The following is a 54,206-nucleotide window of genomic DNA, read 5'->3' as shown; positions in this document are numbered from 1 at the left end:
ATTCTGTTTTGGGTTGGTCAAAAAGCAAACGCACCAAACCAACGGTTCTTCCCCAAGATTCGGTTAACGCTTCCCAACGTTTGTTAGTGGTAAAGATATTGCTAAATCTGATGATTATCAACACTAATGAAATGGCAGTCCATTTTAACTTGGCTTTGAAAGAAGGCTTCGGGTATTTCACACGCCATACAAACCAACCGTTTCGGGTCACCATTTGGCCGTATTGGTATTTGTTAGGCCTACCCGATTGGTCGTGGTAATGCGACAATTGCGCTTTGGTGGCAATCACATTTTTTCCGAATTGTTTAGCTCTGATACTAAAATCGGCGTCTTCATACAAGCCGTAACCTTCAAAATAATGCGAGAATTTAATCTTGTCAAAAACTCCTTTCTTGAATGAAAACGACATCCCAATCAACAAATCGACTTCATAAATTTTGCCCGTCAAAGGAAAACCACAAGTTCGGCCGTGTGAGTATTCAGGCATGCGTCCCGGACCTAAATCCGACTGCAAACCAAAATAATTTCTCAAAATATTCCGTGAACCTTCGGGATAAACGTAGCCTTCGAATTCATAAAACTTGTATTTACTGTATGTTTTATTCGGTTCTTTTTTTATCCAACGGTTTTCATTAATGGCAATTCCGGCCACGCCTGTTATGGTTGAATCACTATGATAAGCGTTGATGATTTCTTCAAAATAGTTAGGTTCCAAAACCGTATCATCATCCAAAAAACAAATCACTTCCGCATCCGATGACACTTTGGAAATCCCAAAATTGCGCTGTTTGGTTAAACCTCTGTGCTCCTTTTCCACTTTAAAATAAGTCAGCTTTTGAAAAGTATGCTGCTCAATCATAGTTTTGGTTTCGTCATTCAAAGAACCGTCAATAATGAGAATTTCATTCGGATAAAGTGTTTGCGTCTTTACCGAAGTCAGTAGCTTCAATAAAGGATTGGGTCGCATATACGTACAAATTACCAGGGTAAAATTCATCTTATTCATGCTTTAATTTAGTGGCCCAAAAAATACTGGTGTCCCATTTTTTCCTGAACAATTTAATATAACCAAAAGGGTTCTTTAAAAAACTTTTGTTAAGATTCTTCAAAAAAATCGTGGTTTTATAACTCAACAATTGCTCTGGCGTATCATACAACAATCGGAACAGCATCACGGTTGGTGAAGGTTTGGGTTGGATTGCTTCGTGTTGCCAACGCAAAGTTGGTTTGGTCCTAAATCCGCCCATCGGAGCTTTTAAGTGCAAAATATGGGTCGTGGAAATATACAAAATATCAAATCCTTTTTGGCGCAATTGCATCCCAAAATCATTGTCTTCGCCAAAACCAAATTCGTAACCCATATTAAACTGCAGGCCTTCGAAACAGGCCGTTTTCACAAAAGCATGACCGGCACCAAAAACTGTAAATTGCTTGGGCGCTTGGCGTTCTATGGTTTGCGTTTTCAAATGACAAGCCACTAAAAACACTTCATTACCGGTTGACCGAAAAGTATCAAGAGCTTTTTCGAGTAAATCATTGCCAAAAACAATGTCGTCATCGGCCATAAAGCAAAACTCACTTACTACCAATTCCAATCCCAAATTTCGGGCGTTACAAGCTCCGGCTTGATGGGTAAATCGGTGTTTGATGGCAAAGGGCCAAGAGTTATTTTGGATAAAATCCAATTCGGAAACGCTTTCTTCGAGAGGATTTTGTTCAATGATGATTACGTTAGTGGGCAAATGCGTTTGTGCGGCTAAATTATTGAGCACGTCTAATAAATATTGCTTACGTCCAATAGTCGGAATCAAGACATCAATCGTGCCTTTTTCTACTATCGTTTTGGTTGATGCTAATGGTATTTGGTTTAATCTAATCGGGTCAAAAGTTCTCTTTTTACTGAACAAAGAAAACACCAACGGCAACAACGGAAAACGCTTTTCAAACAGCATCAAATTAAAGAACAAAAGGAAAATCCAACGTGTTCGGTAATGTTGTTTGGAAAATTTAAAAAGAGTGGAAAGACTTGCTGCATTCAGTGGTTTTTCGGAGGTTTTACCATGAAGTAATTTCGGCTCTGAATAGCACAGTAAACCATGAACGATGATTCTTTTGGCCAAAGAATGCAGAAAATAATCAAAGTCATTTTCCACTGTCAAATCTGGGTTACAAGCTTTTAGTGCCGAAGCGTGAATGGCTCCAACCTGACTACTCGTTTGCCAAGTAGCATATCGAACTTCTTTATTAATTTTGATAAAAGGCGAATCTTCTATGTAACCCAACTCTCTTCCGAAATAATCAGAAGACGAAGGATTAAACGAAAAAAGCAACTTTTTATGGTGAAACAGGTTTTCAATCGAATTGACATTCAAATTGTCTTTTAAACTTTCGTGACACCAAACCAATATTTCGTCCTCAAACTTATCGGCCAAATCAAGCAATACCGCAACCACATTTCGATTTTTGAAAGTCGAAAAGTCACGCGCTTCGATGGAAACGACGTTAGTTACTTTTGATTGGTTGTGATAAATTATAATCATGAAACTTTCTTTTATTTCAAATTCGGTCCGGCAAAGGTTATAATTTCATTGCCTCTGAAGGTGACTGTTTTGTATGGATAATTCATTTGGCGGAAAAAAGCTTCCACTTTGATATACGTTTTCTCGTCGTTTACAACGTGATACGAAGCAATGGCAAAGTTCGGTTGCAAAGTTTTAATTGTTTCCACGCATCCGTCAAGGGCTTCAATCTCGGCACCTTCGATATCCATTTTGATAAAATCGAGTTTTTGAAGCTGGCTGGTTTTAACCCAATCATCAATAGTGACCGCTTGCTTTTTGACACAATGTTCCGCATCGGGCATCCATACCGCAGAAGAACCTGCTGTTCCGGCTTCGTAAAAATCTATCCACTCATTTTTATCCCAAAGCAATAAATCTTCAATCTTGATATTGTCTGTCAAATCCGGATTCAAAGCCATGTTCTTTTGGATTCTTTCGATATTGAATTTATCGGGTTCAAAGGCAAATACTTTTCCGCTTTGGCCCACCAATTTGGAGAAAAAAACAGTCAAATGACCACAATTAGCTCCGGCATCAATAACCACATCACCCGATTTTACCTTATAAAAATGTTGGTAATAGTCAAAATCCGCCACTATCGGATACAAAGCTTCGTTTGTAATTAGCGAAGTATTTTGAAAACCGGTTTTGTATACCATTTTATCTTTTCCTTCAACCAAGTCAAACGTTACTTTCTTAGGTTTTAATAGCCTGTAATAAAAAAGTTTAAGTTGTTCTTTGGCGTTTCCTTTGGGCATTAAGCCACTGAGTATTTTCTTGAGCGCTTTTTTCATCTGATTAATTTCTGATAGAAAGCAGCACTTTGTTGGGCCACCACTTCGATACTGAATTTTTGTTGCACTTTAGCTTTGGCTGCTGCGCCGATTTGACTTCTTAGCGAAGTGTTTTCAAGCAATATGTTTATTTTTTTGGCGAAGACTTGGTGCTCTTTCGGATTAACTAAAAATCCATTGACGTCATCGTCAATTACTTCTTTGGCCCAGCCGATATCCGAAGCCACGATAGCCTTTTGCATCGCCATCGCTTCTATCCAAGAAACGGGCAAAGCTTCGGCAAATGTGGGAAAAACACAAACGGTTGAAGCATTGATATGCGTCTTCATTTGGTCATAAGGAACACTTCCCAGAAAAGTCACGTTTTGAAAAGCAGCGGTGTCAAATAACGGTTGCATCATCGCCCAAACCGAAGAATTTCCAGTGGTAATATCTGCAGCATCACGACCAATTAGGATTAATTTGGCCTGCTTGTTTTGTTTGAATACTTCGTTAAAAATCAATGGCAATTCAAGTGAACCCTTTTTTCGGATTAGCGTACCAAAGTATAAAATGGTGTTTTCGGCTGCCGTGTTTTTCATTTCAGCCACTGAAAAGTCAGCCAAATCAATTCCATTCGGAATGACGGTAAAATCATTTGACAAAGCAAATAATTCTTTGGTAACCGTTGCCGTATATTGACTGACTGAAAGCCAAGCATTCGCCTTTTGCAATGCCTTTTTTTCTCTGAATCTATTGAGAAACTTGACCGGTCGTTGGTCTAAATGACAAAAATAAGTGTCGCTTCCGTGAAGCTTAATTACCAAAGGACATTTGAGGTTGATATTGGACGTAATTCCCGTCCAATCTGCGGCTTCAACGACATCAATTTCGCCTTTGACTACTAAATCATTAATCAGTTTTTCAATCTTTTTTTGGGTTAAAATTCTAGAAAACCCTTTGAGCTTTTTGTTTTTAATTTTATAGAAAGTAAATCCGTTATCGAAAAAAGTTTCGTCTTTATCTTGGCCATAAATCACTATGGTCACTTGGTGACCCAATTGGAGTAAGCCTTTTCCTAAATTCATAATACTCGTACCGATTCCGGCGGAAAAACCGGTTTTGGCATGAGGATATTCAGTTGTCAGGAAGGCTATTTTCATCATCCTATTTTTTCATCCAAATGCAGGATATATTTCGACCATTGGTTTGATTTTCGGCAATCAATTGGGTTTCTTCTACCTGATAACTCTCGATTAAATCACTTTTCAAGTACCCGAAAAAGCCATAGGAACGCATTTGCAGCAATTCAAAATTTTGCAATTGGTTTTTCAGAAACTTTAAAGAAATACCTTTGTTCACCGAATCAGTTTTTGTTTCCACATGGATATCGGTTACCGACCAAATCTCGTCGGCAGTCATGCGTCTTTTGATGGTTTTCTCTGCCAATAATTGGTCATTGATTAAATCGATATAATCTAAACGTCCCAAAAGTCGCTTGATGGATTTGAGCAACTTTTTCGGAATAAAATCGGTGATTTTTTTCTCTTTCGGCAAAGCTTCGAGGGCTTTTTCATAACGATTTCTTCTGCTTAAATACTCGGTTTCATTGATAGCATCTCCATTTGGATCTTGCAAATGAATTAAAATTCCGCCTGAAGTCATCGCATTATCCACTTGTTTTAAAAAAGTCTCCAAATCGGGAATATGATGCAACACTGAACTGATGATGATGACATCAAACTTTTCGGTAAGTGATGCCAAATAGCCATTAACCGTTTTATAGGGTTTGTCCCAAGTTTTGGCTTTGGCTTCGGCAAACTTTAACATGTTGGGCGAAGTGTCTAATAAAGTCACTTGGCTAATGTGTGGTCCGAGTTTTGAGTTGAGTAAAATTTGTGTACTCAAACCGGTACCACAACCAATATCGAGCAAACTGAGGGTTTTACTTTCTATATTTTTTTGCGCCAATAAATCGTCGACCAATAAATTAATCTGTTCTTGTAAACTGCCCCACATATCGGTATGCATGGCATCATAATGCTGAGCTTCAAAATCATGAAAGACGATATTGATTCTTTCCTGAAATTGCTCCGGAGAAAGAGCACTTCCGGTTTTTTGTATCAAAGGCAATAACGATTGGTAGGACATGATGTGAAATATAGTTAGAACAATTAGTTGATTTTACTTTGAATATAATAGTCGGATAAATCTTTGTCGATGATAATTGCCGCTGCGGGAAGCACAGTTTTACCCTCAGGAATGTCTTCGGTTACTACCGAGTTGGCGCCGATCGTGACTTTGTTTCCGACCGTAATATTCCCAAAAACTCCGGCATTAGGTCCGATAAAAACTTCATTGCCTATGGTTGGTACGCCCATTTTCTTGCCATAATTACTTACGCCAATGGTAATTCCTTGGGAAATATTGCAGTTCTCACCAATCACGCTATCTCCATGAATTACTACGTTACCGAAATGACCGATATAAAATCCTTTCCCTATTTGGGTTCGGTACGAAATGTCAAAACCATACTTAACCCTTAAACGTCTGAGCCACAAAAAGTAAAAGTAAAACAGCAATCGGTTGCGTCTTCTGTAATGTTGCACCAAACGAAAAATGGTCATGTATTTCAATCCGGGATTGGGTCTTATGATAAAAATATCAAACAAAACACCGATGGTAATTTTGTGAATACCGCAGCGCTTATAATCAGATAAAATATATTCGTTTGCCATTTTATTTTGTACAGATTTCCTCTATTGCGGTCCAAATTCTCTCCGAAGCAGATCGCGGCGGATGTTGGGTAATTTTTTCAAACCATTTTTTGGCGTTAGCAATAATAGCCTCGGCTTTGTGGTCGAGCGTTTTTGCAATGCAATCTTCAATTTCGTTTGGATGATTTATCCAAAAAACTGAATCTTTACTCGGCATCGACCTAAAATGAATGAATCGATAAATATTTTTCACAGACCATTTGGGATATTGCGCATTGGGCACTTCATAATTAATATAACCACAAGGTTTGTTAAAAGACACGTAGTCAAAAACCATCGAAGAACCTAAATTAATAACCATTTCGGTATGCGCAATGGTATTCATTTGCAACGCTAAATCGGCTTTAGTTGGTGAAATGTCGTGCCAAGCTTCACCCTTTTTCTCCCATTTTGGTATAATGCTAGTGATAACGTCTTTGTATTGCTCTAACACAGCGTCAAATCGGTTCGAAAAATCAACGGGACATCTTCTGAAAATGATACCCAAATTGTGCTCTTTTTGATTAAGCCTTACCACTGCTGCAGCGGTATCCGACAAATAGGTTGGATCATTAGGAGAAGTAGTCACATCATCTCCCGAAAAACAAAGGTATTTTTTAGTTAAGTCCAAATGGTGCTCGTTGAAAAAAGCTTCTTTGGAAACCAATAATTCCTTTTCGGTATGGGTTTCAAACTGTGGCGTTCCGGTAACCCTGATTTGGCTTTCTTTGACATGCGGATAGTAATACAATAATTCGCCTTTCATGTGTTCGCTCCACACAAAATAGTAATCGGTTTCGACAATCTTAGTGGCTTTGGGCAAATTGTCCCAAGAGAAAATAAACGTGGCGGTAGGGATTCCCAAATCCTGAGCAGCGAGAATCGGTGCTACGGCCAACATAGTTCTTTGATTGGTACAAAAAACCAAATCAGGCTTTTCGTTTTGCAAGGTTTCCAAACTGTCAAAGTAGAGTTTGGTTTTTCGCTCTTGTTTGGCGATGCTTTTTTTGATGCGTTCTAATCCTTTCTCAGAATTATTAAAAAGAATCAACCCTTCTTTGTAAAGGCTTTTCAGAGTTGATTTTAAATTGGAATAAGAAAACGGAAATCGATAATAATTGTAGATTGTATCTTTAGATTTCTTGATATTTAAATTTAATTCTATTCGGGTTTGGGCCATCTTCAATAGATCGGTCATCGGGTGTGCTTTGGCATTTTGGAAACGTATTTCCTTGAAGCCCAACTCACTTAAATCAAAAAGGGTATTGTTCCAAAAAGTGATGTCAATTCCTTTTTGTAAACCAATTTTGTGAAAATTTGTAAAAGAAAAATTTCTCAATCCCACACCATCCGGAAGAAGTATGAATATTTTTTTGTTTTGCATTCTTGTTTTTCAATTGAAGTCTCAAATATCTCTATTTTAGAGTTAATATGAAAGTAAATGAATGCTAAAATGTTCGGCTCGGATAATATTTATTGCGATAAGTAAGGAAAAACTTTTCAATTTGGTAAGTCATGATAAAACCGGAAATTACGGAGATAATGAATACTATAGGAAAAGCTATAAAACGATTAGTAATGTGCAGAAATCCAAAACAATAAATCACCAAAGAGTGAATCACGTAAATCGAATAGGAACAAAAACCAATTTTACTGATAAAATTCACCACAGTTGCCGTAAAAAGTCGATTCAATTGCCGATTGACATTTGCATCAATTAAAAAATGCACCAACAAAATTCCGAAAGCCACATAAAGCATTGTAAATCCAATGGTTTTCACAAAGAAAGAATCTCCGGGCGCTATAAAAGGCGTAAAAGAAAGCAGAGCCAAAGAAAGCAACAGCAATTTAGGCTTGTGTTGAAGGTAAAATGCAGTCAATTTTTCTCTTCTGAAATGGTACCAAAATGAAACCAAAACGCCAAACAATAATGAATCAATCCTCAAGTGAGACATGGTCATGTTTCGCTCTGTGTCGTCGGGAAATTGAACATTGGCCAATATTCTTAAAAGAAAAATCACCACTAAAACCGCTATCAAATATTTTTCAAAAGCGGAAGTTTTATTGGTTACTACTTCAAAACGAAGGATTTTTTTATTGAAAACCAACCACAATACTAAGGCTAAGCCAAAATAAAAATGTTCCTCAACCGCCAAGGACCAACTCGCCGCATAAGCATAACCCCAACCCAAAGCGTAATTCTGAACAAAAACCAGCTCATAAAAGGCTTTTTCCAAATCGAATTTATGGAGAATAATTCTTGGAATAATGTAGAGAATATAGGTCAGGTAAAATATGGGGTAAATTTTAAAACCACGTCTGATTAAAAACAATTTGGCATTGATGGAACCGAATTTTTGGTATTCTTTAAACAACAAACCCGAAACCAAAAAACCGCTGAGCACAAAGAATAAATCAACGCCAATCCAACCCATAGTTTCCAAAAAATCAAACAAAACCTGATGGCGAAACAGCACTAAAATAATAGCGATGCCGCGCAAAAAGTCGAGTTCTCTTAATCGGTTTACGGTTGACATTACAGTAAGTTTTGGTTGATTCCTATGGTCAATTCGCCCGAATTGAAGAACTCAAAATTATATTTTCTCAGCACTTCATAAATCGCTTCTCTACAATCAAACTCATCGTGAATTTCAATGGCTACGCATTTGGTTTTCGCCAAATAAGACACATCCGCTTTGGGTGAAGTCAGCACTTCTTTCTCCGAACCTTCAATGTCAATTTTTAGGATGTCGATGGTTTGAAATTGGTTTTTCTCCATCAGATAATTGATGGAATAAGCTTTTAAATTGGTCTCGGTGGTAGTTTCTTCCACGCGAAATGACCAATCGTTTTGATCTCTAAAATCGCTTACAATTCTTAAAAACGAATTCGTACTCCAAATACCGCCTTTTACTTTTTCTTTGGCAGCAACGCCATTAGTTGAAAGGTTAAAAGACTTCGTTTCAAAATTGGAATCATCGGGTTCTATCGTAATAAAATTTGAGCCTTGAAAAAACTTAGAAAAGTAAACTGAAGTCAATCCGATATTGCTTCCGGCATCAATAAAATTCAACTTTTTATCGTTGGGGAAATGTTTTTGAAAAACCTCCACCACAGGTTTGTATTCCACATATCGGTATATTTGACTAAACACATCCATATCACTCGAAGGCCTTTTTCTAATTTTTAAAGTAACCCCAAAATCAGGATAAGATGACACAAAATCCTTGTCATTTTCTTGTTTCAAAAAGCCATTAAAACTAATCAGGTGAAAATAGAACTCATTGAGTTGCCGCTCATTTTCAGTGGTTTTCAAATGCAAAATACGCTTGAGCAAATACCGAAGTACCAGCAGTCGGTTTCCCCAATTTAAACGGTGAAGCTGTGTTAGTTTTTGCATACTATTTTAAAATTTGTGCTGCGTTAATCCATTGCCAAATGTGGAAACTACTCTGATTGTCGCCGTTGAAAAAATGGTCTAATTCTGTTTGCAAAGCCTTTGGGTCAAACCACGAATTTTGCTTCAACACTTCCACTTCAGCCGTTACCCAAGCTTTCAAATCCTCCGAAAGCCATTCTCGTTGTGGCGTTTGCAAAGGTCTTTTGGGTGCCAAAACTAAGTCTTTTTGGAGAAACTTTTCGGCTATTTTGCGAAGCATCCATTTTTGAATGCCGTCTTTGATTTTAAAATCGGTCGGTCTGCTAAAAACATATTCCACCAATTCATAATCCAAAAAAGGCTCACGCAATTCGGTGCCGTACATCATAGAAATGCGGTCGTTAAAACGCAAAGCTCTTGGGATTTTAGTACAAAACAAATCGCGGTATTGCATATTCAATAATGCGTCTTCAAAAGGCTTCGGGTAATCGGTTTTGGTATAATTTTTAGCAAAATCCCCATCCAAAACTCCGGCCCTAAACGGCGATTTCGTCACGCCTTGCACGATGCTTTCGGAGTTTGAAATATAGTAATCATATCCGGCCCAAGCTTCATCAGAACCTTGACCATCGAGCAAAACTTTGACGCCTTTTTGACTTGCTGCTTTAAAAATATTCGAATAAGCAATCGTTGGAATACCACCATAAGGTTCGGCTTGCATTTGGGCAATTTTCAGCGACAAATCGGGAACTTCGTTGGCGGAAAGCGGACAAATATTCAAATGATACGGTCGTTGTTCCAACATCGATTTGACCCAAGGCAATTCGTCATAGCGGTCGTCATTGGTCACAAAAGTAAAAGCCTCAATCGTCGATTTGTCGATATCTTGTTGGTCAATCAGTGCCAATAACGTACTCGAATCCAAACCACCGCTCAAATTAAAACCGATAGGAACATCAGCCCTGAACCTTAAATTAATGGCTTTAAGCAATAAATTGGTGATGTATTCTTCTTCGTTTAGATGAAACTGGTTTTGCAATTGAGCAATGCGCTCCTCAAAGTGGTACCACTTTTTAATTTGCAAATGGTTGTTTTGTAAAGTCAAAAAATGTCCGGCTTTGAGTTGCTGAATACCGGTCCAAAATGTTTCATTCGGTAACCCGTAACTGCCTTCGGAAAAGAAATTGAGCCAAACCTTATCATTAGGTTTTTTAGCAATTCCCGCGGCAAAAAGTGTAGGGATTTCAGAAGCAAAGTAAAAATTATTTTGGTCAAAAAAGTAATTGAACGGCTTTACGCCAAATCGGTCGCGTGCTGCGAATAAACTTTGTGTTTTGATATTCCAAATCGCGAAAGCAAACATGCCATTGCATTCGTCCAAACAGCTTTCACCCCATTCGCGGTAAGCGTTGAGCAAAACTTCGGTGTCGGATTGGGTTTTGAAAGTGTATTTGGATTGGAGTATTTTTCGCAGTTCCAAATAATTGTAAATTTCGCCATTAAAAACCATGACATAATTCCCGCAATCACTGAAAAAAGGTTGGTTCGCCCCTTCTGACAAATCGATGATGCTTAAACGGTTGTGACCTAAAGCTGCTTTGCCTTCTACTTCCCAATCGGCTGTAAAATCGGGACCGCGATGCTTTTGGGCTTCGAGCATTTTCTGGAGGATAAACTTATTGGCTTTTGGTCCAATGATTCCGGCAATTCCGCACATCTTATAAAGTCGTTGTTTTTAAAAATTGAGACACTATAAACTCTTCCGTCATCGCCATCGATTCATAAGTCGCGCCGGCTAGATGTGGTGTAATGATGATATTGTATTCTTCGGTAGCTAATTCGACCAAAGGATTTTTTTTTAATTGTTTTTTATCAAATTCATTCTGTAAAACATCGGTTGCAATGCCGAATATTTTGTTTTGTTTGAGCAATTCGGCCACCAGATTTTCTTCCCAAACATTCCCGCGGGAAGTATTGATTAGAACTGCATTTTTTTGACAATGCTGTAATAATTCTTCATTGACAAAATTTTCGTTTTCAATGGTGTACGGAATGTGAATGCTTATGATTTCAGCCCAGGCAAAGAGTTCCTGTGGATTGGAAAAACTTTTATAGTTATTCGTTTGCGATACTATATCAAAATAACCAATCTCCAAACCGAAAGCTTGGGCAAAATTAGCGACTTGTTTCCCTACTCTGCCCAAACCTAAAATCCCGATTTTTTTTCCGCGAAGGTTATTGCCTTTGAAATGATCTCGGTGCCAATTTCCTTCTTTTACGTCTTCAAAAGCTGTTGGGATTTTTTTAAGCAAAGCCAATAACAAAGCCCAAGTATGTTCCGCTGTGGAAGGAATCGATCCTAAAAAATCCACTTCTCCTTTCAACGAAATGACTTTTCCGCCACGGCTTTCAAAATAGTCTACATCAATATGATCTAAACCGGTTGTAGCGGTTAAAATGTATTTAAGTTGTGGTGCTTTTTCGAGGATTCCTTGGGTCAATTTGAATCGGAGACGGACAAACAAAACGTCAACCTCAGCGATATTTTCAGTCAAGTCTTCGAGTGAAGTAAAATCACGCTGAATCACCTCAAAATGTTTTTGAAGTTCGGCAATAGCATTAGGACTAAAATCGCCCGATTCAGTGATTAAAATTCTCATCTTTCCAGTCTTGGTACAATATTTCGGCTATCTTAAAATCTCTTGGGGTATCAATATTGGCCAACCATTCTGCATTCATCACATACGCTTTTTTATTGGCAACCATAAAAGATTTTTCTTTGAAAAAAGCAGTAGTTTTCACAGCATAAAAACAACCGTTTCGATAATAGACAGGCTTTAAATCTTGTCTTCTGGCAGTTTCACCTTCGGTTAAAAAAGGAGCCAGCGCATCGTTCGCACCCAAATTATACATGCGCGCCGGATGCATATCGTCCATCGAAACGACGCTGATTACGCCATCGGTATTTTTATCGTTTTCAAATATAGTAATGATCTTGTCTAAATCTGCAGCAGTTCTTAATGGTGAAGTCGGTTGCAACAAAACAATAATCTCAAAATCTTCCTTTAATTCTTGGTAAACATGTTCAACGGCAGTCACCACATTACTGGTATCGGTGGCTAAATCTTCAGGTCTGAGAATCACTTCGCTGCCAAATTGCTTTGACACTTGGGCGATTTCCTCCGAATCGGTAGAAACGATGAATCTTGAGGTTTTTTTGGAGGCTTTGGCACAATCAATGGCGTGTGCAATCAACGGTTTGTCGCCAAGGATTTTGAGGTTCTTTTTGGGAACGCCTTTCGAACCACCACGTGCAGGTATGATGACCAAAACTTTCATTAATAAGTGATGGTTTTGTGAAACTGAAGCGGTAATTCTTTGAGCAATTGAGCAATTTTAGTTCCGGCTTCTCCTCCGCCGTAGACATCCGATTTTGGTCTTTCTTGTTTTTTCAGAATAGCATCGACTGACACTATAATTTCGTTTTCGTCATAAGTCACATCGACAACATTTTGCCCACGGTCACGGCGATTTTGACGCGAACCGATGTTAATTGTCGGTACACCAAGATAAGCACATTCTCTAATCCCAACACTAGAATTGCCAATCAGGCAAAGCGAGGAATGCAACAAGTTTAAGAAATCGTCGCCTTCCATGTTTTTGAAGAAGTGCACGTTTTCCATTTTATATTTTTCACGGAACGAACGAATTCCGGTTGATGTACCATCCGCGCCGGCATCCACATTGGGCCAAAACCAAAGCGTTGGTTTGTTGATTTTTTGAATCGCTCTTAAAGTCGCTTCTATGTGTTTTCTGGAATCTTGGTATTCATTGGTTACCGGATGTTGCATCACGACTATATAACCGTTACTCAAATCGGGTTGCGACCCTACGCCGCCGTATTTTTCATACGGATTGAAAGTCAACGAATCATTTTTGGCCACTTCTTGTGCAATATCTATAGAAGGACAACCGGTATTGAAAACCATGTTTGCATTTTCACCGAGCTGAATTACTCTTTGTTTGGCATTTTCAGACGCAACAAAATGGTAATCGGCCAATTTGGTAATGGCGTGTCTGACTTTTTCATCAATGTTTCCCGTTACTTCGCCTCCTTGAATGTGGGCCAAAGGAATATTCATATACGAAGCCGAAATCGCAGTTGCCATCGTTTCAAATCTATCGGCAACAGTAACTACAATATCCGGTCGAAGATTGTCAAAAACCGTTGACAATTCGAGGATTCCGATTCCGGTTGTTTTTGCAGCAGCCGTTAAATTTTCACCTTCCAACACATTAAAAACTTTGGCGGCGATTTCGAAACCGTCTTTTTCAATGTAATTCACTGCGCTACCGTATCTATCGAGCAATGCCGAAGCAGCTACGATGAGTTGCAACTCCAATTCGGGATGCTTTTTGATGGCGGTTAAAACGGTTTTAACTCGGCTATAAGAAGGTCGGGCTGTGATAACGACAGCTATTTTTCGGGTGTGGCTCATGCTAAATCTGCTTCATTCAAAAAATCCCATTGGGACTTATTTACAGTCAATTGTCTTCCGATTACTTTTTCAAAATCGGCGGCGGAAATACCGTAACCTTTGGGCTTTTTGCTTTCCAAATCGGCAAACGTAAGGACATGTCCTTGTGGTAAATTTTTATTAATGGCCAACGATTTTTCAAAGATGCTTTTCAGTTCAGTGAAATTATCATTGCTGTTTTTATTGATAGGGTTATTTTGTGCCAAATGAATCTCACTTACCGCTTCCGCCAATTGCTTGGTTTCATCTAAAGTCAGCGACGCTATAGCATCCGGTCCAAACATCGAACGGCTGAAAACCACGTGAAATTCTAAGATTTCGGCACCTAAAGCTATAGCGGCAATTCCAGTAGCAATTTTGGCCGAATGGTCTGAAAAACCAATTGGTACATCGTATCTTGCTTTCAATTCTGCTATCACATTCAATCCGTATTGTTCCGGTTTCGTGGGATAAGCGGTTGTGCATTGCAAAATGGAAAATTGAGCCTTTTTGCTTTTCAAAAAAGCTACGGTTTTATCCAACTCGGCAAAACTACTCATGCCTGAGGAAATGATGATGGGTTTTCCGGTTTGGGTAATTTTTTCGAGTAAAAGAAAATTATTGACTTCGCCTGAACCTATTTTGTATGTGTGAACGCCTACTTCTTCCAACCAATCTACTGCCAGATTACTGAAAGGCGAACAGATAAAATCCAATCCCACTTCATCGCAATGTTGTTTGATCCCTTTCCATTGTTCGAGTGTGAATTCCATGCGCTTCCAATAGTCGAAACGCGTGGCATCTTCTTTGGAGAATTTCACCCGAAAAGGCTCATGGATACTGCTTTCTGCTTCGGCAATGTGCATTTGGAATTTAATCGCCTGCACACCGGTTTTAGCCACGGCATCGATATAGGAATGCAAAATTCCCAAACTACCTTCGTGTGCTTGAGCAATTTCGGCTATTAAATAAGGTTTTTGGTTCATCAATTGGATTGTAACGGAAGTAAAAATAACTATTTTTCCGGTTTCCAAAATATTTTTGCCTCGTTTAATTTGGCATAAGCGTCATATTCTTGTGAAGTCAAGGCATTTCTGTGATGCATCAATTTGGGCACCGCCAAAAACAAATCACAAATCGCCAAAAATAAAGGAGCAATCACTTTAAATTGTCCTTTGAAAATTTTGCCTTTGGCTTGCATCCAAAGCGAATAAGCTATCTTTCTCGGGATTTTTGACCAAGGCAGGAAAAGAAAATAAGTGTACCAATCGGCGCGAATGGCTCTGCGATAGCGGAAAGCAAAAGCTTTGTTGTCTTTGGCTCTCTCTTTCAAATCAACACGGTGTTGGACCAATATTTCGGGTACGTAATGTACTTCCCATTGGCTTTTGAACAATTGGAAGGAAGCAAAATTTTCTTCGCCGTAAAACTCAAACCATTCTGGATAATTAGGGATTTCACGCCACGCTTTCATATTCCATACATGTCCACAGCCTACAAAACTTTTTACTTTTTGAAATGGTTCCTTAGTTTGTAATGCTTCCGGAGTGGTCTTTCCCCAAAAAATTCGGGCTGCTATTAGTCCGCAACTAGGGTTTTGGGCAAAATAATCAAGGATAGAATCTATTGGGTTTTCGCTTAAAAAATGAGCATCGTCATCTAAGGAAATAGCATAATCGGCATCCGTTTCGTTAAGCATTTTATTCCGACAATAGATGTAGCCTTTGGAGACCTCATTTCGCTGCAATTGTACTTGTGGAAATTGTGCTTTGACTTTTTCAAAAGTGTCATCAGTAGAACCGTCGTCAAAAACCACACAAGTCAGTTGTTCACTAATTAAGTATCTGATTTTTTCCAAAGTGAAAAGCAAGTCAGCACAACGGTTCTTGGTGGAAATTAATATAGTTGTTATGACTACTGACATGGCTCGACTAATATTTTTGAATCATGGCTTTGGGCAAACCAATAAATTTATAAAAAAGGCGTCGGTATTTTCTTTTGTTGAAAAACTTGATAAAGAGCTTATTCTTGATATAATAACTGAATCGACTTTCTTGTTTGAAGTTTTTTAGTTTCTTCAAGGTTGGAATCTCATTGACATTATTTTTAAAAGCCTTAATCGTTTCAGTCATCCATTCTTCATATACATTCCCGAGGTGATAGGCATAATTGTCATTGGTAGTCAAACGCCACAAACCGTATGGTAAAGTCGCTTCATCCAAGTATCTTTCCGAAGTGCCGCCTAATTTGAATCCTAAATAAGTTGGGATTTCGGTAAACAATTCTTTGCGGTAGGTTGCTACAAAATGTCCGGAACCAACCACTGCACTGGCATTCCCATTTTCTATGGTCAAAATTTGTTTCAGATAATCGGGATTGTAATCATCGCCCCAACCTATGCTGTAGTAGAATTTCTTTAGTGCTTCAACATTTTGTACGGGTTTAAACTTCAATTTTTTGGTAAACAAATTGTCAAAAATCATGTTGCCACAACAATGTCCGAATGTACGGAACTGCGGCACGATTCCCACCACGCCTGCTTTTGGAAATTGGTTAAAAACGGCTGCGGTTTCTTGTTGCCAATTTTCTAAAAACAGTACATCGGCATCGGATATGGTTACTAATTCTATGTTGTTTCCTGCCAAACCTTTGAGAATAGCGTTTAGTTTACCAATATTTTCTGAATGAATCAGCTCGTTGATTTTTTGGGTCTCGAATAAATCGTTTAAATATTCTTTGACTTCGTCACAACTGCCGTTATTTACGATGGTAATGAATGTTTGGCTGTGGCTAGTGAGCAACAATGATTGGACGCACAACTGAAAATTCTTAAAACTATCTTTAAAATAGCCTTCCTGATTAGGGATATACACCGGAATGACCACCTGATGTTTGAACTCGGTTGGGTCTTGTGGTACATCTTTATGGGGATTGAATCCTTGGCGCATTTTTAAAAATTAGAATAAGAGTTGAGAAGTTTCTGTTCCTTTTACAAAAACATAATCGGCACTGCCTTCGTAGGCTTGAACGGTAGCCAATTTGTTTTCGGTATTGATTTTATAAATTTGGTCGAAACCATATTCTTTAAGTAAATTCACTATTTGATTACAAGTTTCTAAGCTGTTGATTTCGGTTACCAATTCGATAATAATAACCACATTTTCAACTTGATTTACTACTGCTTTGGCACCTTCGAGCACTTCTTTTTCGAAACCTTCAACATCAATTTTGAGCAACAAATGATTGCCAATTACATATTCTTTGAAACTGTCTAATTGGTTTACCGGAATGGTGATTTTTTTATCATTTTCCTGAAAGTTCACTTTTAAAGAGTGCTTTCCTTTGTTCCAACCTTCATTGATATTCATAAAGGTATTGCCTTTAAAATTGCCCAATCCCATTTTGAACGGACGAATATTGTCAAATTGGTTGAGTCCGATGTTTCGAATAAAGTTGGTAAAATTATTCGATTCCGGTTCGAAAGAAAAAATCTCAATATTTTTATTAGCTTTAGCGGCTGTCAGAGAATGGATGCCTATATTGGTCCCGATGTCTATAAAATTATAGCCTTTGGAAGTCAATTTGCTAATCAATTCTAAGACTTTGATTTCGTTATAACTGTTAAAAACAATATTTGATTCGATGGCCGAAGTCACGCCTGCATACATTTTGAAACCATTAAAATCGAGAACAATTTTACCCGAACCGATTAATTGCTTGATCCATTTTCGCAACAAATGACTTCGCTTGACCTTGTGGTAAAGAAAAAGTAAAAAAGTTATAATTGTATTTTTCATTATAGAATTATCTTAGGTAAAACGCATTCCGAAATCCATTAAAATCTTGCTTTGACGATTAGGCACTTGCATTCCATTGCCGAAAAAGTCGCCTTCTTCCACTATAATTTGAAAAGCATTGTCAATCCAATCGGCTACTTCATTATCAACGGTCATGTAAATGGTGGCAAAATAAACCCCGTTGTTAAATGTATTTCTTGGGAAAGTGATATTGATATTTTGGGGAACGATTTGTGGGTCGATGTCGACCAAGCTCGAGCTTACCCAACACAAACGCTGACCGAAATCATCTTCGATTCGCACGTCTAATCGGATTCTGTCACTGCTTATATTCTCTAGGTTTTGGAGTTTTAAATTGAGGTGTAAATCTTTCCCCGAAATAATATTTTCTGAGGCATTTTCACCAAAAATATCAATTCTTTCAAACTTGACTTTGCCGTTGCCTTTTCGCCCTCTAACATTTAATAAATCATTGGAAAACGAATTGCCTTGCAAATAAGTCGTGATGGTTTCGTTGATATTCCCTTGAAACAACATTTGCCCGTTTTCTATCAACAAGCCTTTGCTGCATAAATTTTGAACCGCTGCCATGTTGTGGGATACGAAAAGTACTGTTCGTCCTTGACCTTTGCTGATGTCGCCCATTTTGCCCAAACATTTCTTTTGGAATTCGGCATCACCTACAGCCAATACTTCGTCTACAATTAGGATTTCACTTTCGAGATGCGCGGCTACAGCAAACGCCAAACGCACGTACATTCCGGAAGAATACCTTTTTACGGGTGTGTCTATGTATCTTTCTACGCCCGAGAAGTCGATGATTTCTTCTAGTTTTCGGGTGATTTCTTTTTTGCGCATTCCGAGAATGGCTCCGTTGAGATAGATATTTTCTTTACCGGATAATTCGGGATGAAAACCGGTTCCAACCTCTAACAAACTCGCGATTCTGCCTTTTATTTTGATTTCGCCAGTTGTCGGACCGGTGACTCTGGATAATAATTTGAGTAACGTACTTTTTCCGGCGCCATTTTTACCGATAATCCCAACCGCTTCGCCTTGATTGATTTCGAAATTGACATCTTTTAGCGACCATACGATATCGCTGTCGCCTTTGGTGCTTCGGTCGTTGGTTTGTCCGATTTTGAGAAAAGGATCTTCTTTGCCGCGCACTTTGGTCAACCAAAAACGTTCGATATCTCTTGAAATCGTTCCCGTTCCAATTTGCCCAATTTGATAGGCTTTTGACAAGTTTTCTACTTTTATAATACGTTTCATAGAAGAGGTTAAGGTTGAGGCTTAGGCTCCAACGATTTAATTAATTTATTCAACTCTAATAAGCTTGTCTCAATCATTTTATTTATCTCTGTAACCTCTGATCTCTCAAAATAGTTAACATTATTCCCATAAATTAAATGGCTTTTCGTTTCAAAAATACTTCCTCTGGCTATTGTGTAAAATCTTTTCTTATCTAATGAGGTACTCCTCCCGTATCCTTCAGCAATATTCGCAGATATTGATAAAGCAGATCTTCTGATCTGACTGGTCAACCCATAATCTTCGCTTCGAGGCAGTTTCGAAGTTAAATGAAAAACACGTTCAGCAATTTCCATTGCCAACTTCCAAACATTCATATCCTCAAAACTATAATAAGTCATTTACAAAAAAAATTAAACTCCTCAACCTCAACCTCAACCTCTATATCGTATCAACAAAATTCTTCTCCGTCTTATTAAAAATGATAATCCCCAGAAAAAGGATTACAAAAGTAACTATAGTAGAATAGCCAATACTCCACAAGGTAAATTCGCCTTTGCCTAAAAAAGCATAGCGGAAGGCTTCTATAATGCCGGTCATGGGATTCAGTTCAACGATATGACCATAGCCTTTCTCGCGAGCGTAACTCAACGGATAAATTACGGTTGTGGCATACATTAACAATTGCACTCCAAAAGTAACCAGAAATGTTAAATCCTTATATTTTGTGGTCACTGCGGTGATAATCAGTCCTAATCCCAAGCCTAAAAAAGCCATTAGCAACACTAAAAACGGGAATAAAAACAAACCGTTACTCACATGAAAACTTGTGCCTTCAATCGGGTTGATATAAAAATAAAACATCAACAGGAACATCAAAATCAGTTGCACGCCGAAACGAACCAAATTACTCACGACAATACTTAAAGGCATTATCAGCCTTGGAAAATAGACTTTCCCGAATATATTGGCGTTGTCTTTAAAAACCGTGCTGGTTTTGGTCAAACAATCAGAGAAATATTGCCAAGAGGTAATTCCGGCCAAGTAAAACAATTGGCGTGGCAATCCGTCAGCACTTATTCCGGCTAAGTTGCCAAATACAAAAGTAAAGACTAAGGTGGTGAATATCGGTTGGATAAAAAACCAAAGCGGTCCTAAAATGGTTTGCTTGTAAAAACTAACAAAATCGCGTTTTACAAACATCAACAACAAATCTCTGTAATTCCAAAGATCCTTGAATTTAAGGTCAAAAAGCGAGGTATGCCCTTTAATCACTAAATCCCAATCTTGAGACTGACTATTGTTTTCCATTGAGGGTTATTGGATTTAAAGAATCGTTCAAAGTTAACTATTAATTGCAAATATATAAATTAGGAAACCCTATAGAAAGAATTGACTTGTTTTATTTACTAATTCATTTAAATTGGTAAAACCGAGGATAATTTGATTAATTTTGCGCCTTAAATACCTCATTTTGATTCATTTTTTTAAACAAAAACCTTATTTGTGTGATTTAATCCCAAGCAATCACATCGATATACATTCTCATTTACTTCCGGGCATTGATGATGGTGCTGCTACTATTGAAGACACGACTGCTTTGATTGAAGGTTTACAAAAAATCGGCATTACAAAATTCATCACAACTCCTCATGTTATGGGTGAAGTTTGGAATAATAAAAGAACCAAAATAGAACAAAAACTGCATACAACTACTGAAGAATTACAGATTCCAAACATTAAAACCAATTTCAAAGCGGCCGCAGAGTACATGATTGATGCGGAGTTTAGGGAACTTTTTATGAAAGAAAAACTCTTGGCCCTAAAAGAAAATCATGTTTTGGTGGAGATTTCTTATTTGAATCCGCCGATTCAACTTTATGATATATTATTTGAACTTCAAATCGCGGGTTACCAACCGGTTTTAGCCCATCCGGAAAGGTATAATTTTTACCATCATGCTTCATTATCTGATTATAAAAAACTCAAAAAAGCCGGTTGTCTTTTTCAGTTGAACATGTTGTCTACAGTAGGATATTACGGGGAAAGAGTGGCTAAGATTAGTGATGCCTTACTCAAAGAAGGCTTAATCGATTTTATTGGCTCAGATGTGCACCACACCCGACATTTAGAGTTTATGCAAAAGAAAATTGTTTTGAAAAACCATGGTAGTTTGCCGGTAGTTTTCCAAAACAATGCTTTCTTTAATTTCTGATTTGTTTTTATCTATTTCTTGAAAAAAGATAAAAATCTTTTTAGAATAGACTTTTCACGGTTATCCGTATCATCATAGCCGTAGCCGTAGCCGTAAGCATAGCTGTACTTGTAGTTGTAGCTGTAACCTTTGTAATTAGACCCAACATTATTGATAACGTAAGCCATGTTTTTCAATTTGCCTCTGTTACTCAAATCGACTGAAAACTCTAATATATTTTTAGGCGTAAAATCAGCTCTTACCACATACAAAGTAGTATCAACAAGGTGAGAAATAACCAAGGTATCGGTCACTAATAAGGTTGGCGGTGTGTCAATAATAATAAAGTCATATTCTTCTTTGGCCTCTTTTATCATTGTTTCTAATCTTCCGTTAGAGAGTAACTCTGCAGGATTCGGTGGGATAGCACCTGAAAGTATCACATCTAAATTGTCAATTCCGGTCAAGCCTTTCTTCACCGTAGAATGCCAATCGACACTCATATCGTGCAAATAGTTCTGTAATCCTTTTTCCGACTTCTTCACATTCAAATAATTGTGCAATTGTGGGTTACGCATGTCAGCTCCAATCAACAGCACTTTCTTATTCATGATAGAAAACGAAATAGATAAATTGAGTGCAGTAAACGTTTTTCCTTCGCCTTTGATGGTAGAAGTTACCATAAGCGTTTGTCCTTTTTTCTCGCTTTGCAATGGGAAAATATAAGTCAGGTTTGTTCTCAAAATCCTGAAAGATTCCCCTAATAAAGTTCGGTCATTAGCACTCGTCAATTTGGTATCCGAATTGATATGCGGTACTTCGGAAAGGATGATTTTGCTTTTGGTCAACTTTAAAATGTCTTCCTTAGTATGCAACTTGTCATCCAATAAGAATCCTATATAAATGATTAAGAAAGGAATTAATAGGCCAATTACAATCGCTACTATGTAAAAAGTCCCTCTTTTTGGGGCAATTGGATTGGTATTGGTTATGGCATAATCAACTACTTTCAATGAAGAAGAAGTAATGGCTAAATTAACAGCTGCCTCTTCTCTCTTTTGCAAAAGTAAAATGTAAAGCGACTCTTTGATGTTTTTATTTCGTTCTATACTACCTAAAATCTTTTCGTCATAAGGAAGTTCACTTACTTTATTGGTATAAGCCCTTTTAACATAATTATTTTTAGAAAGTGACACTTCCAATTCCTGCTGATAATCCTTGATGGTTTGCAAGATATTCACTTGTAAATCAGCCAATTTTCCGTTCAAATATTTTATCTTAGGATTGTTTTCAAGACCACTCATTGCTATTCGATCTCTTTCTAAAACTACCGTATTAAAATTATTGATAGATTGATTGATATCGGTATTAACTACCCCAATGTTGGTTGGCAACAAATCTAATTTCTTATCCGCTCTAACTGATTGTTCGAGTAATTTAGATAAAGCAATTTGTGTTTCAGTTTCAAAAACATCGCTTTTAGCCGAAGTTTTACTAGCCGAAGTTGAGGCGGCATCTGCTTCTAAGAATGTTAGTTCTTTATTGCTTTTGTAATTGGCTTTTCTGGTTTCAATAGAGTCTAATTCTCTTTCTAAAGATTTAAAACGATCATTAACAAACTCTATCGTTTTTTGAGAAACAATTCGCCTGTCATTAAGGCCATCAATATCAAATTGTTTGATTATTTCATTTATAACAGCCTCGGATTTATCTTTATTAGTTCCGGATAGTGAAATACTGAGGATATCCGAGTTCTCATTTGAATTGGCTATTTTTAAGTTATTAGACAAATTAATAACGGTAGCTTTAGTCGGCAGATGTTTGATTAAATACCTTTTGTCTTGTAACTTGTTGATGACTGTCCCAACCTGCAATGATAATCGATAAGGGATGCCTTTGATCTTTTGAATAGAATTGAACGGAAATACCTTATCGTTTTCTTCCTCTCCGTCAACATTTACGACTTTGTATCCATTTTTGACGATTTCTATTTCAAAAGATACATTTTTTACCTCCATATTGACCGGTGCATCTAACCATTCGATACTGAAAGGTCTTTTTTTCCAAATCTCAATATTGTTAAAATACCCCATGGTGTAGTATTGGGTATCCAAGTTTAGTTCTTTTGAAACTTGCTCTAATATCCTATAAGACCTAATAATCTCTATTTGATTATCCAAATTAACTTTGGTTCTACCCAATGAAGTTAAACCGGCAACAGGCAAAACAAAATTATTTTTAGAATCATCTATAATTTTGACATTGGCTTTGGTTTCATAAACAGACAGCGTATGGTTTAGATAATAATTAACTATAAAAAAAGACAATACGGCCGACAATAAAAACCAATACCAAAAACGCAGGTATTTGAATAACTCATTTAAGATATTTATTGGATTCTCGTTTTCCTGAGATTCAAATTGAGTATTTTCCATTAAATTAGTTTTTTAACAATAAATAAATCGTTAACCCAAAAGAGATGATACCCAAGGTCGTTCCGATGCTGTTTAAATAACCGGAAGACATCACCTTAGGTCCATTAGGATTGACAATAATAACATCATTTTGCTTTACATAATAATAAGGACTGTCAAACCAATTGGAGGAAGTCAAATCTAAGTGGATATAGGTTCTTATACCATTTATTTCTCTAATTAAAAGCACATCTTTTCTGATACCGTTTATGGTCAAATCACCGGCAAAACCTATAGCCTGATTTAAAGAAATATTTTGTTCGTCAAAAGAATAAGTCCCCGGAGCTCTTACTTCACCCAAAACGGTTACCTTGCTGTTGATAATACGCACACTTACGGTTGGGTCTTTTATGTAGCCATAATCGGTGAGCATTTTGGCCAAAAGTTCTTGAACTTCTTCGGTACTTTTCCCAACCACATTAATTTTTCCTAGCAACGGAAAAATAATATTCCCTTGCTGTGAAACCAAATAACCCTGAATTTTATAAGATTCAATATTAACATTACCCATATTGGTTATTTGTATGTTAAACGGATCGGCAGATTCCTGAATAACAGCGGAAACTTTGATATACAAGATATCATTAATCTGTACATTACTAGATAAGTAGCTAATAGGGTCTTGGCTATTATTTTTTATGTCTTGATAATATAAAATATCCTTTTTACTGGCGCAGGACACGATAAAAAACGACACTATTATAAAGAGCAATAACTTTTTAATCATTATCTGTAAGTTTGTGGGTTATTATTATTTTAAGATTGCAAATCTACGATTTGATTTCCTAAATCAGATTTAATATTCTAATTTATTGGGCTTAATTTGTAAAGAAATGGTTAAATCTTAGCTATCAACCTTAACATTGTCTAAGGCTTCATAAACAGAATTCAAGCTCTTATACTCCGGCACAATTTTCTTCATTTTAGTAACAATAACAGAATTCGGTTTCACTTTTGCTATTTCAACCAACAAATCAATGGACTTGTTAAGCTCTTTGTGATGGTGAAACTCATCTTGGGAAATCATAATTTTGGTGTGATGTGTGGGTAAGGTTTTAGAGGAGTTGTTCAACAATTCCTCGTATAATTTTTCGCCCGGTCTAAGTCCGATTATTTTAATTTTAATTTCATTATCAGGAGTGAATCCCGCTAAACGAATCATTTTTTTGGCCAAATCAATAATTTTAACCGGCTTACCCATATCGAAAATATAAATCTCACCGCCTTGACCCATCGATCCGGCTTCTAATACCAATTGACAGGCCTCGGGTATGGTCATAAAATAACGTATAATCTCCGGATGGGTGATGGTAATAGGTCCGCCTTCTTGGATTTGCTTAGTAAACAACGGAACAACCGAACCATTGGAACCCAAAACATTTCCGAATCTGGTGGTGATAAATTTGGTGTGATTTTTACTGTCTTCAGTTTTTAGTTTGTAATTTAAAGACTGTACATATTTTTCCGCAATTCGTTTACTGGCACCCATTACATTGCTGGGGTTAACCGCTTTATCTGTTGAGACCATTACAAAACTGCCGACTTGGTACTTGGCCGACAAATCAGCCAAATTCCTTGTGCCCATTACATTATTTAATATGGCTTGAGCCGGATTTTCTTCCATCAAGGGCACATGCTTGTAGGCTGCAGCATGGTAAACCACTTCCGGTTTGTGTTTGATAAAAACTTGTTCTACCTCATCTACATTTTTAATATCCGAGATCACATTAATGGTTTCTACTTCCGGATCTAAACTGGAGATTTCCAAACTCAAATTGTGTAAAGGCGTTTCGGCTTGGTCTAAAACAATAATTTTTTTGGGTTTAAACAAAATCACTTGTCTAACAATTTCACTTCCGATAGAACCTGCTGCACCAGTAACCAAAATCGTTTTTTTATGTAATTGTTTTGAAATAGAATTGTTGTCTAAAACAATAGGTTCACGCTCTAACAAGTCGAGAATTTCAAAGTTTTTAATTTTCTTGGAAATTTCTTTTTGATCGTCAACATCATTTAAAAGCGGAATGGTATAAACCTTAAAATTGTACTCTAAGCAGTCATCAATAATTTGTGACCGTTCTTCTTTTGAAATAGACTTGTCCGCAAATATCAAAACATCGGCATCCAATGTTCTCAAAACCGTGATTACATTACCGGTAAAAATGGGTAAATTGTGAATTCTTTTGGTGGTGTTTTGGGCAGATTTATCCATAAAACCAACCACTTTAAATCGTTTAGGAGATTCTGATTGCAGCGAGTTAGCTAAAGCAATAGCATTGACGTCTGAACCATAAATCAAAGCATTGGTCAAATTCACTGAATTTTTATTATTAAAATATCTTTCAAAAGTGTGTTTGACTACTACCCTGTAAAAAAACAGAAAACAAAAAGAAATCACCCCATTAATGACCAAACCGGTGGTTAAGAAAAATTTGGTGTTCCAATAAATCAAACTGGAATAATTAACCAAGACCAAGAAAGCCGTGGAAAAAAATTGGGCAAAAAACAACTTCAAAGCATCAACTTGTGAAGAATGTCGAATAACCCCCGAATAAGTTCTGAAAATCCAAAAGAAAAAGATATTGACTAGAAAGTAAAAACTGGCCGAAATTAATACCGCTTCATTTTTGATGTAATCGAGTTTGATACCTTGAAAAACAAAATAGGTGATAAATCCACCCAAAAAAATCATGGTAACATCTAAAAGCAATACCATCCACCTAGGCAGATAACTTAAATTCTCTAATTTAAAACCAAACTGAAGTTCTGAAAAATAACTTCTTAAATCTGATAAGTAATTTTTAGTGGTATTATTACGCAATTTTTTTTTTTGATATTATATTCGGACAGTAAAAGTATTAAAAAAATTAACAAATCCTATACCCCAAACACGCTCTGTATTGCATTAGAGATACTATCTCTGTCATTTTCCGACAAATTTGAACCCGAAGGCAAACAAAGTCCGTTAGTAAATAAGTTTTCGGCTACAGCGTTTCCAAAATAAAGACAATCTTTAAACACCGGTTGCAAATGCATTGGCTTCCAAAGTGGTCGGCATTCAATATTTACCAGTTCCAAAGCCAATCTGACCTTCTCACTGTTTACTCCGTTGGTTTTGGCAGCATCAATCACGATGCAAGTTAGCCAATGGTTAGAAAAATAGTCACTATTGGGTTCAGAAAATACCGTAACTCCGGGAATATTTTTAAACAAACCGACATAAAACTCATGCATGGCTCTTCTCAAACCAATGTGTTTGTCCAAAACTTCCATTTGCCCTCTTCCGATACCGGCACAAATATTACTCATTCTGTAATTGTACCCAATTTCACTATGTTGGTAATGTGGTGCATTGTCTCTGGCTTGGGTCGAAAGAAAAACGGCTTTACTTTTTTGTTCCAAAGTCTTGGTAACTATAGCACCACCACCCGAAGTAGTGATGATTTTATTGCCGTTAAAAGACAAAATCGAAAGATCTCCGAAAGTCCCGCACTTTCTGCCTTTATAAGTACTTCCCAATGCTTCGGCGCTGTCTTCTATTAAGGGAATTTCATGTTTATTGGCAATAGCTTTAATTTCATCTACTTTGAAAGCCATGCCATATAAATGAACGCCTATAATTGCTTTAGGCTTTTTTCCATGGGCAATGCGGTCTTGAATCGCGGTTTCCAGTGCAACCGGACACATATTCCAAGTCTCAGATTCACTGTCAATATAAATTGGTTTGGCACCCAAATATACAATCGGATTGGCAGAAGCCGAAAAGGTCATACTTTGACAAATCACTTCATCGCCACTTTTAACCCCTAATAATATCAAAGCCAAATGAAGTGCAGCAGTGCCTGAACTCAAAGCTCCAACATGTATATTTTCGCCTAAATAGTTTTCTAAATCCTTTTCGAATCCGTTAACATTAGGCCCTAGTGGTGCTACCCAATTGGTATCAAAAGCTTCTTGTACATATTTTTGCTCATTTCCACCCATGTGTGGCGACGATAACCATATTTTTGAATTACTCATTTTCTTTATTGAATTTTATAATTTTTCCGGGATTACCAACTACTACGGCATAATCCGGAATGTCTTTTATGATGATGGCTCCGGCACCAATTGTGGCCCATTTTCCTATTGTAATGCCTTGAATCACTTTGGCACCAATACCAATGTGGGTTCCTTGACCAACAGTAACATTTCCGGCTAGGGAAACACTGGGAGAAACATGAACAAAATCGGCTATGTGACAATCGTGTTCTACCACGGCTCCGGTATTAATTATGCAATGATTTCCAATAGTCGCATCGGGATTCACGATAGCACCTGCCATAATTACGGTTCCTTTTCCAAGAGTGACCGTTTTGGAAAGTATGGCTGTGGGATGAATAGCATTGATATAATCCACCTTTATCTGATTGGAAATTCTCTCTCTGACTTTGTTGTTGCCAATAGAGATAATCATATGCTGTACTTTTGAAAAATTGGTGTCGGTATTTTTTACCACGGGCATACCTAAGATGGTATCGGTTTTAGGGTTGTCATCAATGATAGCTGTTATCGTGACCGAATTACAATTCAAAATATCGATGATAACTTTGCTGTGACCGCTGGCGCCGTAAAGTGTTATGTTAGTTTCCATTAAAAGGCTCTATTGTTGCCGCATCGGCAGCGTTAATACCATCACTTTTTATCACTTTTAATACGGTTTTAAAAAGGATTTTCAAATCTAAAATAAAGGATATATGATCAACATACCACACGTCTAACTCAAATTTTTTATCCCAAGAGATGGCGTTTCTTCCGTTGACTTGGGCCCAACCGGTGATTCCGGGTTTGACTTCGTGACGCCGATTTTGAAAATCAGAATACAAATGCAGGTAATGTGTCAACAACGGTCTTGGCCCTACTATACTCATATCGCCTTTGATAACATTGAGCAATTGCGGTATTTCATCCAAAGAAGTTTTGCGAACGATTTGACCGACTTTCGTTAACCTCATGGCATCGGGAAGTAATTGTCCCTCCGCATTTTTTTTATCATTCATGGTTTTAAACTTGATAATCCTGAATATTTCACCTTTTTTTCCGGGACGTTGTTGGGTAAAAAAAGGTTTTCCCGAGTTGGCCACAAACAATAAAATCGTAACCAACAAAAACAATGGGGAAAGTAAAACCAATCCAATCAATGCGGTTATAAAATCTAACAGAGGTTTTACTAAAGATGGGTACATTCAAATGTTTTTTGTAAAAATACTTATTTTTCCCAAACTCCTAACTCTTATACTCAGCTAATATGGCTTGCCAAACCAACCTTTGTTCATACCGATTGACAATCATGGCTCTGGCTTTTTCTCTTAGGATATGGGTAACTTCATTTTGTTCGGTTATCTTTTTCATGGCCTTCAAAAGGGCATTCGAATTTTTAACGGGTATGATTAATCCGTTTTCGCCCTCTTTTATAATTTCATTACAACCGTTAATATCAGAAACTATCGCAGGCAAACCCATGGCTCCGGCTTGCATTACCACATTAGGAAAACCTTCGCGGTAGCTGGGAAAAGCCAAAGCGTCAGAAATGGCCAAATAAGGTCTGACATCGTTTTGAAAACCTACTGAAATAATAGCTTGGTTGTTCTTTATAACCGACAAAGTTTCAGCCGACAAAGGATCTAAATCGGCTTCGTAATCGCCTACCAAAAGTAATTTTATTTTAGGGTGTTCTGCTGATAATTGCTCAAAGGCAACCACCAATTCATTTATTCCTTTGTCGGCTACCAATCGGCCTACAAAGACAAAAACAAAATCATCTTGTGCCATGGTCAATTGCTTTCTCAAAGTAGCTTTTTGGGTATCGCTGTATAATTCAGGATTAAAATAAGAGGTATCAATACCGTTGGAACTTCCGTTGGCCAACACTTTAAGTTTTTCTGCTTTACAGAAATTATTGGCCAATATTATATCGGTCAACCCACGCGAATTCGGATAAATTTTTGTCGCACAAGCGTAAGTCATTTTCTCTACAAAATTGAGCACTTTTCTTTTAAAACCGGTCGCTTCAAGTAATGGCATTCCGGCTACAGTGTGATATCTATTGGGAACACCGGCCAATGCGGCGGCAAGCATCCCAACGATGCCGGCTTTGGGAGTATGCGTATGAACAATGGTTGGGTTTTCTTTTCTGAGAAACAGGAATAATTTGATTACGGCTATAAAATCGTTTATTGGGGTAATTTTTCGCGACATTTCTAAATGAAAGGTTCTGACGTTTTCTTGTGCGCCAATTTTTTCCAAACGACTTTTATCCGAAGAAACCGCCACCACTTCATAAAACGAACTCATAAAATGAAGCTGTCCGGTTAGCAATTTTTCTAAGGAAATTGGAACTGTTGTAAGGCGAATCAATTTGGGTTTAGTCATTCTTTTTTAATTTCATTAGGGTCAAACCCTGTTGGATGATAAGCAATAAAACAATCATCATAAAAGGTTGAAACATCATTTTGGTGCGCATGAAAATACCCAAATTGGCATATCTTTCTATGTACAATACACTAGCTATAAAAGTAAATAAAATTACAACCTTCATGGCTAAAGTGTAGTTTATTTTAGGGTAAAATCGAAGGGCAAAAAATAAGGCAACCACGCAAACAATAAGTGAAAAAGCATTTTCAATACTGGCTAAAAAGGCTAAAACAGTAGCAGCATCATAAAAAAGTGGTCTGAAGTGAAAAGAAAACCATTGGTAAAAATAATTGTACTCTAACATAGGAACATAAGAGCCGGAATGTCGGAACGATAGGATAGAATAGTCATTAAAATAGTTGATTCTTTTCCAGTCCCAGTAATTAATATTAGTCGCTTGGAAAACCAAATACAACAGTCCTAATGTCCCTAAAAAAGAAACACCGGTTACAATCACTTTCTTCTTCAGCGAAATCCCTTTTTGAAACAAAAAAGTAATGGCTATCGCTGCCAATAACATCAAAGCTACATGAGGTCGAATGATTAAAACCACCAAACTTCCGGCTATAAAACCAAACGTCTTGTATTTTTGGGTTGTGAGTCCGAATACAACCGCAGCAATACCCCAAAAAACCAGTGCTTCTTTGCCAATACTTGATGTCCAAACATGCAGATTAGGCATAAAAAAAAGCAACACTGTTAAGTTGAAACCTTTATACGTAAAACGATCTTTTACCACTAAATCGGTCCATTGCATCCATTTAAGAATCCCAAAAAAACCTATCATGCCATACAATAAGAAACCACTCCAAAAAGGAAAACCCAATTGAACCAACGGATAATTAATAAAGACCATGAATTTAGCACCATAGTCGGCAAAATCAAACCACGAGTATTGATTAAAGTCGAGTGTTTTTCCCCAATACAAATGCGCATCAGAAACCGTTCTTGAAACCCTGAGTTGGTAGGCAAAAACTATAAAAATTAAGTGATAAACAAATACTATGGCATAACTTTTATAAGGCTTTGAAAACAATAAATCGGCGATATTTTTCATGCTTGAGCTTATATACTATTATCGCTTATTTGTTTCATGGTAAGACTTTCCATTCCGTACACTTGATTACAATGCTGATAAAGCAAAGCAATTTCCTTAAGTGCTTTTAGTGCATTGTCAGTATCAACTCCAAAATTATGCGGATGCCACCACAAATGATACACTTCACCGTTTTTTGCGGCTGTTGTAATTTCGCTTTTTATTTTGGCTAATCTTTTGGTGTTTAGTATGCTTACTTTGTGTTGCGGTCTAAAAAAACGGCTGGCTTTTTGGCAAACTACAGTGTCCGTATTTACACTTTCAATTGTATATGATTTTTTACCTAAAGGAATATAAGCATCTCCGGTTCGGGCCAACTTGGAAAAAAGCGTATCAGGTTTGGTGGTGTCCCAGTACCAATCATCCGGATTGGTACGTACCGTTTCTATTTGGTTTTGGGCACAAACGGCCAAATAGTTTTTATTAAACTGATTGCGAGGAAAAACCAAAGAGTTCAATTTTATCCCAAATTGGTTCGCCAAATGATTCGCTTTTTGTAAATCGGCCTCAAATTGTGCTACGGTTTGTCCTTTTTCCAAACAATAATAATGAGAATAAGTGTGTGTTCCTATTTCTTGTCCCTTGACCGATTGAATGGCTTTGATAAGATTTGGCGCAAAAAAATATTGGTCATAACCACTTTTTTGATGGGCTTTTCCGTAAGCATAGGGATTTAAAATAGTCTTGTCATAAGTAGGTAATAAATCCGGAAAATTAGCTTCCCATTCGTCCCAACTTTCATTAAAAAGCATGCCTACCGTAGCCCAAGTCACCTTGAGGTCATGGTGTTCGAAAATCTCGAGCATTTTGGGAATCGCATAAAGTGTATTGTTAAAATACGACACTTTATCCTTAAGCTCAATATGGTCAAAAATACCCCAAACCAATTCAAAATCCAATGATATGACTAAAGCACCTTTTTTCATGGTTTACAAACTTACAGTTTCTTGATTTTTATCAGACAAAGGTTCAACTGAAAGCACATTTTTCTTTTGCCACAGGTATCTTTTACGTGCTTTTTCATAGGCCAAAAAATAATAAATCACAAAGAACCCAAAATACATTACCATTGCTTTTTGACGCATGATAATCCCTAAATTAGACATAACAAAGGTCATGGCAAATGAAGTCAATACAAAAATCATCGCAGACATCTTAACAACAGAAGGTGCTTTTTTAATAAAAGTAAAAAATGATTTTTTTAATATTTTAAAAAATAAAATCAAATACAAAAGGTTTTCTAGTGAGCTAAAAATACCCAATACATTGGGTGCATCAAAAAACAAAGGCCTGAACCAAAAAGTAAAAAATTTTAGTGGAAGCGGGTAACTATCCATAGCAACACCTGATCCTGCTTTTTCAGAAAGCGATTCAGAACGAGAATTGGCAAATTCACCAAAATCGGCTACAATATTTTCTGAACTTTCCAAATTGGCAACCGATAAAATAGAGTTTGAGGCTAAATAAATAAAAAGTAATCCGGAGAGCACTAAAAAATATCGGGCTCCTTTTGTGAGTTTTTTATCGCTTCCGAAAAACACCCCAAACATCACTCCGATTATCACAAAAAACATAACATGTGAGCGGATAGAAAAAATGAAAAAAGTGCCCAATAACAAGGCCCATATTCTTTTTTTTGGTAATTGAACCGCATAAACGAACATCATAATGCCCATAAAAATTAATGATCCTTTTCCCATAGAAGCAGACCAAAAATGCATGTTTGGAAGAAACAATAATATTTTTAATAAATCATATTTCCCGAATACGATAATCTTCTCCTTAATGTTCTCGCTAAAAAATAAGTAAGCATACACAAAGCCTATAAATCCAAACCATGAAAACAAAAGCATAAGCATCTCAAAACTAAAGCCAAAGTATTTCAAAAAAGGATACTCTATAAAAAAAACACCCCAATTGGTCATTGCTATGGTATCTAACCAACCACCATCTGAATACCTCAACACATTATGATAATGTTTAGAATCTGACGGATTATAAACAGCATAAACGTAGTAAGCTATGGTAAATAAAAGATGGTAAAGGAAAATTTTCTTAATTAGTTTTATGGAAACATGGGGATGCCTGATGACTATTCTTTTATAAAAGAACTCATTTACAAGAAACAATAAGGCCAATAAAACAATAATTCCCATCTATCTTTTATTTAAATTTTTGTGCCAAATTTCCAAATTTAATAAGGCAAACAATCCCTTATATCTTTTGACATCGTTGATTTTGCCTTTATTCAAATAAAAATCGTGTACATACTTCTGGTCTATAAAATTAGTGTAATAGCAATTACTGCTATGCAAGTAATCCATTGACATTTCTTTTAATTGATTACACAACAAATCTTTTACTGAAACTTCGAATCCTTTTTTAGGCAATTTATAAACACTGCCGTCAATATATTTTTTATTTAGTTCCCGTAATAAATATTTAGAGGTAAATCCTTTAATCTTCAAATTTTGGTCTAAAGCGGCACTCCATTCCATTAAATCAGTATCTAAAAAAGGAGATCTTCCTTCAATGCTGCTTTGCATGGTGGCAATATCCATTTTTTTAAATAATATTTTAGGCAAAATGCCGTAAAAATCAGTCAGCATGGTCTTTTCCAGTAAAGTTAAAGAAGTGTTCGACCATGACTTGTGCGAAAGATAATTAACATCTTCTAATTGACCATAATCGGGTGCATCAAAAAACAAATCTGTTGTGGCACTAAAGTACTGTTGCTCATTTTGGTACTTAAAAAATTCTGACAAGCGATTTAATTTAGACAAAGAACCGTTTTTGTTATCCGTGGCCGGTAATAACCCAAGTATATTTTTCCCTAAAGCACTAAAAAGTTTTATTTTTTCATAATTTTTATACAGTACATATCGTCTGTATCCACCAAAAATTTCATCACCTCCATCTCCGTTTAATATAACCCTTACGTGTTCAGAAGCGGCTTTAGCAACATAATAAGACGGAATTATACTCTCATCAATTATGGGTTCTCCATAGGAAGTCACTATTTTTTCATAATCATCTGAAAGAGAATCATAATCAATGGTTAACTCGTGGTGGCTTGTTTTTAACTGCTTGGCAATTAATGAAGCTACTTCCGATTCATCAAAACCACCTTTCATTTTTACGGTAAAAGTCTTCAAATTGGGGTTGGTTTTAACCGCAAAAGCACAAACCAAACTACTGTCTATTCCACCACTCAAAAAGGCACCAACTTCAAAATCACTCGAGAGTATTCTTTTTTCTACTGCTTTAGCAAACAAGTCATCCAATTGCTCAAGAGCAACGTTCTTATCTTTTATTTTTGGGGATAAAAAGTAGTCCTCAAATTTCCAATACTGAGAACGGCTTATTTTATGGGTTTCGACATTGTAGGTATAATAATGTGCCGGTAAAACTTCAAAAATATCATTATAAATGGTATTTTCTCCGCTTACAAATCCTTTTTGAAGATACCATTTCAGGTGGTGATGGTTGACGTCGGACGCCGATTTATAAACCAACAAAGCATTGATTTCACTGGCAAATGAAAATCCGTTATTAGGGGAAAAATAAAGTGGTTTTTTACCCGAACGATCTCTGACCAAATAAATGTTTTTTTCTTGCTTGTCATACAAGGCAAAAGCAAACATACCATCCAACTGCTCAAAAGCAGCGGTGCCCATTTTGGCATACAAGGCAATAATAACTTCTGTATCGGATTGTGTATTTAAAGAGAGTTGGTATTTTTTGGCCAACTCTTTATAATTATAGATTTCTCCGTTAAAAACCAAAACCACTTTTTCTGTTTCAAAAGGTTGGTTTCCTCCGGCAACATCGATTATGCTTAATCTTGCATGAAAAAAAGTGAGGGAATTAAATTCTTTAAAATACTGTCCATCCGGTCCACGATGTTTAAGTGAGGTGCTTATCCTGTTTTTCTTTTCGGCATCTAAAGAGCCCATACAACCAAATATTCCACACATAATTAAAAAAGTTCTAGTTCTCCAATAGTCCAATCAATGGAATTAAAAGATATAGCGGCATCGGTTTCTTTGACTTTTCTGTAAGTCACCATTGGAGCTTTGTTTTTCAGCTTTAAGCTAAGCAGAAATCGGTTCTGACTGATAAAGGTAATAAATCCGGCTGGGAACAAAAAAAACAGTCGAATCAAAACAAAAGTGGGCATCGTTGCATAACTACTGTTTTTATGAATGATGTCACATATTCTGAACTCCTTCAAAAATTTGACTTTTTTTTGTCGGTAAATAATCAAATAATTGTTGATTTCTACCAGCCCATATTGTTGTAATGCGATATCTTGGTAACGCCATTTGTAATAGTCGGCATCTTTACAAACAGTGAGTTTGTCTTCTTTATTAACCACAATATTGGAAAAATCATGTTGTAATAATTGGGTCTGATGCATTTTGAAATTGCCTCCCCAAAATGAAAATGTCGGAAAGACTTGTATCAATGGTTTTCCCCATTCTTTCCACCCCATTTTTAAATAGCCCGGTTTAGATTGTGAATTGGGCGTATTAAATATAAAGGCTTTTCCCTCTATTTGTTGCAAATCTTCAATTAAAGTCAGGGTCAATTTTTTAAAAATTCCTTTGCCCTGATAATCCGGATGAGTGGCAGTATCAACAGGCCTGTAGGCTTTATAAATTACTGCTTTGCTGTGAAATTTAAAACACATAAAGGCTCTGATTCCAATGAGTTTATCCTCATCCCAAGCCAAAATCACAGGAGATATTCCACCCGGATTTTGATTATGCTTCCAATTCCAAAAACCTACGGTTGGCGCGCCACCTTCAGTGCCCAAACAAAGCTCAAAGAGGGTAACAATTTGGTCAACATCTTCCGGTTTAGCCAATTGGTATACAAAGTTATTATCCATGATTCAGCACTTCTGTATAAATCGATTCTAATTGGTTTACCATTCTTTGTATGCTGTATTGATTTTCAACAGTAGTTCTGGCATTCTTTTTCATCGTTTCAAAGTTAGCACTTTCATCAATGCTCTTTTGCACTAATGTAAACAAAATATCCTCTGGTTCCTGAGAGGTTAACAAAACACCATTTTGAGTGTTTTTTAAAACATTTGGTATTCCACCGACTCCGGTACAAAAAGGAACAATCTCCATACTCATAGCTTCTAATAAAGCTACCGGAAGTCCTTCAAAGTCACTTGTAATCAAAAAAATATCCATATAATTCATGAAATCAATCGGACTTTCCTGAAGACCGGCTAAAAGTACATTTTGCAACTGATATTTTGCCATTAAAGCTTTAATCATTTCCATCTCGGGGCCATCGCCTACCATCAAAAATTTAAACGGTAATTTCTTTTGTTGGGCCAAATGAGCGACTTCAATAAAAATATCGAGTCTTTTTTGCTTTCTAAAAACCGCAACAGTCCCAATCACCTTGTCATTTACCACAAACTGTTCAACATTTTCTATACTTCCAAACTTATTTTTCTTTGAAAAAAAGGAAGTATTAACCCCATTGGGCACATATACAATATCATGAAAAAGGTTGTGCTTTTCTAAAGCTACTTTAGCATCTTCTGATACTGCTAAAACTTTGGTTTGCCATTGGTAAGTGAGCTTGCTCAATAAACGGGTTAAAAAGTGATATTTGTCAAAATTATTGTGCTCAGTATACAACACTTTAATCCCTGACAACTTGCTTACAATCCTGGCCAATACGCCTGCCCAAGGTAAATGAGCATGGATGATTTGTATTTTATTCTCTTTGCAATACGCTTTAACTTTAGCATATTGCAATAGCAATGAGAGGTTATTCTTGGCTGAAATACAAGTCACTTTTCCACCACTTTTTTCAATGGCATCAACCATTTGATTTTTCCAAGGCAAAAAATAGATGTAATGAAATTCAAACTTTGAGACATCATGAACTTTCAAAGTCTCAGGTAATAGCATTTCAGCACCGCCGCGACCTAATGATTTGATGATATGGAGTATTTTAATTTTTTCCAAAATAATAACTTTTAGCGCAGCTGTTTTAAATTAAAATAAACCGATTCAAACTGCTTGGCAATGGTAACATTACTGTATTTTTCATTCACTAAATCGAAAGCATTTTTTAAAAGAACTTCCATATTCTCGGTTAGTGCTTGATGCATTGCGGTTACAAATATAGCTTCCTCGTTTTTAGGAACTAAAAATCCTGTTGTTAAATTATCAATAACTTCTGAAATGCCGCCAACATTATAAGCCACAACGGGAACTTTACAATACATGGCTTCCAAAATTACGCCCGGCAATCCCTCAATGATACTGGGCAAAACCAACAAATCAGCCTTAGCAATATAATCCATCGGATTGGGAACCCAACCGTAAAAAGTGACTTGGTCTTGCAAATTCAAGTCGGTGGCCAATTGCTGTATTTCCTTTTTCTTTGGGCCTTCTCCCAATAAATGAAGATGAGAATCGGGTTGGTTTTCTAAAAACTCCTTAAAAATAACCAACAATCTTTCGTGGTTTTTTTCAAAACTGAAACCACCAACGTGAATGATATGGTGTTTCGCTTGCTTTCCTCCTTTCCATTCCGTTTCCAGTAAAGGGTTGATTTCAATACCAACAGGAAGAACCAACGTTTTTGAAGTGGTTTCCGGAAATAATGCATTGAGGTCTTTTTTAGAATTTTCTGAAACGGAGACAACCAACGAGGCATTTTGGTACAACTTTTTATTAATCCATTTGGTCAACGGATTTTTGATATAAAGACTTACCATACTAGCATTTCGAGCAATAATGGGTTGTTTCCATCCGAATATTTTTTGAGACAAAACTGCAAACTTCAAAGTATCACCGGCATTGCACTGTATGATATCGGGTTGGTGTTTTTGTATTAATTGGTTTAGCGCATTCCAACCTTGATAATCCGTCCATCGCTTATTAATAGGACGATTCATACTAATTTGCTCTCCCGAAAAGGGCAAATCACATTGCCCCGGAAATAAAGAAATCAAATACACTTTATGCCCTAATTGCTCTAAATGCGTTGACAATTGAGCAGCAAACATTTCGGCGCCACGTAGTTGGGATTTTTGTATGAGTTGGAAGATGATCACTAAATTTTATGTTGTTTTGGAAAGAAAATGTTCATACTGTTTCAGCATTTGGCGATTTACATTTTCCAACTGAAATTTTTCTTTAAAATTTTGTAAACTTGCTTTGCCCATGGTTGCTCTTAAAGTTTCATTTTGTATGAGGGTTAGTAATTTTTGAGCCAAATCTGCTGCGTTGCCAAGCTCATACATCAAAGCATTACTGTCAGCATCAACTACTTCCTCAAACACTTTGATATTCGAACAAACTATCGGCAATCCTGCAGCTTGGGCTTCAATCAGTGAACCACCTAAACCTTCATATTTGGAAGGAAAAACAAAGATATCCGACGCGGCCAAAATTTGGTTCACATCATGACGATGTCCTAAAAAAAGGATGCCGGTTTTTAATTGTTCTTGGGCTAAAAAAGTTTCAATTTCATTGGTATTATTTCCATCTCTTCCACAAAAAACAAATTTACAATGCAATGCTTGCAGTTGATTGTCTACGCTTTTGATGGCTTGTAGCAATTCTAAATGACCTTTTTGAAATTCTTGACGACCCACATGCGTTATGATAATATCGGTTGGAGAAAATTTAAGTTCATCAAGCAAAGCTTTTCTAACTTCGGCTTTGCTGTTTAAAAAAGCATTCTCCTTTCGGCCTCTATAAATTACACCAATCTTAGCAAGAGGAATCCCCAACTGTTGGCTGTAATGTTCGCGTACTTCATTAGTAATGGCAATAAACTTATCGGTGCCATTGATTTGAGTAATTCGGTCTAAGAACTTATAAAAATGCAATCCCCATTTATTGACTTTAGGATCAGAAAATCGAACCGCATCATAAGTACAATTCACCAAACTTTCTATATGAAAGAAAGATGTTTTTAGTTTGGCCCATCTGGTTCTCAAAGAAGCCCTAAATAAGACAGAATGTACTATATCGGGTTGGTATTCTTTTATAATTCGGGTGATACTGTTGACTTGTTGCCACAAATTTTGTTGATCGATGAAAGTCACTTCAAAACCGGCTGATAAGATTTCGCTTTCGATTCCTTTTTGGCGGTGTTCTAAAACAACAATCTTTACCGTTACCTTATGGTCACGCAAATAATACCAAAGTTCAGAATTGGATTTCTCGGCGCCACCGGTTCCAAGACTGTCTTGTACAAATAAAACTTTCATTACAGTATTGGTTTTTCAGTGTAATACGAATAGTTTTTTAATCCTTTTTCAGCAATAGTATTAATCGTATGCCATTCTTCTTCACTCAAACGGGCAAAGCTTTTGTGGTTTTGATTGGATACTTTCATTTTGTTGCCATGAACTTCAAAATCACCTTGTAAAGAATTATCATCAAAGGGGTTAATTTCTAAAAAATTGGTTACCTTAAGACAGGTTCCTTTTAAATCAGCTGTCATTTCTTCATACGAAATTTCAAGAAAATTATTAATACTTTCTCTCTCTCTTTCAACAATATTTATACTCGATTGCCATTGCTTTGCAGTATAATCGATTGGATACTTGTTCCCCAAAATAGGTTGGTTTTCTTTCATAACTATAGCTTTTCTTTTAATTCCTTCAGCAACAGCGTAGCCATTCCTAACGATATAAATAAAATAACTATTAGGAAAATGTTCTTGAAAGAAAGACATCCTTGCAGCATTAGCTATAGATTTTTCAACTACAATAGTAGGATTTCCTTTTACAAAATGTGACCAATGCCTTTTAGTGATTCTTGCCACTTCTGAAGCATTGTTTATATCGATTTTCATTTTTTCTTCACATTGTGACCACATTCTTTGCCAGCCATAGTCTTCGGGTCTAGGCAATTGATTGGTAAGCATTACACCTTCATCCGGCAATACACATAACTGATTGTTTTTTTCAAAAATCTCAGTTAAAAGAGTTGTTCCCGAATTGTAACATCCAATAATAAAAACCCATTTTTTGGGTTGCAATTCTTTTCCAAAAAAAGAAAAAATAGCACTAACCCATTTTGATTTTCTGTACCTTGAATATACTTTTTGCTTAAATGTTATGAAATTCATCTTTTTAAAATTTTATAAAGAAATATATTTAATGGTACCCATTTAGAGTGCCAACCCGATAGTATTAACTTGAATTTCCATATGGGTGTATCATCATTAACACTCAAACGTGAAATACGCAATGGATTGATTATCCCTTTATTTATTTTATGGTCAAATAAAAAAGCAAATTCTATTCCTTCTTGTTTCAAAACTGTTTCAGACATTTTATTGTATCCACCGTTTGGATAAGCAAAAACCGAATAACCTTTTAAATTGTTTGCTTCAAAAAACAGTTTAGTGTTTTTAATTTCGGCTCTAATCACCTCTTCATTACATTGATCAAACATCGGATGTGTGTCGCTATGATTAGCTATAATAATTCCGTTATCTTGCATTTCTAACAACTGTTTGATGGTAAGTTGTTGTTGTTTCAATAAAGGTTTGTCAGATAGACTACGTAACTTAATTAAATAATATATTCTTTCTTGATTTGGAATGTACTTTAACTCTGTAGCTTTTTTAAAACCCTTAACTTCTCCTTGATAATACATTATTTCATTCCACCAAAATGGTATCTCTGTTCCTATCAAGGAGGTAATTATAAATAAAATTGCAGGTATTTTATATTTCACCAATAATGGATAAGCTTCAGTATAGAATGTCAAATCGCCATCATCAACAGTAACCAAAACATTTTTTTGTTTTTTTAATATCTGAAGTTGTTTTTCAAAATTGGAAATATTTTCAAAACTGTGATATGTCACTATGGTTTTAGGTATGTTCATCTTCATTTTTTTGAAAAATATAGTTCATCATACTTCCTTATAAAATGTTCTAATTCCTTTTGTTGGCCTACAGTCAAATTATTATCTCTTTTTGCAATTGATTCAAATGATTCAAAGTATTTTGACAGTTTTTTTATAGCGCTTGTTTTTTTGAAATTGAAATATTTAATTTTTAAATAATTTCTCAATTTACCATCGGGCAACATTTCCAAGAAGAACATCAGGAATAATCTGTTTACAATCAAATGGGCATTAACCCTAACTTTATTTTTGGAACTCGTATTTTCTTTTACGTCATTGGACACTTCAAACAAAGGAATCGCTAACGCTTTACAAATAAAAGCGACATATTGATTGTTGTCTTTAATTACCTCATATTTGATAGCACTGGTTTTTGAAAAACGGTTGCTGACAGCATTTAACAAAAAGTCGTAATCAAATTTTTCGAGGAAATAGTGTCTGTTTTGGGCGTAATATTGGCTCATGGATTTAGTGCAAAATCCCCTGCTGACCACTCTAAAATTGTACAACGAATTGAAATATCCCTTTGGACTGCGCAATACAAGAATGACTTGCGCCCCAGGGAAAAGCTGTTTCAGATTGTCTAAAATACAAATCAATTGTTGCTTGCTAAATTTTTCAATAGCACCCGAAAAAAACTCATTACTGATGATTAAATCTTTTTGTCCATCCCAATCTTTTAAAATTTCCGACTTGTATTTTTCTAATTCTTGAACGGATAAATTAGCCTGGGTTAAGATTCTCCATGGTGGCAACTGAACGTAATGAAAATCTTTTAGACTAGGAAAAATATTATACTGCAGATAAGTAGTTCCTGTTTTATGCAATCCGATATGTAGGTGTACGTTCATATTTATTGCTGATTTTTGACAACACTCCAAAATTTCCATGCCTTTTCATTGACGTTAAACTTTTGGATAAAAGTGTTCGTGTCTGTTTCTAATTCCTGAAAAATCAAACGAAGTTCTTCTTGGGAAAGTTCCGGTTTGCTGACTTTTATATTCACAAGACGCCAAAATAAAAAATAAAGCTTAGAAACAATTCCATTTCCGAAACGCGAATGCACTGCATCAAAATACTTAATCAAGTACCTGTTTTCGGAAACATTTTGGGCAGAAACTTTGTCTACGCTAAAATTAATCCCCAGAAAGTTGGCGATTTTAGTATTGAATGCCGGTAAGTTTGTTTTTAAATCTTCAAACTGCAAAACCAATACATTTTTCTCTCCAAAAAGTTCAATGTAAGGCGCTATTTGGTATCCGTAATTACTTGTTTTAATGTAATTATCATCGTTTTGTAAAGTCGATTTAATTTGTTTAGTGGTTAGTCTTCCTCTAAGTAAATCGTGATAAATATTGGACACAATCCGTTCTAAAGGATCGCGAACAAGGTAGATTATTTTAGCATTGGCATCATATTCGTGAATTTTTTGGGCACACTCGGGAAACAAGTGTGTTTTAGAATAGCTTGGTGAAACATCCATTAAATACTTGGTGGTTTCGAGCGGCTCAAATTGGTTTTTGTACCAATTCATCCCTTTGGCTATTCTTTTGGTAAAAAAGCTGGTTTCTTTAAATTTTGAGAGGCAAACTTCCGGATTATTTTTAAACATTTGGTACAAAGAGGTTGTACCACATTTCATTCCTCCTATTACAAAGACTTTTTCCATTACAGTTTTGGGTTATTTTTTTTTAAGGGTTTTCCACCACTTCCGCCATATTGCTTATTGGCTTCCAAATTATCATAGTGTGCTTTGTCTCTGTACTTTATTACTTTGGCAGGATTACCACCTACTATGGCCAAATCAGGAACATCTTTGGTTACGGTTGACCCCATTCCTATGATGGCACCATCTCCTACACTAACGCCGGGTATTATATTGACATTCATTCCAACCCAAACATTTTTTCCGATGACAACTTTCTTTTTGATGGTTGTATTGTCATACGGTAATGCAATCCCTTCATAGTTGTGATTTACGGAATATATAGTAACGTTTCTGCTAAAATGACAATTGTCACCAATGTGGATTTCGCCTTCGGTTTTAAAATAGGCATTATCACCTATATGCACATTCTTGCCTAAAAATAATTTTGATTTGTTGGAAATGAATATTGAGCCTTTAATTTCACAACCTTGACCCGATGAACCCAACTGCTTTAAAATAAAAAATGAATTGTTGGCCAGTCTCCATTTCTTCTTAAATGTTTTAATTTTTTGCTTTAAGAATTGAAGTAATTTCATAGTAGATTTGTTTTACAAAAAATAAAAATATAAAGCTACATTTTAAAGAAAAAGCCAAATAAATATTTAATGAATCGCTTAAAAACGGGTTAATTTTTGTTAAAAAAGCTAAGATAATGACAAATTTCAAAAGCAGAAATTTATTCACCTTTAAAAATGCAAAAAATGAATAACCGGGAATCTCTTTGCTCACCTTAAAGTGCAACTGAGCGTATTGAAAAATCAGTCCGCAGGAATAACCGATAGTAATCCCAATTAAGCCATAATGTGAAAAAGAGAGCATCAATAGGACCGTAACAATTAAGTACAAAGAGGAATAATAAAAGGTGTTTTTAATAAAACCTTGTGCCCTTAGGTATTGCAGTGTGATTTTATAATTTAACCTAAACAACAAGCCTACCGTTAATATTTGTAACAATACTTCAGATGCTTTCCATTGGTCTCCTAAAAGTATCCAAACTATTTCTGAAGTCGAGCTCAATACAATTAACAAGGAAGGAAATATGAATAAATTCAGCAAATATTCAACTTTCAATATTTTTTTTAAGTGTTGCTTTTTATCCTCACCCATTTTGGCAAAATCGGCAAAAATAATATTGTCTAAATACTGAGAATATAAATTTTGAAGCGTGCTCATAATGCTGTAGGAACGGTTGTAAACACCCAAAGCATTTACACCCAACAACTTTCCGATAATCAAACCATCAGCTTGGTTTCCCATCATGCCAACAATTCTACTGGCGGTATTCCATTTGCCAAAATGAATTAAATCATTCCAAGCGGTTCGGTCAAACTTAAAAAAATACTTTTCTTTTTTTGCGAAATAAAACAACAGTGATTCAACCAAAACCTGGGCTACCAAAGGATAAACCAAGGCGTAAAAATTGGGTTGAAAATGATACACTATAAAAACAGCCGGAACATAAATACAGCTAAAACTGAACAGTTCAATCAGGCTGATTTTTTTGACCTTTAAATCCCGCAAGAGTATATTTCTGGAAATGGCGGAAAGTGCAATAAAAAGTGGCAACCAAAAAATATTTTTAAGGATAGTACTAAGTTCATTCACATTCAAAAAACCGGCGATGGCATCACTTCCAAAATACAAAATACCGGCAACTGCTAAAGCAAAAACGATATAAGAAAAGAATACGGTATTGATGTGGTTTTGATTGACTTCTTTTTGTTTGATTAAACTAGCACCTAAACCGGTGTTGGGAATCTCCATAAAAAGCACAATCAATATATTGAAGGTATGGAATATTCCAAAATCTTCCGGAACCAAATGCCTTGAAGTCCACATCAAGAGAAAGACCCGACAAAAGATTATAATTATCTTGGAAGAAGAATACCAAATACCATTCATTTCAAAAAATGTCCAGACAAAACTGTCTAATTATTACTAAACCAGCATTCCTGCCGCAACGGTTTCATTGGTAGCATCATCAATAAGGATAATACTTCCGGTAATTCTGTTTTCTCTATAAGAATCAGTCATTAATCGTTGGGTACATCGAATGGTAACACGAGCAATATCGTTCATTTTTAATTCTTTGTCCGTTTCAATTCGGTGATAAGAATTGATGTCAATTTTATAAACCACATTTTTGATAATGGCTTTTTGCTCATTGGTAGTATGCATAATTGTATATTTCGCATTGGGACGAGCCGAACCGTTATTGAACCAACAAATCATGACATCAAATTCCTGAAGCATTTCGGGTTGGTTATTGGTTTTCACAATCATATCGCCACGACCTACATCAATATCATCTTCCAAAGTCATGGAAACCGACATTGGGGCAAAAGCTTCATCAATCTCTTTCTCTCCGGCATTAATCGATTTGATTTTCGACACAAATCCCGAAGGTAAAACGGTTATTGAATCACCTACTCTGTAAATACCTCCGGCAATTCTACCGGCATAACCGCGGTAATCTATAAAACCTTCTCGTTGTGGTCTTAATACGGTTTGCACTGCAAAACGAGCATCAATTTTATTAATATCACTACTGATGTGAAGGGTTTCCAACAAATGAAGTAAAGGGGAATCTTGGTACCAATCCATGTTTTCAGAACGGTTAACCACATTGTCACCATCTAAAGCACTTATAGGAATAAAACGGATGTCTTTGATATTCAACTTAGACGAAAACTCTTCAAACTGATTAACGATATCATTAAAAACGGTTTCCGAATACTCCACCAAGTCCATTTTATTCACACAAACAATAATGTGCGGAATTTGCAACAACGACGCTATAAACGCATGTCTTTTGGTTTGTTCAATCACGCCGTGACGCGCATCAATTAATACAATAGCCGCGTTTGCCGTAGAGGCACCGGTAACCATGTTACGAGTGTATTGAATATGTCCCGGAGTATCGGCGATAATGAATTTACGTTTGGGTGTGGTGAAATAACGGTACGCCACATCAATGGTGATTCCTTGCTCACGCTCATCGCGAAGTCCGTCAGTAAAAAGTGCCAAATCCACTCCGGCGTGACCTTTACGTTTACTGGTGGTAGTGATGGCTTCTAATTGGTCTTCAAAGATTGATTTTGAATCGTATAATAGTCTTCCTATTAAGGTGCTTTTTCCGTCGTCAACACTTCCGGCTGTTGTAAAGCGCAATAATTGGTTGTTATCTATAATCATGATATTGTGAAAATTAATTGATACTGATTTGAGTTTGATAATTAGAAGTAACCTTCTCTTTTTCGGTCTTCCATAGCAGATTCCGAACGCTTGTCATCGGCGCGATTACCTCTTTCGGTGTGACGCAATGACGCTACTTCAGCTACAATTTTTTCCAAAGTATCTGCGTCAGATTCTATACCACCGGTGATGGTAATATCCCCTAATGTTCTGAAACGAATTTTTTTGGTTTGCACTTCTTCGGTTCCATCAAGAATAAGGTATTCAGATTTTGGAATCCAAGAATTATTGCGCCAAAGCACTTCTCTTTCATGCGCAAAATATAGCGATGGAATGGCGATGTTTTCTTTTTTGATGTAATTCCACACGTCCATTTCTGTCCAGTTACTAATTGGAAAAGCTCTGAAATGCTCACCTTCAAAATATTTTCCGTTCAGCAAATTCCACAATTCCGGTCTTTGATTTTTTGGATCCCATTGCCCAAAATCATCTCGGTGAGAGAAGAATCGTTCTTTGGCTCTTGCTTTTTCTTCATCACGACGACCGCCGCCAATGGCACAATCTATTTTGTGATTGGCAATAGCATCAAGCAATGTGGTAGTTTGCAAGGCATTTCGGTTGGCATTTTTGCCTCTTTCTTCTAAAACCCTACCGTTATCAATAGATTCCTGAACAGAACCTACTAATAAAGTCGCACCCAATTCATTGATTAAATCATCTCTAAATTGTATGGTTTCAGGGAAGTTATGTCCGGTATCAATATGCATTAAAGCAAATGGAATTTTGGAAGGATAAAATGCTTTTTTGGCCAAATGAGCCACGACTATAGAATCTTTTCCACCTGAAAAAAGAATAACAGGATTTTGGAATTGTGCCCATACTTCTCTTAGTATAAATATGGCTTCCGATTCTAACTCATCTAAATAATTTAAATAAAATTTACTCATTGCTGTTGGTTTCAATTTTTTCCTTGACAAAAGTAATCACTTTTGCCACGGCTATTGTTATGCTTTCATTATCAGTTTTAATCCAAATATCGGGATTTGTCGGACTTTCATAAGGTGAATCAATTCCGGTAAAGTTGGGAATGAGTCCTTTTCTGGCTTTTTGGTACAAACCTTTCACATCTCGTTCTTCGCAAGTGGCAAGATTGGTATCCACAAAAATTTCAACAAAGTCATTTTCGCCTATAATTTCTTTCACCATTTTTCTGTCTTTTTCTAAAGGCGAGACAAAAGCGGCTATGGTAATGATGCCGGCATCGACAAAAAGTTTGGCTATTTCTGCGGTTCTTCTTAGGTTTTCATTTCTATCAACTTCCGTAAAACCCAATCCGTGGTTGATTCCTCCTCTTAAATTATCGCCGTCTAAAGTATAGGTTCTAAATTGCATTACGTGTAACTTGGCTTCAACGGCTTCGGCTATAGTCGATTTTCCCGAACCCGAAAGACCGGTGAACCATAACACCATAGAAGGATGCTGATTCAATTTGTTTCTTGAATCACGGTTAACCGAATAATTTTGTTGTGTAATATTACTGCTCATTTTTCACGGGTATAGTTTCCAAAATGGTTTCCTCTTTTTTGGGCAAGCCAAATTTACTGCGATACCAAGCACGTTCGTGCAAGTAATACAAAATCATTTTGGTGGAAATCTCAGCCAAACCAACTTTTAGTCCGATAAATGGATTCCCCGATATAAACCAAGCAATCAGCATGGTATCAACGGTTCCAACCATGCGCCAAGTAACGGTTTTGGCTATATGTCGTTTTCGGCTTTCTCTTAATATTCCTTCTTTAGAAAGGTTAATTTTAAACCAAACCCTTTCATGTAAATAATACAAAAACATTTTGGTGGCCAATTCAGAAAGTCCAATTTTAAGACCTATCATCGGGTTGCCAGATATCAACCAGGCCAAAAGCATCGTATCAATTGTACCAACTATACGCCAAGTAACTGCTTTGGCTATGTGTCTTTTATGTGACTTATCAATCATTGCTTACGGAAAAATAAGGATTTAAAAGATTCTCTTTATTGTAATGCAATTCCTGATGGGTATTTTGCTGTAGTACTTTTAAGCCAACAGCATTACAAATAGCATGTCCTGCGGCTATATCCCATTCCATAGTAGGAGCAAATCTCGGGTAAACATCGGCTATTCCTTCAGCTACCAAACACAATTTTAAAGAACTTCCTCTGGAAATGATATCAATTTTTTTGGTGGTATTTTCTTTTAATTGGTCAACAAATTGCAGCGTATCTTCATTCATATGAGACCTACTTCCAACTACCCTAAAAAACTCATAGTGTTGTTTTGGAGCAATCGGCTGACTGTTGTTTAGAATGGTTGCTACAGTATCTCCTTCTCCAACAATAGCTTTATAGCCTACTGATTCGAGGATGTTTCCATAATACAACTCTTTGAGTGCCGGGGCAAAAATTACACCCATGATAGGTTTCCCATTTTCAACCAAAGCTATATTCACCGTAAACTCATCATTCTTTTTGATAAATTCTTTGGTACCATCTAGTGGATCAACAATCCAACAATGCTCCCATCCTACTCGCTCCGCATAAGGAAGTTGCTTTGATTCTTCACTAATAATTGGAATTTGGGTAGTTTTTAGAATTTGTTCTATTCGAAAATTAGCCTCTTGATCAGCAATAGTCAATGGAGATTCGTCTTCTTTAAAGGCTACTTTAAAATCTTTTTTATAAATTTCAAGAATAGTAGCACCGGCATCTAAAACCGCTGATATAGCAATTTCTTGAAATCTTATAACTTCTTCTTTTGAAAACATTTAATCAGTGTTTTTTTTTGACTCGTTGACAAAAGTAATTGTATTTAACTACCTATCAAATTAAAACTTAAAAAATAACGTTCTTATAATACCACTATCAAAAAATCCCCATCTCATTCTTATGAGACAGGGATTTCAATTCTTAATTCTGTATTATTTTATCTTAATACTATCGTTTAACCACACGAAGTGTCTTAACAACACCGTCTTGTGTGATAACTACATTGTAAACACCACTTGGGTATTGATCTCCGATGGTGGCATTCTTCAATTCAGCTACATTCAAAGTGTTTTGGTCTACCAAACGGCCTACCATATCAAATAATTTAACACCAATTGATGATTCACTTGAAGTCTTAACTCCTAAAGTAAAGTTATTAGCAAATGGATTCGGATAAGCCGTCGCTTCAAAACTTGAGCTTACCAAGGCAGTAGCTGTCCTAGCACCAAAGTCAGGCGTAGTAACCGCACAATCTTTTCCAAAAGGTCCGAACTCACCATACAATTCAACGGCAACTGTCACTACATAAGTAGTCGATGGCAATAAACCGGTAAACTGATTTAAGGTTACATAATTATTCGCACTGTCAACTGACTCACTATAAACCGGTACTTCCGGTGTAGAGGATAATTCATCAAACAATTCCAAACGGAAACGGTATTGAGTAGCACCGGTTATTATACCGGAATAAATATATTGTGTCATGGATGGGGTAAAGTCAATAAGATTACACTGGGCATCAACTATACCTGTAGTTGGGAACTCCGGGGTAAACACAGAACAAACTACCGGACTCCAATCTGAATACTGGATACTTGGCGTTACACCTGGCGTATTTACTCGGTAACGAACTGATACAGAATATTCTTTACCTAATCCAATAAATAAATTTTCCAACATGGTCAACCTAAAGTAAGGAACAATTCTTGGAATCGTTTCTTCAATAACCGCAGGAGCTGTTTCTCCCGGAGCTACGATACGGGTTACTTTAAATTCATAAAGATTGGCACTTCCAAGACCCGAAGTCGAATAAACATAAGCATTGATAGAAGCCAATGTTTGACCACATTGTGTTCCTACCACTTGAACCGTTGGCATAGAAGGTGTAGTAATAGTACACTGAGTACTATAACTTGATCTGATTTCGCTACCAAAACTGTTGTATCCATAACGAGATCTTACTTTATAAACAGTACCATAAGTTGCCGGCATAGACAAAGAAGTCAATCGGAAATAAGGTACAGTAGTAGTATAAACTTGCGTATGGGTTGGCAAACCTTCTACTTCGCGAATCACTTCAAAATCATACAACTGCACTACTGCAGGACCATTGCTGGCATAGATATATGAATTAATCGCAGTTAAAGTTTGATTACACTGGTTAGTTGAAATTTCAGAAACAGTGCTAATAACCGGTGCAGCAGGTGTAGTATATATAGCGGTATTACCATTATAAGGTTGCTCTTCTCCGTTTACGATAGCAGTGGCTTGAACTTCATAAGTAGCAGCGTAAGCCGCAATAGCTAAAGATGAAATAGCAAAAGTACGCGTAGCACTTTCAAACTCAACCGGAGCAGCCGGTGGTGAAGTTCTGGTTACTCTGAATTTGTGTACAACCGAAGCTCCTGAATATGGAGCGGTATTAGTCGCAACCGAACAAGTAATTGGAGTAGTCATAGCTGCTAAAGCACCACTTGGAGGAGTTACATTAGAAACAACCTCATCATGACCGTTAAATATAGAACCGTCACAATCGTCATCTTCACCGTTAAAATTAACTTCTGTAGCATCCGGATTAATATCTTGGTCAAGATCATCACAATCTTCATCATTAGTAGCAAAACCTGTTGGCGCTACAGCAGCACTAGAAGAACATTCCATACTGGTAGTTGTACTTCCGAATCCGTCATTGTCTGCATCAACGAAGAAAGAATATCTTGATTGAACAGCGATAACAGCTGTGTTATTAGTAGTAACTGTTAGAACAGGACTAACAACATCAGTTCTTTCAATTTGAGTAACCGTAAGGGTTAATCCGTTAAAAGAAGCCGGTAATGTTACTGCAAAGGTCGCAAAACCTGAAATATTAGCTACAGCATCGGTAAACGTTTGAGGAGCACCACCATTAATGTTGTAAGTAATAGTAGAAGTACTATTTGGCAATAAACCGGTAACGTTAAACGTACCTTCACTACCATCACAAACCTCTTCTGCACCACTTTGAGAAACGCTACCAAATGTTGGTGGCGTAGCATCTGTAGTAACGGTTACTACATCTGAATTGGCTGAAGTACTGTTGGTACTTTTAGCTCTAACTCTGTAGTAATAGTTAGTACTACCTTCTAAACCTGTAACCGGATAGGAAGTTCCTGCAACCGATTGGTTTTCAATGATAAACGATGGAGTTACATTATCAATTGAATGTGAACCCAAATTAGAAACTGTATCAATATTTAATTGCGTCCACTCTGCAGCTAAAGTTGGAAAACCACTTACTGGGTTAACAGTTACACCACCTAAAACAGTTGGTTTACGTACTAAAGTTTTATCACTTGTAGAAATACCCGTTGCTGTCCAAGCAGAACCTGGGTCTTCTCCTATTCTTCCAAAAATATCAACATAACTAGCTGTTGAAATTTTAAACAACGCAATAGCATCATCACCATTAAAATTTATTGCAGCACTTGAAGTAGCAGCACCTCCATAAACAGCAGCAGATGCATTTTTATATACAATTGTAGCACCATTTGCTAGAATCCCCGATAATGCTAAAGGTGGATTATTTGTTGCTGTAACACCACCATTTGAATACAAAATCAATTGGTAATCAGATAAATCTACTGAAGCACCTGTTCCATTATAAATTTCTATATATTTATTATTAGCAGAACCTTCAAAATACTCGGAGAAAAATAAATCAGTAGTTGGGGTTGTAATTCCAAAAGATGGATAACTACTCACATCCAATCTGTACTCATCAGCTCCGGTTACCGGTTCCCAATTGGCAGTAAAGCTGTCATAAGAAACAGGATCACCCGGCAAATCATTTGGTGCTGCTAATTGAGAAGTAGTAAAACTTAACGCAGCGCCAAAGGCTGCATCAACATCATCAATAGCAAAAGCCCTGTAGTAATAAGTAGTATTAGGCTCTAAATCTGATAAAGTGTAAGGAAGCGCATCAGTTATAGTTTGACTACCGGTAAAAATAGCACTAGTACTGTACTCAATTCCATAAGTAACCGGAGAACATCCAATCACAAAAGTTCCCGCATTGAAAGTAGCAGCAACAGCAGTAATATTAGTAGCTGCTGCGGTTGTTACTCCCGAAACTACTGTATTTACAGCAGTACCGGTAACCGAAAACTCAAATGGTAAAGCAAGTCCACCACCCGAAATAGAGAAAACATCACCCGCAAGCGTTAACTCTTCAATTGGTGCAAATTTTACCCAAACAACTTGATTGGATAATGAAGTACCACTATTTGGAATAGTTAATGAAGCAGCATAAGTTCCGTTTTCAGTTAAGGAATAAGTAATAACAGTATCCGCTCTTGAAGAGGAAACAGTCAAATCTGTACTGTTAAGGTTGAACCCGTTAAAAGTAAAACTGGCTTTAGCTTCAGTATTAACACAAACATCTCCAAAAGCCGGAGTACCTGTTGTTAAAACCAAATTCGCTGCCGTAACCGTATCGGTAGTTCTTGTGCCTGCTGTACCAAAAGCGGTTTCAACATTGGCACCATTTCTGGCTTTTACAGCAAAAGAGTAAAGTGTACTTGAGCTTAAACCGGTAACCGTTTTTATACCCCAAGTAGCAGCAGTTTGCCATACAACACCTGCAGCCAAACTTCCGTCAGCTTGAACATAATTCCCGCCGTTAGCTTGAATAGCATATTGAGTAGTAGATGGATTGCCATCACTTCCTCCGAGAGTAACATTTAAAGAAGTAGTAGTTGGAGTATCAACCGAAGGTGTTGTTGGTAAATTGGCTAAAGTGTAAAAACTGGAAGCTGTTCCATAACCTGTTCCTTGTGAATTGATAGCATAAGCATTATAATAATAAAGTGTATTCACACTCAAAACACTACCGGTAGATTTTGAAAAAGCACCTGCTCCGATACCAGGAGTATCAGTAGCCAATTGCGTAGCGCCTTCAGCTATAGTCGGAGTAGCATCGGTAGTAGAATAAACCGAACCGTTCCCTGAAACATCAGCACCATTAACAGCGGTAACATTTCCTGCCAAAGTAGCCGAAGTAGCACTGTCAACAACCGCAGCTGTAGTAGTAACCGTTGGTGCAGCTAATAAAGGTATAGGTGTAACACTCGCCCATGTTGTCCCAACTCTAATTTCATCTATATCTGCTTTTGGTGTTGATGATGAATTTCTTAAACAAATTGAAGCAAAAGCTGCAAAAGTGGAGGTACCACTAGTATTGGATATTGCACCTGATGGCTCAGCACCTCCTAAACTAGAAGGATTAACCCATAAACTAGCAACTGTAGGATTTGTGCCTCTATCATATTTCACAACTATAAGATAAGTTGTACCAAACACGAGATCTTGGGCAAACTCAGTAAAAGTAGTTGTTGTATTTGATATAGACAATCTATATTGTGCTCCAGAATTAACCGATTTTATCCCTAATCTTGCACCAAGGCTTGTAACACTTGTCCCTGAAGTAGCACCAAAACACATAAAATAATCTGGTGTAGTAGCACTTAATTGTGTAGCGTCTGCCACATTAATCAATACAGAATAGTATGCAATTGTTGCACCAGTCCCTGAAGTAGCTCTGTTAACATCTCTTGGTACTGTTGAATTTGAAGCTGGCAATCTAACCTTATCTCCAGTACTAGCTTGTAATCCTGTGTAACTTAAACTCCCTGATGTTACAGCTATAACTCCAACTTGACTATTACTGTGAGTAAACCAATTATTGACAGGTCCTCCAGTACTACTTGTTGAACCTCCAATATTTAGTGGAGAAGTGTAATTGAAGTCTTCATAAAGTGTCTGCCCATATCCTTTTCCGGACAAAAGCAGCAATAACATTGTAAAACTCAAGAAGAAAAAATGTTGAATTTTTCTAAAATGTAAAGTGTTTTTCATATTTGTTTTATAAAAATTGAACAACAAAATTAAATAGAATTAGAGGTAAAAAAAGAAAAAGATATTAACTAATTGTTAACCAGCCGAAAACAATCCGTTGGTCGATTTTTTCGTACAGTTGGTCGGGCAAAATAAGAACTGTAAAAAACAGTCAAGTAAGAATTTTATGTCTTTTAAAAACCGACGCCCATCACCAAAAAAAATCCCCATCTCATTCTCAT

47 protein-coding genes and 1 pseudogene are annotated in these 54,206 nt (G+C 36.6%); 1 reads left to right on the top strand and 47 read right to left on the bottom strand.

All coding sequences use genetic code 11. From position 1 onward, the window contains the following. The 20 genes from ACK4HO_RS09200 to ACK4HO_RS09105 form a co-directional block, all read right to left on the bottom strand. Positions 1-997 (bottom strand): glycosyltransferase family 2 protein (locus ACK4HO_RS09200; RefSeq protein WP_409665111.1); only part of this gene is annotated, 997 nt, incomplete at its 3' end. 1 nt (position 998) lies between these two features. Beyond that, complete coding sequence (locus ACK4HO_RS09195) at positions 999-2,540, bottom strand: glycosyltransferase family 2 protein (RefSeq protein ID WP_409665109.1); 1,542 nt, start codon at positions 2,538-2,540, stop codon at positions 999-1,001. Positions 2,541-2,551: 11 nt separating this feature from the next. After that, on the bottom strand, positions 2,552-3,355 hold the full coding sequence (locus tag ACK4HO_RS09190) for an FkbM family methyltransferase (RefSeq protein ID WP_409665108.1): 804 nt from the start codon (positions 3,353-3,355) through the stop codon (positions 2,552-2,554). After that, positions 3,352-4,500 (bottom strand): glycosyltransferase family 4 protein, encoded by a 1,149-nt coding sequence (locus ACK4HO_RS09185; RefSeq protein ID WP_409665106.1) that lies wholly within the window; start codon positions 4,498-4,500, stop codon positions 3,352-3,354. Before ACK4HO_RS09185 ends, ACK4HO_RS09190 begins: the two co-directional genes overlap by 4 nt. Position 4,501: 1 nt before the next feature. Next, on the bottom strand, positions 4,502-5,485 hold the full coding sequence (locus ACK4HO_RS09180) for a class I SAM-dependent methyltransferase (RefSeq protein ID WP_409665104.1): 984 nt from the start codon (positions 5,483-5,485) through the stop codon (positions 4,502-4,504). A gap of 23 nt (positions 5,486-5,508) precedes the next feature. Next, a complete protein-coding gene (locus tag ACK4HO_RS09175) occupies positions 5,509-6,072 on the bottom strand; it encodes a serine O-acetyltransferase (RefSeq protein WP_409665102.1) in 564 nt (187 codons plus the stop codon). 1 nt (position 6,073) lies between these two features. After that, positions 6,074-7,474 carry a UDP-glycosyltransferase gene (locus ACK4HO_RS09170; RefSeq protein WP_409665100.1) on the bottom strand — a complete coding sequence of 467 codons (1,401 nt, stop codon included), beginning with the start codon at positions 7,472-7,474 and terminating at the stop codon, positions 6,074-6,076. Positions 7,475-7,538: 64 nt separating this feature from the next. Continuing rightward, complete coding sequence (locus tag ACK4HO_RS09165) at positions 7,539-8,627, bottom strand: acyltransferase family protein (protein ID WP_409665098.1); 1,089 nt, start codon at positions 8,625-8,627, stop codon at positions 7,539-7,541. Then, positions 8,627-9,490, bottom strand: a complete 864-nt coding sequence (locus ACK4HO_RS09160; RefSeq protein WP_409665096.1) for an FkbM family methyltransferase — start codon at positions 9,488-9,490, stop codon at positions 8,627-8,629. Before ACK4HO_RS09160 ends, ACK4HO_RS09165 begins: the two co-directional genes overlap by 1 nt. A gap of 1 nt (position 9,491) precedes the next feature. Beyond that, positions 9,492-11,186, bottom strand: coding sequence for an asparagine synthase (glutamine-hydrolyzing) (gene asnB / locus ACK4HO_RS09155; RefSeq protein WP_409665094.1), 1,695 nt, complete (start codon positions 11,184-11,186; stop codon positions 9,492-9,494). 1 nt (position 11,187) lies between these two features. Next, a complete protein-coding gene (locus ACK4HO_RS09150; RefSeq protein ID WP_409665092.1) occupies positions 11,188-12,129 on the bottom strand; it encodes an NAD(P)-dependent oxidoreductase in 942 nt (313 codons plus the stop codon). Next, positions 12,110-12,808: a cytidylyltransferase domain-containing protein gene (locus ACK4HO_RS09145; protein ID WP_409665090.1), complete on the bottom strand. Its 699-nt coding sequence runs from the start codon at positions 12,806-12,808 to the stop codon at positions 12,110-12,112. The genes ACK4HO_RS09150 and ACK4HO_RS09145 overlap by 20 nt, the downstream gene beginning before the upstream one ends. Next, positions 12,808-13,968, bottom strand: coding sequence for a UDP-N-acetylglucosamine 2-epimerase (gene neuC / locus ACK4HO_RS09140; RefSeq protein ID WP_409665088.1), 1,161 nt, complete (start codon positions 13,966-13,968; stop codon positions 12,808-12,810). Before neuC ends, ACK4HO_RS09145 begins: the two co-directional genes overlap by 1 nt. Continuing rightward, positions 13,965-14,972, bottom strand: coding sequence for an N-acetylneuraminate synthase family protein (locus tag ACK4HO_RS09135; protein WP_409665115.1), 1,008 nt, complete (start codon positions 14,970-14,972; stop codon positions 13,965-13,967). The genes neuC and ACK4HO_RS09135 overlap by 4 nt, the downstream gene beginning before the upstream one ends. A 29-nt stretch (positions 14,973-15,001) precedes the next feature. After that, positions 15,002-15,910 (bottom strand): glycosyltransferase family 2 protein, encoded by a 909-nt coding sequence (locus ACK4HO_RS09130; RefSeq protein WP_409665086.1) that lies wholly within the window; start codon positions 15,908-15,910, stop codon positions 15,002-15,004. A gap of 7 nt (positions 15,911-15,917) precedes the next feature. After that, a complete protein-coding gene (locus ACK4HO_RS09125; protein ID WP_409665084.1) occupies positions 15,918-16,934 on the bottom strand; it encodes a glycosyltransferase family A protein in 1,017 nt (338 codons plus the stop codon). A 9-nt stretch (positions 16,935-16,943) separates the two neighbouring features. Beyond that, a complete protein-coding gene (locus ACK4HO_RS09120) occupies positions 16,944-17,783 on the bottom strand; it encodes an FkbM family methyltransferase (protein ID WP_409665083.1) in 840 nt (279 codons plus the stop codon). Positions 17,784-17,795: 12 nt separating this feature from the next. Next, on the bottom strand, positions 17,796-19,058 hold the full coding sequence (locus ACK4HO_RS09115; RefSeq protein WP_409665081.1) for an ABC transporter ATP-binding protein: 1,263 nt from the start codon (positions 19,056-19,058) through the stop codon (positions 17,796-17,798). A gap of 8 nt (positions 19,059-19,066) precedes the next feature. Then, positions 19,067-19,438, bottom strand: coding sequence for a four helix bundle protein (locus tag ACK4HO_RS09110; protein ID WP_409665079.1), 372 nt, complete (start codon positions 19,436-19,438; stop codon positions 19,067-19,069). A 40-nt stretch (positions 19,439-19,478) separates the two neighbouring features. Next, complete coding sequence (locus ACK4HO_RS09105) at positions 19,479-20,348, bottom strand: ABC transporter permease (protein ID WP_409665077.1); 870 nt, start codon at positions 20,346-20,348, stop codon at positions 19,479-19,481. A 163-nt stretch (positions 20,349-20,511) separates the two neighbouring features. Between ACK4HO_RS09105 and ACK4HO_RS09100 the strand changes: the two genes are divergently transcribed. Continuing rightward, on the top strand, positions 20,512-21,252 hold the full coding sequence (locus ACK4HO_RS09100) for a tyrosine-protein phosphatase (protein ID WP_409665075.1): 741 nt from the start codon (positions 20,512-20,514) through the stop codon (positions 21,250-21,252). An 11-nt stretch (positions 21,253-21,263) separates the two neighbouring features. Here ACK4HO_RS09100 and ACK4HO_RS09095 read toward each other — a convergent pair whose 3' ends face one another. The 27 genes and pseudogenes from ACK4HO_RS09095 to ACK4HO_RS08965 form a co-directional block, all read right to left on the bottom strand. Continuing rightward, a complete protein-coding gene (locus tag ACK4HO_RS09095) occupies positions 21,264-23,666 on the bottom strand; it encodes a GumC family protein (RefSeq protein WP_409665073.1) in 2,403 nt (800 codons plus the stop codon). Positions 23,667-23,670: 4 nt separating this feature from the next. Next, positions 23,671-24,432: a polysaccharide biosynthesis/export family protein gene (locus ACK4HO_RS09090; RefSeq protein WP_409665071.1), complete on the bottom strand. Its 762-nt coding sequence runs from the start codon at positions 24,430-24,432 to the stop codon at positions 23,671-23,673. A gap of 117 nt (positions 24,433-24,549) precedes the next feature. After that, entirely contained in the window at positions 24,550-26,421 is a 1,872-nt protein-coding gene (locus tag ACK4HO_RS09085) for a polysaccharide biosynthesis protein (protein ID WP_409665113.1), read from the bottom strand. Positions 26,422-26,582: 161 nt separating this feature from the next. Beyond that, on the bottom strand, positions 26,583-27,725 hold the full coding sequence (locus tag ACK4HO_RS09080; protein WP_409665069.1) for an aminotransferase class I/II-fold pyridoxal phosphate-dependent enzyme: 1,143 nt from the start codon (positions 27,723-27,725) through the stop codon (positions 26,583-26,585). Then, positions 27,718-28,338: an acetyltransferase gene (locus ACK4HO_RS09075; RefSeq protein WP_409665067.1), complete on the bottom strand. Its 621-nt coding sequence runs from the start codon at positions 28,336-28,338 to the stop codon at positions 27,718-27,720. Before ACK4HO_RS09075 ends, ACK4HO_RS09080 begins: the two co-directional genes overlap by 8 nt. Next, positions 28,328-28,930: a sugar transferase gene (locus ACK4HO_RS09070; protein ID WP_409665066.1), complete on the bottom strand. Its 603-nt coding sequence runs from the start codon at positions 28,928-28,930 to the stop codon at positions 28,328-28,330. Before ACK4HO_RS09070 ends, ACK4HO_RS09075 begins: the two co-directional genes overlap by 11 nt. Before the next feature lie 40 nt (positions 28,931-28,970). Further along, positions 28,971-30,116 carry a glycosyltransferase family 4 protein gene (locus ACK4HO_RS09065; RefSeq protein ID WP_409665064.1) on the bottom strand — a complete coding sequence of 382 codons (1,146 nt, stop codon included), beginning with the start codon at positions 30,114-30,116 and terminating at the stop codon, positions 28,971-28,973. Then, complete coding sequence (locus tag ACK4HO_RS09060; protein WP_409665062.1) at positions 30,109-31,215, bottom strand: hypothetical protein; 1,107 nt, start codon at positions 31,213-31,215, stop codon at positions 30,109-30,111. Before ACK4HO_RS09060 ends, ACK4HO_RS09065 begins: the two co-directional genes overlap by 8 nt. Before the next feature lie 8 nt (positions 31,216-31,223). Then, positions 31,224-32,180 carry a polysaccharide deacetylase family protein gene (locus tag ACK4HO_RS09055; RefSeq protein WP_409665060.1) on the bottom strand — a complete coding sequence of 319 codons (957 nt, stop codon included), beginning with the start codon at positions 32,178-32,180 and terminating at the stop codon, positions 31,224-31,226. A 3-nt stretch (positions 32,181-32,183) separates the two neighbouring features. Further along, on the bottom strand, positions 32,184-33,410 hold the full coding sequence (locus tag ACK4HO_RS09050) for a hypothetical protein (protein ID WP_409665058.1): 1,227 nt from the start codon (positions 33,408-33,410) through the stop codon (positions 32,184-32,186). Beyond that, positions 33,411-35,231 (bottom strand): asparagine synthase (glutamine-hydrolyzing), encoded by a 1,821-nt coding sequence (asnB, locus tag ACK4HO_RS09045; protein WP_409665056.1) that lies wholly within the window; start codon positions 35,229-35,231, stop codon positions 33,411-33,413. It abuts the gene before it with no gap. 2 nt (positions 35,232-35,233) lie between these two features. Next, the gene (locus tag ACK4HO_RS09040) at positions 35,234-36,148 is read right to left on the bottom strand and encodes a GNAT family N-acetyltransferase (protein ID WP_409665055.1); all 915 of its coding nucleotides are present in this window, start codon (positions 36,146-36,148) and stop codon (positions 35,234-35,236) included. Then, positions 36,141-37,253 carry a glycosyltransferase gene (locus ACK4HO_RS09035; RefSeq protein WP_409665053.1) on the bottom strand — a complete coding sequence of 371 codons (1,113 nt, stop codon included), beginning with the start codon at positions 37,251-37,253 and terminating at the stop codon, positions 36,141-36,143. Before ACK4HO_RS09035 ends, ACK4HO_RS09040 begins: the two co-directional genes overlap by 8 nt. Before the next feature lie 11 nt (positions 37,254-37,264). Then, positions 37,265-38,350 (bottom strand): glycosyltransferase, encoded by a 1,086-nt coding sequence (locus ACK4HO_RS09030; RefSeq protein WP_409665052.1) that lies wholly within the window; start codon positions 38,348-38,350, stop codon positions 37,265-37,267. Positions 38,351-38,356: 6 nt separating this feature from the next. Beyond that, positions 38,357-39,514, bottom strand: coding sequence for a glycosyltransferase family 4 protein (locus tag ACK4HO_RS09025; RefSeq protein WP_409665050.1), 1,158 nt, complete (start codon positions 39,512-39,514; stop codon positions 38,357-38,359). Continuing rightward, on the bottom strand, positions 39,514-40,380 hold the full coding sequence (locus ACK4HO_RS09020; RefSeq protein WP_409665048.1) for a sulfotransferase family protein: 867 nt from the start codon (positions 40,378-40,380) through the stop codon (positions 39,514-39,516). Before ACK4HO_RS09020 ends, ACK4HO_RS09025 begins: the two co-directional genes overlap by 1 nt. Then, positions 40,377-41,147, bottom strand: a complete 771-nt coding sequence (locus tag ACK4HO_RS09015; protein WP_409665046.1) for a polysaccharide deacetylase family protein — start codon at positions 41,145-41,147, stop codon at positions 40,377-40,379. The genes ACK4HO_RS09020 and ACK4HO_RS09015 overlap by 4 nt, the downstream gene beginning before the upstream one ends. 2 nt (positions 41,148-41,149) lie before the next feature. After that, positions 41,150-42,019, bottom strand: a complete 870-nt coding sequence (locus ACK4HO_RS09010; RefSeq protein ID WP_409665044.1) for a hypothetical protein — start codon at positions 42,017-42,019, stop codon at positions 41,150-41,152. 2 nt (positions 42,020-42,021) lie between these two features. Next, positions 42,022-42,837 (bottom strand): sulfotransferase family protein, encoded by an 816-nt coding sequence (locus ACK4HO_RS09005; RefSeq protein WP_409665042.1) that lies wholly within the window; start codon positions 42,835-42,837, stop codon positions 42,022-42,024. 89 nt (positions 42,838-42,926) lie between these two features. After that, positions 42,927-43,085, bottom strand: a pseudogene (locus ACK4HO_RS09000) (DapH/DapD/GlmU-related protein); the annotation flags it as partial. Between the two features lie 292 nt (positions 43,086-43,377). Further along, on the bottom strand, positions 43,378-44,778 hold the full coding sequence (locus ACK4HO_RS08995) for an oligosaccharide flippase family protein (RefSeq protein ID WP_409665040.1): 1,401 nt from the start codon (positions 44,776-44,778) through the stop codon (positions 43,378-43,380). Positions 44,779-44,814: 36 nt separating this feature from the next. Further along, positions 44,815-46,071, bottom strand: a complete 1,257-nt coding sequence (locus ACK4HO_RS08990; RefSeq protein WP_409665039.1) for a sulfate adenylyltransferase subunit 1 — start codon at positions 46,069-46,071, stop codon at positions 44,815-44,817. A gap of 41 nt (positions 46,072-46,112) precedes the next feature. Next, positions 46,113-47,018, bottom strand: a complete 906-nt coding sequence (gene cysD / locus ACK4HO_RS08985; protein ID WP_409665038.1) for a sulfate adenylyltransferase subunit CysD — start codon at positions 47,016-47,018, stop codon at positions 46,113-46,115. After that, positions 47,011-47,616 (bottom strand): adenylyl-sulfate kinase, encoded by a 606-nt coding sequence (cysC, locus tag ACK4HO_RS08980; RefSeq protein ID WP_409665036.1) that lies wholly within the window; start codon positions 47,614-47,616, stop codon positions 47,011-47,013. The genes cysD and cysC overlap by 8 nt, the downstream gene beginning before the upstream one ends. Continuing rightward, positions 47,606-48,067, bottom strand: a complete 462-nt coding sequence (locus tag ACK4HO_RS08975) for a DUF2061 domain-containing protein (RefSeq protein WP_409665034.1) — start codon at positions 48,065-48,067, stop codon at positions 47,606-47,608. The genes cysC and ACK4HO_RS08975 overlap by 11 nt, the downstream gene beginning before the upstream one ends. Next, the gene (cysQ, locus tag ACK4HO_RS08970; protein WP_409665032.1) at positions 48,060-48,872 is read right to left on the bottom strand and encodes a 3'(2'),5'-bisphosphate nucleotidase CysQ; all 813 of its coding nucleotides are present in this window, start codon (positions 48,870-48,872) and stop codon (positions 48,060-48,062) included. Before cysQ ends, ACK4HO_RS08975 begins: the two co-directional genes overlap by 8 nt. Positions 48,873-49,041: 169 nt before the next feature. Continuing rightward, a complete protein-coding gene (locus ACK4HO_RS08965; protein WP_409665030.1) occupies positions 49,042-53,985 on the bottom strand; it encodes a lamin tail domain-containing protein in 4,944 nt (1,647 codons plus the stop codon). Positions 53,986-54,206 lie beyond the last annotated feature (221 nt).

Source organism: Flavobacterium sp. (genome assembly GCF_046296355.1).
Lineage (GTDB): Bacteria > Bacteroidota > Bacteroidia > Flavobacteriales > Flavobacteriaceae > Flavobacterium.
Note: the sequence above shows the minus strand (reverse complement) of the source record. Positions and strands in the feature narration are given on the sequence as shown.

What these genes read in the sequence shown, in the direction of transcription:
- cysQ (WP_409665032.1), bottom strand. Translation starts at nt 48,872, where the DNA reads ATGTTTTCAAAAGAAGAAGTTATAAGATTTCAAGAAATTGCTATATCA.
- cysD (WP_409665038.1), bottom strand. Translation starts at nt 47,018, where the DNA reads ATGAGTAAATTTTATTTAAATTATTTAGATGAGTTAGAATCGGAAGCC.
- asnB (WP_409665094.1), bottom strand. Translation starts at nt 11,186, where the DNA reads ATGTGCGGAATTGCCGGAATCATTGGACCAAAAGCCAATAAGTTTATC.
- ACK4HO_RS09120 (WP_409665083.1), bottom strand. Translation starts at nt 17,783, where the DNA reads ATGAAAAATACAATTATAACTTTTTTACTTTTTCTTTACCACAAGGTC.
- ACK4HO_RS09060 (WP_409665062.1), bottom strand. Translation starts at nt 31,215, where the DNA reads ATGAAAAATATCGCCGATTTATTGTTTTCAAAGCCTTATAAAAGTTAT.
- ACK4HO_RS09075 (WP_409665067.1), bottom strand. Translation starts at nt 28,338, where the DNA reads ATGGAAACTAACATAACACTTTACGGCGCCAGCGGTCACAGCAAAGTT.
- ACK4HO_RS09090 (WP_409665071.1), bottom strand. Translation starts at nt 24,432, where the DNA reads ATGATTAAAAAGTTATTGCTCTTTATAATAGTGTCGTTTTTTATCGTG.
- ACK4HO_RS09165 (WP_409665098.1), bottom strand. Translation starts at nt 8,627, where the DNA reads ATGTCAACCGTAAACCGATTAAGAGAACTCGACTTTTTGCGCGGCATC.
- ACK4HO_RS09080 (WP_409665069.1), bottom strand. Translation starts at nt 27,725, where the DNA reads ATGAGTAATTCAAAAATATGGTTATCGTCGCCACACATGGGTGGAAAT.
- ACK4HO_RS09065 (WP_409665064.1), bottom strand. Translation starts at nt 30,116, where the DNA reads ATGACTAAACCCAAATTGATTCGCCTTACAACAGTTCCAATTTCCTTA.
- ACK4HO_RS09135 (WP_409665115.1), bottom strand. Translation starts at nt 14,972, where the DNA reads ATGAACCAAAAACCTTATTTAATAGCCGAAATTGCTCAAGCACACGAA.
- asnB (WP_409665056.1), bottom strand. Translation starts at nt 35,231, where the DNA reads ATGTGTGGAATATTTGGTTGTATGGGCTCTTTAGATGCCGAAAAGAAA.
- ACK4HO_RS09170 (WP_409665100.1), bottom strand. Translation starts at nt 7,474, where the DNA reads ATGCAAAACAAAAAAATATTCATACTTCTTCCGGATGGTGTGGGATTG.
- ACK4HO_RS09175 (WP_409665102.1), bottom strand. Translation starts at nt 6,072, where the DNA reads ATGGCAAACGAATATATTTTATCTGATTATAAGCGCTGCGGTATTCAC.
- ACK4HO_RS09190 (WP_409665108.1), bottom strand. Translation starts at nt 3,355, where the DNA reads ATGAAAAAAGCGCTCAAGAAAATACTCAGTGGCTTAATGCCCAAAGGA.
- ACK4HO_RS08990 (WP_409665039.1), bottom strand. Translation starts at nt 46,071, where the DNA reads ATGATTATAGATAACAACCAATTATTGCGCTTTACAACAGCCGGAAGT.
- ACK4HO_RS09115 (WP_409665081.1), bottom strand. Translation starts at nt 19,058, where the DNA reads ATGAAACGTATTATAAAAGTAGAAAACTTGTCAAAAGCCTATCAAATT.
- ACK4HO_RS09050 (WP_409665058.1), bottom strand. Translation starts at nt 33,410, where the DNA reads ATGGGAATTATTGTTTTATTGGCCTTATTGTTTCTTGTAAATGAGTTC.
- ACK4HO_RS09110 (WP_409665079.1), bottom strand. Translation starts at nt 19,438, where the DNA reads ATGACTTATTATAGTTTTGAGGATATGAATGTTTGGAAGTTGGCAATG.
- ACK4HO_RS08965 (WP_409665030.1), bottom strand. Translation starts at nt 53,985, where the DNA reads ATGAAAAACACTTTACATTTTAGAAAAATTCAACATTTTTTCTTCTTG.
- ACK4HO_RS09095 (WP_409665073.1), bottom strand. Translation starts at nt 23,666, where the DNA reads ATGGAAAATACTCAATTTGAATCTCAGGAAAACGAGAATCCAATAAAT.
- ACK4HO_RS09025 (WP_409665050.1), bottom strand. Translation starts at nt 39,514, where the DNA reads ATGAAAGTTTTATTTGTACAAGACAGTCTTGGAACCGGTGGCGCCGAG.
- ACK4HO_RS09125 (WP_409665084.1), bottom strand. Translation starts at nt 16,934, where the DNA reads ATGCGCCAAGGATTCAATCCCCATAAAGATGTACCACAAGACCCAACC.
- ACK4HO_RS09160 (WP_409665096.1), bottom strand. Translation starts at nt 9,490, where the DNA reads ATGCAAAAACTAACACAGCTTCACCGTTTAAATTGGGGAAACCGACTG.
- ACK4HO_RS09130 (WP_409665086.1), bottom strand. Translation starts at nt 15,910, where the DNA reads ATGTCAGTAGTCATAACAACTATATTAATTTCCACCAAGAACCGTTGT.
- ACK4HO_RS08975 (WP_409665034.1), bottom strand. Translation starts at nt 48,067, where the DNA reads ATGATTGATAAGTCACATAAAAGACACATAGCCAAAGCAGTTACTTGG.
- ACK4HO_RS09005 (WP_409665042.1), bottom strand. Translation starts at nt 42,837, where the DNA reads ATGGAAAAAGTCTTTGTAATAGGAGGAATGAAATGTGGTACAACCTCT.
- ACK4HO_RS09180 (WP_409665104.1), bottom strand. Translation starts at nt 5,485, where the DNA reads ATGTCCTACCAATCGTTATTGCCTTTGATACAAAAAACCGGAAGTGCT.
- ACK4HO_RS09085 (WP_409665113.1), bottom strand. Translation starts at nt 26,421, where the DNA reads ATGGTATTGCTTTTAGATGTTACCATGATTTTTTTGGGTGGATTTATC.
- ACK4HO_RS09150 (WP_409665092.1), bottom strand. Translation starts at nt 12,129, where the DNA reads ATGAGAATTTTAATCACTGAATCGGGCGATTTTAGTCCTAATGCTATT.
- neuC (WP_409665088.1), bottom strand. Translation starts at nt 13,968, where the DNA reads ATGAGCCACACCCGAAAAATAGCTGTCGTTATCACAGCCCGACCTTCT.
- ACK4HO_RS08995 (WP_409665040.1), bottom strand. Translation starts at nt 44,778, where the DNA reads ATGAATGGTATTTGGTATTCTTCTTCCAAGATAATTATAATCTTTTGT.
- ACK4HO_RS09040 (WP_409665055.1), bottom strand. Translation starts at nt 36,148, where the DNA reads ATGGATAATAACTTTGTATACCAATTGGCTAAACCGGAAGATGTTGAC.
- ACK4HO_RS09015 (WP_409665046.1), bottom strand. Translation starts at nt 41,147, where the DNA reads ATGAACATACCTAAAACCATAGTGACATATCACAGTTTTGAAAATATT.
- ACK4HO_RS09070 (WP_409665066.1), bottom strand. Translation starts at nt 28,930, where the DNA reads ATGTACCCATCTTTAGTAAAACCTCTGTTAGATTTTATAACCGCATTG.
- ACK4HO_RS09185 (WP_409665106.1), bottom strand. Translation starts at nt 4,500, where the DNA reads ATGATGAAAATAGCCTTCCTGACAACTGAATATCCTCATGCCAAAACC.
- ACK4HO_RS09010 (WP_409665044.1), bottom strand. Translation starts at nt 42,019, where the DNA reads ATGAACGTACACCTACATATCGGATTGCATAAAACAGGAACTACTTAT.
- ACK4HO_RS09020 (WP_409665048.1), bottom strand. Translation starts at nt 40,380, where the DNA reads ATGAATTTCATAACATTTAAGCAAAAAGTATATTCAAGGTACAGAAAA.
- ACK4HO_RS09195 (WP_409665109.1), bottom strand. Translation starts at nt 2,540, where the DNA reads ATGATTATAATTTATCACAACCAATCAAAAGTAACTAACGTCGTTTCC.
- ACK4HO_RS09145 (WP_409665090.1), bottom strand. Translation starts at nt 12,808, where the DNA reads ATGAAAGTTTTGGTCATCATACCTGCACGTGGTGGTTCGAAAGGCGTT.
- ACK4HO_RS09105 (WP_409665077.1), bottom strand. Translation starts at nt 20,348, where the DNA reads ATGGAAAACAATAGTCAGTCTCAAGATTGGGATTTAGTGATTAAAGGG.
- cysC (WP_409665036.1), bottom strand. Translation starts at nt 47,616, where the DNA reads ATGAGCAGTAATATTACACAACAAAATTATTCGGTTAACCGTGATTCA.
- ACK4HO_RS09055 (WP_409665060.1), bottom strand. Translation starts at nt 32,180, where the DNA reads ATGAAAAAAGGTGCTTTAGTCATATCATTGGATTTTGAATTGGTTTGG.